The organism is Nocardia veterana NBRC 100344 (assembly GCF_000308855.1).
Classification (GTDB): Bacteria; Actinomycetota; Actinomycetes; order Mycobacteriales; family Mycobacteriaceae; genus Nocardia; species Nocardia veterana.
This window is the reverse complement of sequence record NZ_BAGM01000004.1, coordinates 1-57,671: the sequence shown is the minus strand read 5'-3', so window position 1 is coordinate 57,671 and position 57,671 is coordinate 1. Positions and strand designations below refer to the sequence as shown.

Annotated in this window: 56 protein-coding genes and 1 tRNA gene; 38 read left to right on the top strand and 19 right to left on the bottom strand. The window is 68.6% G+C overall.

Going from position 1 to position 57,671, the window contains the following annotated elements; genetic code table 11:
- Positions 1-52 precede the first annotated feature (52 nt).
- From ON37_RS00350 to ON37_RS00340, 3 genes are read left to right on the top strand one after another with little or no spacing between them, the layout of a single operon-like run.
- Complete coding sequence (locus tag ON37_RS00350; RefSeq protein WP_040715203.1) at positions 53-364, top strand: PE family protein; 312 nt, start codon at positions 53-55, stop codon at positions 362-364.
- A gap of 43 nt (positions 365-407) precedes the next feature.
- Entirely contained in the window at positions 408-1,574 is a 1,167-nt protein-coding gene (locus ON37_RS00345) for a PPE domain-containing protein (RefSeq protein ID WP_040715201.1), read from the top strand.
- Positions 1,575-2,408 carry an ESX secretion-associated protein EspG gene (locus tag ON37_RS00340; protein WP_051030992.1) on the top strand — a complete coding sequence of 278 codons (834 nt, stop codon included), beginning with the start codon at positions 1,575-1,577 and terminating at the stop codon, positions 2,406-2,408.
- A gap of 21 nt (positions 2,409-2,429) precedes the next feature.
- Here the strand turns inward: ON37_RS00340 and ON37_RS00335 are convergent, their stop codons facing one another.
- The 3 genes from ON37_RS00335 to ON37_RS00325 form a co-directional block, all read right to left on the bottom strand.
- On the bottom strand, positions 2,430-3,131 hold the full coding sequence (locus ON37_RS00335; RefSeq protein WP_051030991.1) for a histidine phosphatase family protein: 702 nt from the start codon (positions 3,129-3,131) through the stop codon (positions 2,430-2,432).
- Positions 3,128-4,048, bottom strand: a complete 921-nt coding sequence (gene pheA, locus ON37_RS00330) for a prephenate dehydratase (RefSeq protein ID WP_040715200.1) — start codon at positions 4,046-4,048, stop codon at positions 3,128-3,130. The genes ON37_RS00335 and pheA overlap by 4 nt, the downstream gene beginning before the upstream one ends.
- A 69-nt stretch (positions 4,049-4,117) precedes the next feature.
- Positions 4,118-4,543: a hypothetical protein gene (locus tag ON37_RS00325; protein ID WP_040715199.1), complete on the bottom strand. Its 426-nt coding sequence runs from the start codon at positions 4,541-4,543 to the stop codon at positions 4,118-4,120.
- A gap of 99 nt (positions 4,544-4,642) precedes the next feature.
- Between ON37_RS00325 and ON37_RS00320 the strand changes: the two genes are divergently transcribed.
- From ON37_RS00320 to ON37_RS00300, 5 genes are all read left to right on the top strand, one after another.
- Positions 4,643-5,416 carry a DUF2470 domain-containing protein gene (locus tag ON37_RS00320; RefSeq protein WP_040715198.1) on the top strand — a complete coding sequence of 258 codons (774 nt, stop codon included), beginning with the start codon at positions 4,643-4,645 and terminating at the stop codon, positions 5,414-5,416.
- An 86-nt stretch (positions 5,417-5,502) separates the two neighbouring features.
- Complete coding sequence (locus ON37_RS00315) at positions 5,503-6,297, top strand: CPBP family intramembrane glutamic endopeptidase (protein WP_040715197.1); 795 nt, start codon at positions 5,503-5,505, stop codon at positions 6,295-6,297.
- Positions 6,298-6,581: 284 nt separating this feature from the next.
- Entirely contained in the window at positions 6,582-7,877 is a 1,296-nt protein-coding gene (locus ON37_RS00310; RefSeq protein ID WP_051030990.1) for an LCP family protein, read from the top strand.
- A gap of 10 nt (positions 7,878-7,887) precedes the next feature.
- Complete coding sequence (locus tag ON37_RS00305) at positions 7,888-8,427, top strand: ferritin (protein WP_040715196.1); 540 nt, start codon at positions 7,888-7,890, stop codon at positions 8,425-8,427.
- Positions 8,428-8,577: 150 nt separating this feature from the next.
- The gene (locus tag ON37_RS00300) at positions 8,578-9,126 is read left to right on the top strand and encodes a ferritin (RefSeq protein ID WP_040715195.1); all 549 of its coding nucleotides are present in this window, start codon (positions 8,578-8,580) and stop codon (positions 9,124-9,126) included.
- An 84-nt stretch (positions 9,127-9,210) separates the two neighbouring features.
- Here ON37_RS00300 and ON37_RS00295 read toward each other — a convergent pair whose 3' ends face one another.
- From ON37_RS00295 to ON37_RS00280, 4 genes are all read right to left on the bottom strand, one after another.
- Complete coding sequence (locus ON37_RS00295; protein WP_040715194.1) at positions 9,211-10,137, bottom strand: DUF5926 family protein; 927 nt, start codon at positions 10,135-10,137, stop codon at positions 9,211-9,213.
- Positions 10,138-10,274: 137 nt separating this feature from the next.
- On the bottom strand, positions 10,275-11,042 hold the full coding sequence (locus ON37_RS00290) for a glycerophosphodiester phosphodiesterase (protein WP_040715193.1): 768 nt from the start codon (positions 11,040-11,042) through the stop codon (positions 10,275-10,277).
- Positions 11,039-12,094, bottom strand: coding sequence for a DUF4328 domain-containing protein (locus ON37_RS00285; RefSeq protein ID WP_040715191.1), 1,056 nt, complete (start codon positions 12,092-12,094; stop codon positions 11,039-11,041). The genes ON37_RS00290 and ON37_RS00285 overlap by 4 nt, the downstream gene beginning before the upstream one ends.
- An 85-nt stretch (positions 12,095-12,179) precedes the next feature.
- Positions 12,180-12,563: a rhodanese-like domain-containing protein gene (locus tag ON37_RS00280; RefSeq protein WP_040715190.1), complete on the bottom strand. Its 384-nt coding sequence runs from the start codon at positions 12,561-12,563 to the stop codon at positions 12,180-12,182.
- Between the two features lie 449 nt (positions 12,564-13,012).
- Between ON37_RS00280 and ON37_RS00275 the strand changes: the two genes are divergently transcribed.
- The 4 genes from ON37_RS00275 to ON37_RS00260 all read left to right on the top strand — a co-directional run bounded on the left by ON37_RS00275 (position 13,013) and on the right by ON37_RS00260 (position 16,377).
- Positions 13,013-13,621, top strand: coding sequence for a hypothetical protein (locus ON37_RS00275; RefSeq protein ID WP_040715188.1), 609 nt, complete (start codon positions 13,013-13,015; stop codon positions 13,619-13,621).
- Between the two features lie 250 nt (positions 13,622-13,871).
- Positions 13,872-14,495: a superoxide dismutase gene (locus tag ON37_RS00270; RefSeq protein WP_040715186.1), complete on the top strand. Its 624-nt coding sequence runs from the start codon at positions 13,872-13,874 to the stop codon at positions 14,493-14,495.
- A gap of 299 nt (positions 14,496-14,794) precedes the next feature.
- Positions 14,795-15,325 (top strand): hypothetical protein, encoded by a 531-nt coding sequence (locus ON37_RS00265; RefSeq protein WP_040715184.1) that lies wholly within the window; start codon positions 14,795-14,797, stop codon positions 15,323-15,325.
- A 335-nt stretch (positions 15,326-15,660) separates the two neighbouring features.
- Positions 15,661-16,377, top strand: a complete 717-nt coding sequence (locus ON37_RS00260; RefSeq protein ID WP_040715294.1) for a TMEM165/GDT1 family protein — start codon at positions 15,661-15,663, stop codon at positions 16,375-16,377.
- A 9-nt stretch (positions 16,378-16,386) separates the two neighbouring features.
- On the opposite strand, the gene ON37_RS00255 is transcribed toward ON37_RS00260, so the two are convergent.
- Positions 16,387-17,343, bottom strand: coding sequence for a helix-turn-helix transcriptional regulator (locus ON37_RS00255; protein WP_040715183.1), 957 nt, complete (start codon positions 17,341-17,343; stop codon positions 16,387-16,389).
- A gap of 61 nt (positions 17,344-17,404) precedes the next feature.
- Between ON37_RS00255 and ON37_RS00250 the strand changes: the two genes are divergently transcribed.
- Both ON37_RS00250 and ON37_RS00245 read left to right on the top strand, forming a co-directional pair.
- Entirely contained in the window at positions 17,405-17,980 is a 576-nt protein-coding gene (locus tag ON37_RS00250; protein ID WP_040715181.1) for a DinB family protein, read from the top strand.
- A 72-nt stretch (positions 17,981-18,052) separates the two neighbouring features.
- Positions 18,053-18,490, top strand: a complete 438-nt coding sequence (locus ON37_RS00245; protein ID WP_040715179.1) for a VOC family protein — start codon at positions 18,053-18,055, stop codon at positions 18,488-18,490.
- A 12-nt stretch (positions 18,491-18,502) separates the two neighbouring features.
- Here ON37_RS00245 and ON37_RS00240 read toward each other — a convergent pair whose 3' ends face one another.
- Complete coding sequence (locus ON37_RS00240) at positions 18,503-19,213, bottom strand: TetR/AcrR family transcriptional regulator (RefSeq protein WP_051030988.1); 711 nt, start codon at positions 19,211-19,213, stop codon at positions 18,503-18,505.
- Positions 19,214-19,399: 186 nt separating this feature from the next.
- Between ON37_RS00240 and ON37_RS00235 the strand changes: the two genes are divergently transcribed.
- Positions 19,400-20,167 carry an SDR family NAD(P)-dependent oxidoreductase gene (locus ON37_RS00235; protein ID WP_040715177.1) on the top strand — a complete coding sequence of 256 codons (768 nt, stop codon included), beginning with the start codon at positions 19,400-19,402 and terminating at the stop codon, positions 20,165-20,167.
- 63 nt (positions 20,168-20,230) lie between these two features.
- On the opposite strand, the gene ON37_RS00230 is transcribed toward ON37_RS00235, so the two are convergent.
- The 3 genes from ON37_RS00230 to ON37_RS00220 all read right to left on the bottom strand — a co-directional run bounded on the left by ON37_RS00230 (position 20,231) and on the right by ON37_RS00220 (position 24,906).
- Positions 20,231-21,148 (bottom strand): zinc-binding dehydrogenase, encoded by a 918-nt coding sequence (locus ON37_RS00230; RefSeq protein WP_040715175.1) that lies wholly within the window; start codon positions 21,146-21,148, stop codon positions 20,231-20,233.
- Positions 21,149-21,220: 72 nt separating this feature from the next.
- Complete coding sequence (gene htpG, locus ON37_RS00225; RefSeq protein ID WP_040715172.1) at positions 21,221-23,209, bottom strand: molecular chaperone HtpG; 1,989 nt, start codon at positions 23,207-23,209, stop codon at positions 21,221-21,223.
- Positions 23,206-24,906: a TM0106 family RecB-like putative nuclease gene (locus ON37_RS00220; protein ID WP_245552905.1), complete on the bottom strand. Its 1,701-nt coding sequence runs from the start codon at positions 24,904-24,906 to the stop codon at positions 23,206-23,208. Before ON37_RS00220 ends, htpG begins: the two co-directional genes overlap by 4 nt.
- A gap of 393 nt (positions 24,907-25,299) precedes the next feature.
- Between ON37_RS00220 and ON37_RS00215 the strand changes: the two genes are divergently transcribed.
- From ON37_RS00215 to rraA, 7 genes are all read left to right on the top strand, one after another.
- Positions 25,300-25,941, top strand: a complete 642-nt coding sequence (locus ON37_RS00215; RefSeq protein ID WP_040715289.1) for a DUF6474 family protein — start codon at positions 25,300-25,302, stop codon at positions 25,939-25,941.
- 87 nt (positions 25,942-26,028) lie between these two features.
- The gene (locus tag ON37_RS00210) at positions 26,029-26,559 is read left to right on the top strand and encodes a hypothetical protein (RefSeq protein ID WP_051030986.1); all 531 of its coding nucleotides are present in this window, start codon (positions 26,029-26,031) and stop codon (positions 26,557-26,559) included.
- A gap of 64 nt (positions 26,560-26,623) precedes the next feature.
- A complete protein-coding gene (locus ON37_RS00205; RefSeq protein WP_040715170.1) occupies positions 26,624-27,289 on the top strand; it encodes a YcnI family copper-binding membrane protein in 666 nt (221 codons plus the stop codon).
- Positions 27,286-27,840 (top strand): copper resistance CopC family protein, encoded by a 555-nt coding sequence (locus ON37_RS00200; protein ID WP_040715168.1) that lies wholly within the window; start codon positions 27,286-27,288, stop codon positions 27,838-27,840. Before ON37_RS00205 ends, ON37_RS00200 begins: the two co-directional genes overlap by 4 nt.
- The gene (locus ON37_RS00195) at positions 27,837-28,778 is read left to right on the top strand and encodes a CopD family protein (RefSeq protein WP_040715167.1); all 942 of its coding nucleotides are present in this window, start codon (positions 27,837-27,839) and stop codon (positions 28,776-28,778) included. Before ON37_RS00200 ends, ON37_RS00195 begins: the two co-directional genes overlap by 4 nt.
- 92 nt (positions 28,779-28,870) lie before the next feature.
- The gene (locus ON37_RS00190) at positions 28,871-29,329 is read left to right on the top strand and encodes an SRPBCC family protein (RefSeq protein WP_040715165.1); all 459 of its coding nucleotides are present in this window, start codon (positions 28,871-28,873) and stop codon (positions 29,327-29,329) included.
- Between the two features lie 62 nt (positions 29,330-29,391).
- Complete coding sequence (gene rraA / locus ON37_RS00185; RefSeq protein ID WP_040715162.1) at positions 29,392-29,877, top strand: ribonuclease E activity regulator RraA; 486 nt, start codon at positions 29,392-29,394, stop codon at positions 29,875-29,877.
- A gap of 19 nt (positions 29,878-29,896) precedes the next feature.
- Here the strand turns inward: rraA and ON37_RS00180 are convergent, their stop codons facing one another.
- Complete coding sequence (locus ON37_RS00180; protein WP_040715160.1) at positions 29,897-30,118, bottom strand: RNA-binding S4 domain-containing protein; 222 nt, start codon at positions 30,116-30,118, stop codon at positions 29,897-29,899.
- 180 nt (positions 30,119-30,298) lie between these two features.
- On the opposite strand from ON37_RS00180, the gene lysX reads away from it, so the two are divergent.
- The 5 genes from lysX (at position 30,299) to ON37_RS00155 (ending at position 36,005) form a co-directional block, all read left to right on the top strand.
- A complete protein-coding gene (gene lysX, locus ON37_RS00175) occupies positions 30,299-33,634 on the top strand; it encodes a bifunctional lysylphosphatidylglycerol synthetase/lysine--tRNA ligase LysX (protein WP_040715286.1) in 3,336 nt (1,111 codons plus the stop codon).
- A gap of 61 nt (positions 33,635-33,695) precedes the next feature.
- Positions 33,696-34,328 carry a histidine phosphatase family protein gene (locus ON37_RS00170; protein ID WP_040715159.1) on the top strand — a complete coding sequence of 211 codons (633 nt, stop codon included), beginning with the start codon at positions 33,696-33,698 and terminating at the stop codon, positions 34,326-34,328.
- A gap of 117 nt (positions 34,329-34,445) precedes the next feature.
- Positions 34,446-34,709, top strand: a complete 264-nt coding sequence (locus tag ON37_RS00165) for a hypothetical protein (protein ID WP_245552879.1) — start codon at positions 34,446-34,448, stop codon at positions 34,707-34,709.
- A gap of 146 nt (positions 34,710-34,855) precedes the next feature.
- Positions 34,856-35,380, top strand: coding sequence for an RNA polymerase sigma factor (locus ON37_RS00160; protein WP_040715284.1), 525 nt, complete (start codon positions 34,856-34,858; stop codon positions 35,378-35,380).
- Between the two features lies 1 nt (position 35,381).
- Positions 35,382-36,005 (top strand): VOC family protein, encoded by a 624-nt coding sequence (locus ON37_RS00155; protein ID WP_051030985.1) that lies wholly within the window; start codon positions 35,382-35,384, stop codon positions 36,003-36,005.
- A gap of 88 nt (positions 36,006-36,093) precedes the next feature.
- Here ON37_RS00155 and ON37_RS00150 read toward each other — a convergent pair whose 3' ends face one another.
- The 4 genes from ON37_RS00150 to aroQ all read right to left on the bottom strand — a co-directional run bounded on the left by ON37_RS00150 (position 36,094) and on the right by aroQ (position 44,971).
- On the bottom strand, positions 36,094-37,017 hold the full coding sequence (locus ON37_RS00150) for a cutinase family protein (protein ID WP_083892609.1): 924 nt from the start codon (positions 37,015-37,017) through the stop codon (positions 36,094-36,096).
- 302 nt (positions 37,018-37,319) lie between these two features.
- Positions 37,320-38,789 carry a glutamate synthase subunit beta gene (locus ON37_RS00145; protein ID WP_040715154.1) on the bottom strand — a complete coding sequence of 490 codons (1,470 nt, stop codon included), beginning with the start codon at positions 38,787-38,789 and terminating at the stop codon, positions 37,320-37,322.
- Positions 38,790-38,848: 59 nt separating this feature from the next.
- Positions 38,849-43,537 carry a glutamate synthase large subunit gene (gene gltB, locus ON37_RS00140; protein ID WP_051030984.1) on the bottom strand — a complete coding sequence of 1,563 codons (4,689 nt, stop codon included), beginning with the start codon at positions 43,535-43,537 and terminating at the stop codon, positions 38,849-38,851.
- A gap of 717 nt (positions 43,538-44,254) precedes the next feature.
- Complete coding sequence (gene aroQ / locus ON37_RS00135; RefSeq protein WP_157171307.1) at positions 44,255-44,971, bottom strand: gamma subclass chorismate mutase AroQ; 717 nt, start codon at positions 44,969-44,971, stop codon at positions 44,255-44,257.
- A gap of 380 nt (positions 44,972-45,351) precedes the next feature.
- On the opposite strand from aroQ, the gene ON37_RS00130 reads away from it, so the two are divergent.
- The 5 genes from ON37_RS00130 (at position 45,352) to ON37_RS00110 (ending at position 51,545) form a co-directional block, all read left to right on the top strand.
- Positions 45,352-47,244, top strand: a complete 1,893-nt coding sequence (locus tag ON37_RS00130) for a DUF4407 domain-containing protein (RefSeq protein WP_083892607.1) — start codon at positions 45,352-45,354, stop codon at positions 47,242-47,244.
- Positions 47,245-47,317: 73 nt separating this feature from the next.
- On the top strand, positions 47,318-48,220 hold the full coding sequence (locus ON37_RS00125) for a hypothetical protein (protein WP_051030983.1): 903 nt from the start codon (positions 47,318-47,320) through the stop codon (positions 48,218-48,220).
- Positions 48,217-49,254 carry a DUF4129 domain-containing protein gene (locus ON37_RS00120; RefSeq protein ID WP_040715153.1) on the top strand — a complete coding sequence of 346 codons (1,038 nt, stop codon included), beginning with the start codon at positions 48,217-48,219 and terminating at the stop codon, positions 49,252-49,254. The genes ON37_RS00125 and ON37_RS00120 overlap by 4 nt, the downstream gene beginning before the upstream one ends.
- 10 nt (positions 49,255-49,264) lie before the next feature.
- Complete coding sequence (locus ON37_RS00115; RefSeq protein ID WP_040715151.1) at positions 49,265-50,248, top strand: AAA family ATPase; 984 nt, start codon at positions 49,265-49,267, stop codon at positions 50,246-50,248.
- A gap of 4 nt (positions 50,249-50,252) precedes the next feature.
- Complete coding sequence (locus ON37_RS00110; RefSeq protein WP_040715150.1) at positions 50,253-51,545, top strand: DUF58 domain-containing protein; 1,293 nt, start codon at positions 50,253-50,255, stop codon at positions 51,543-51,545.
- On the opposite strand, the gene ON37_RS00105 is transcribed toward ON37_RS00110, so the two are convergent.
- Positions 51,523-52,329, bottom strand: a complete 807-nt coding sequence (locus tag ON37_RS00105) for an RDD family protein (protein WP_051030982.1) — start codon at positions 52,327-52,329, stop codon at positions 51,523-51,525. The genes ON37_RS00110 and ON37_RS00105 overlap by 23 nt on opposite strands.
- 154 nt (positions 52,330-52,483) lie before the next feature.
- Here ON37_RS00105 and ON37_RS00100 point away from each other — a divergent pair, with 154 nt between their 5' ends.
- The 3 genes from ON37_RS00100 to ON37_RS00090 all read left to right on the top strand — a co-directional run bounded on the left by ON37_RS00100 (position 52,484) and on the right by ON37_RS00090 (position 54,858).
- The gene (locus tag ON37_RS00100; protein ID WP_040715149.1) at positions 52,484-53,473 is read left to right on the top strand and encodes a stage II sporulation protein M; all 990 of its coding nucleotides are present in this window, start codon (positions 52,484-52,486) and stop codon (positions 53,471-53,473) included.
- 708 nt (positions 53,474-54,181) lie between these two features.
- On the top strand, positions 54,182-54,520 hold the full coding sequence (locus tag ON37_RS00095) for a GNAT family N-acetyltransferase (RefSeq protein ID WP_040715148.1): 339 nt from the start codon (positions 54,182-54,184) through the stop codon (positions 54,518-54,520).
- 134 nt (positions 54,521-54,654) lie between these two features.
- Positions 54,655-54,858 (top strand): cold-shock protein, encoded by a 204-nt coding sequence (locus ON37_RS00090; protein WP_040715146.1) that lies wholly within the window; start codon positions 54,655-54,657, stop codon positions 54,856-54,858.
- 217 nt (positions 54,859-55,075) lie between these two features.
- Here the strand turns inward: ON37_RS00090 and ON37_RS00085 are convergent.
- Positions 55,076-55,158, bottom strand: a tRNA-Leu gene (locus ON37_RS00085).
- Between the two features lie 279 nt (positions 55,159-55,437).
- Between ON37_RS00085 and ON37_RS00080 the strand changes: the two genes are divergently transcribed.
- The 3 genes from ON37_RS00080 to ON37_RS34600 form a co-directional block, all read left to right on the top strand.
- Complete coding sequence (locus ON37_RS00080; RefSeq protein WP_040715144.1) at positions 55,438-56,883, top strand: FHA domain-containing protein; 1,446 nt, start codon at positions 55,438-55,440, stop codon at positions 56,881-56,883.
- Positions 56,884-57,069: 186 nt separating this feature from the next.
- The gene (locus ON37_RS00075; protein ID WP_030516711.1) at positions 57,070-57,537 is read left to right on the top strand and encodes an FHA domain-containing protein FhaB/FipA; all 468 of its coding nucleotides are present in this window, start codon (positions 57,070-57,072) and stop codon (positions 57,535-57,537) included.
- On the top strand, positions 57,534-57,671 hold a 138-nt coding region (locus ON37_RS34600), incomplete at its 3' end, for a PP2C family protein-serine/threonine phosphatase (RefSeq protein WP_373281961.1). The genes ON37_RS00075 and ON37_RS34600, both read left to right, overlap by 4 nt.

The following is a 57,671-nucleotide window of genomic DNA, read 5'->3' as shown; positions in this document are numbered from 1 at the left end:
GGGCCGGGTCGGCTCGACACTTGCATAGCCGCCACTAGAAGGAGTTCGAGTCATGGTTGGTCTGCTCGGAGTACAGCCCGAGATCGTTCTCGCGGCCTCGGCGGAACTCGATCTGCTCGCCGAACGTCTCACTGCCGCCACCGCTTTGAGCGGTCCGGCCACCCATGTCGTGCCCGCCGGGTCCGAGGAGGTTTCCTTCGCGGCGGCAGCACATCTGAACGAAGGCGCGATCAGCCACGACCGCGCGGCCGCCCAAGCCATTCTCGAACTGCACCACGCCGCCGCGATTCTGCGTCAGCAGCTGGCCTCGTATCTGGCGCACGACGCCGTCAACGCGGCCAGCACGGCCGCCATCCAGTTCTGACCGGCCCGATCCTTCACCACACCATTCGTTCAGGGGAGAGACAATGACCGCAGGGATCACCGGAATCTATTGGTTGCCGCGGCTCGCCGAAGGCAATTCCACGCTGCTGACCGCCGGCCCGCATGCCGTGCCGGCCACCGCGGCGGCGACGGCTTGGGGCACGCTGACGGCCGCCTGGGTGGACGCGACCGCCACCGTCGCGCGGGTGATGGCCGAACTCGGCGTCGGCATGGTCGGCCTCAACGGTGCCGTCGCGCTGACCAAACTCGCCGGCTTCACCAGCTGGGCCGAGCAGCAGAGCATCCAGGCGGCGGCCATGGGGGCCAAGGCTTCCGCCCACGCCACCGCGAATACCGTTGCCAGCCTGGCGATGCCGAGCCTGCCCGAGATCGCGGCGGTCGATGCCGCGCGTGTCGCGGCGCACGCGCACGGTGGCGATCTGGACGGCAGCGCGGAGGCGGCGGAGGCCGCCAAGGCCGCGCTGGATGTGCAGGCCGCGCTCGTGATGGATACCTACGAGTCCACCGTCGAGGCGATGACCGCCACCCCGGCCGAGTTCCTGACGCCACCGCCGATCGCCGCGGGCGCCGGTTTGGCCGAGGGCAGCGCCCAGTCGGCGGCCGAGAACGCCAACGGTGATCCGTTGCAGACCGCGATCGGGGTAGCCCAGGCCCTCGCGACCGATCCGGGTGTGGTCAGCGCGGCGACGCAGGCAGCGCAGGTCGCCGGATCCGTCGCATCGACCGGCGTGTCCACCGTCGGCAATGTGGCCGGTACCGCGATCGCCGCGGCATCTCATGCCGCTCCGGCCACGAGCATGACCCCGATGATGATGGGTGGCGTCGGTGGGGTTGCCGCGGGTGGCGCTGCCGTCGCCACGCGCGCGGTGTCCTTCGGCGGCGCCGTGAGCATCGGCAACGGTGCGGGCACGCTCAAACTGCCCGAAGGCTGGGGCGCGGGCAATGTGATCGGTGGCCCGGCCGCGACGGCGCCGACCGTGGAGTCGGCGCCCCTCGGGCAGATGGGCGCACCCACGCCGGCACGATCCACCAACGGCGCCGGTAACCCGCTGCTCGGCCGCCAGGCGAACAGCGACGACGACGAGGCCGAGCACCACGGCAACGACTACCTGCGGGGCGAGCACTTCGCCGACGGCCGGATCATCGCACCCGGCGTCATCGGGGCCGACCCGGCCGTGGGAGAACGCTAAGTGACCGTACTCGGCGCAGGCCGCGGGCCGTCGATGCTCGAGGCCGTCCCGTTGTCGCTCGACGAGATGCAGTTCCTGCTCGAGAAGCTGGAAATCGACGAGGTGCCGGTCGTTTTGAACGCGATCGGCCGCTACGACAATGTGGTCGACCATGACCGGGCGATGGCCGCGGCCGCCGAATCGCTCACCGCGCGTGAGTTACTCGTCGACGGCGAGGTGCATCGCGACCTCGAAGACCGCCTGCGGGGCCTGTACCGCCCGCACTGGGTGATCGCGATGCGCTGGTACGTCGGTGAGCGGGTGAACCGGTTCTGTCTCGCCAAGGGCGACAACCTCGAGGTTGTCGCCCTGCGCGGGCCCGAGTCCTACATCATCGACGAGGCGAGCCACGATCTGCCGGGCACCATCATGGCGGCACTGGGTCCCGCGGAGCCCCTCGAGCTCAGCGGAATGAACGTCCTCACCGAGGAACTCAAACCGATTCTCGGCGACGCCGGAGATGCGGCCACGACTGCGCAGCGGCTGAGCCGGGTGGGCCGGCCGCCGCGCGACGCGCAGGCGCTGGCCTCGGCGCTGGTCGAAATCCATTCGCACGCCTCGATCGTCGGCGTGGTCTACAACGATGCCAGCCGCGACATCTCGGACGGCATGATCGCGGTGTACAACACCCGCAACGGCCGGTTCATCGGCGTCACCACTCGGTCGGACGACGATGTCATGTGGACCTCGTTGGCCAGCGGCACGCCGGGCCGGTTGCGCACAGCGATCAAGGATCTGATCGACAAGTTACCGCTGCGTGCGGATTTCAGGCCGACGCTGCCCGGAGCCGGCTGAATTCCGCACGACGGATGCCGGCTAACCCATCGGGTCGTCGGCGGTCGGTTCGACCTTGTACCCGAACGGCGGGGTATAGCGACCCCAGCGCACACAGGTCCACCCGCCGCCCTCGGTCGGGACCAGTTCGATGGTCTCGGTGTTGTCCAGATGGTTGTTGGTGGTGAACGGCGGGGCGACACCGGTCAATTCGCGGGCCGCCAATCGCATGGCGGCACCGTGGCTGACCAGTAGCACGTCCCGGGAATCCGCGCCGGAGGTCAGATAACGGTCACGCAGGTCGTCGAGCACCGGCAGATAGCGCGCCAGCACCTCCTCGCCGGATTCCCCGCCCGGTAGTCGAGTGTGCAACTCACCCAGATGCCACGACCGGTACACCCGCTGGAATTCCCGATGGGCCGCTTCGGTATTCAGCCCCTCGAGCTCACCGACCTGGACTTCGTACACGCCGTCGAGCACCTCGGCCGGAACTCCGGTCACCGATTCGATATGCCCGGCCGTCTGCTGGGCGCGCAGCGCCACCGAGGAGTACAGCCGCACCGGCGGCACGGTCAGCCGCGCGGCGAACGACTTCGCCTGGGCCACACCACGTTCGGTGAGCGGAAGGCCCGGTACCCGGGTATCGAGGAGTTTCGCGACATTGCCCTCGGTTTCACCGTGACGCACCAGCACCAATTTGCGGGCGCCCCGGGCGGCGTCGTCTCGTGCGCTGGGTTCGCTCATGAAGCGTCCACCCCCTTCTTCAGATTTTCCAACCAGGCCGCCGCCGGCTCGTCGGCGGGTGGCGGCGAACCACTCGGGGATCCGGCCGGCCACGAGCCCAGATAGCGGATCCGCCCGGCGGTGCGGTGCAACGCCTTGAGCGCCTCGGCGACGGCGGTGTCATCGATATGGCCGACACAGTCGAGATAGAAGCGATAGGTACCCATCCCGGTCCGGGTCGGGCGAGATTCGATGCGGGTCAAATCCACACCGCGCGTGGCGAATTCGGCGAACACCCGCATCAGCGAACCGGGTTCGTTGGCCAGTTCCAGCACGACCAGCGAGGTCCGATCGGCCCCGGTGCGCGGCGGCGCCACCCGAGGTGGAGTGACCAGCACGAACCGGGTGGTCGCCTGATCGTGGTCGGCCACACCGGTGGCGAGTTCCGCGAGTCCGAGCCGCTGCCCGGCCAGGGAGGTCGACACCGCGGCTTCGGCGTGACCGGCGATCACATCCTCGGCGGCCGCGGCGTTGGAAGCCGAGGTGTACAGCTGCGCCTGGGGAAGCCGATCGGCCAGCCACTGCCGGACCTGGGCCGCGGCCACCGGATAGGCCGCGATCGTCCGCACCTGCGACAGCTGCGTCCCCGGCCGGCCCACGATCGTGAAGGCCACATCCAGCTCGGTTTCGGCCACGATCTGCAACCGCGGGCCGACCGCGAGCGCGTCCAGCGTCGCCGAGATCGAACCCTCGACCGAGCTCTCGATCGGCACGACCGCACCATCGGCCTCGCCGGCCCGCACCAGCTCCAGCGCGGCGCCCTGACTGGGCGCGGCGATCCGCTCGACGGGTTCGTCGAAGGTCTGCGTGGCTTCGAACCGGGCGAGGGCCATCTCGGTGAAAGTTCCCGACGGCCCGAAATAGGCGATACGCGGCACGGATACGACATTACTGGCAGTTGGCTGCGGACTCGCCGTTTGAGCATACCCAGCGGTAACAGTCCCGGCCTACGGTCCGGGGACGAGCACCCGCAATGCCGCGTTCACCTCGTCCGGCCGGGTGGTTTCGATCGCGAGCAGCACCTCCCGCAGGGCCTGCACGGCCGGGGCGCTCAGCCCGCGGAGGAATTCGATATCCGGGCTGGTCAACGCCGTTCGAATATCCTCACCGCAGAGCGCGGCCACGGTTGCCGCGACAACGGCCACGGCCCGCGCCCCGGACTCGGTCGAGGCGACGAACCCGGTATCGGAATGGGCCGCGCCGACCAGGAATTCGGCGACCTCGACATCGGGCAGATCCAGATCGAGCACCGGCGCCTGCGGATTCGCCGACGGCGGCCGGACCAGCTCGTGCACCAGGTCCGCGCGCTCGGGAGTGGGGACACTCAGCGACAGCAGGACGGGTTCGGAGGCGGGCGTCGAATCGTGCGGCACATTTCCACCGTAGCGATCGCAATGCTTGCGCATCGATGCCCCGTGACTTAGCTTAGGTTTACCTAATTATCCGCTCGTCGGTTGTCACTGGAGGTTCGTATGCGCCGCACGATCACGTCCGCCGCTCCATCCGCCGCGGAGCGAATTCGCAGTGCGTGCGCCCATGCCGAGACCGCGGTGCTGGCTCTGCCCGGCACCGATCCGATTCCCACCACCGTGCACCACCTGCGCGCCTGCGGCGACGTCGTCGTCGCCGTCGCGCGTAACTCGGCGGCGGTCACGGCCGCGGCCGGCGAGGTCGGCTCTCCCGGCGTGCTCGAGCTCACCGATCATGCGCCGCTGCCGCTGCGCGAACCCGTGCGCGCGCTCGTCTGGCTGCGCGGCCGGGTACGGGCGGTGCCCGGACATGCCCAGCGGGCCTTGGCCGCTCAGGTCGCCGGCGAATATCCGCATCCCGGTCTGCTCGATGTCGGCCACACCACGACGCTGGTCCGCGTGGTGCTCGAATCGGCGGTCGTGGCGGACTCGACCGGGGCCGAATCGGTTTGCCCGCATGATTTGCGCCGGGCCGATGCCGATCCGTTCTGGGAGCTGGAATCGGCCTGGTTGCAGCATATGGATTCCGACCATGCCGATGTGATCGCTCGATTGGCCCGGCATCTGCCGGTTCGACTGCGCGGCGGTTCGGTTCGCCCCTTGGCGATCGACCGCTACGGCGTCACGCTGCGCGTCGAAGGTCCCGAAACCGATCACGACGTCCGGCTGCCGTTCCACGCACCGGTCGACGATGTGGAACAGCTGAGCCGCGCGGTACGAATCCTCGCCGGCTGCCCCTTCTTCGATCGCTTGCACGGGTCGGACCGGACCTCGTGATTCGACGGGCGCACGCGGGCGGTTCCCGCGGCCCGAGCGCCGCGGTGGATGCACCGTATCCGGCGCCACACCCCTAGATTGTTCCTATGGTTCGCGGTGATCGTCCGGCGACTTCCCGACCCGAATCGACCGCGGACGGCGAGCGGTTCGCGATCCGGGTGGAGATCGGGATCGTCCTGATCATCACCTTCGGTCTGAGCGGGCTCAGCGCCGCGCTGTCGCTGGTCGAAAGTGCGCTGGCACCGGGCGGCCTCGCGGGTCAGCGGGTGGCGCTGAATCCCTCCCGCGCGGTGCAGTCCACCATCGACCTGCTGTTTCAGCTGCTGAGCGTGACCCGGCTGCTCGGATGGGGCGCCCTGGGCCTATACCTGTTGTGGCGCAGCGGAATCGGCCTGCGGCCGGTGGGCCTGGCCCGGATCCGGTGGCGCGGGGATGTGGTGCCCGGCCTGGTCTTGGCCGCGGTGATCGGGCTACCCGGACTCGGCCTGTATCTGGCGGCCCATGCGCTGGGCCTGAGCGTGACGATCGTGCCCAGTTCCCTGCACGACCACTGGTGGCGACTCCCGGTGCTGGTGCTCTCGGCGATCGCGAATGCGGTGGCCGAAGAGATCATCGTGGTGGGCTATCTGATCACCCGGCTGCGCGCCCTCGGCTGGTCGGAAAACCGCTCCCTGGCCGCCTCGGCGCTGCTGCGTGGCAGCTATCACCTCTACCAGGGCCTGGGCGGCGGTCTCGGGAACCTGGTGATGGGCGCGATCTTCGGCCGGTATTGGCAGCGAACCGGACGGTTGTGGCCGCTGATCCTCGCGCACGCGACCATCGACTCCGTCGCCTACATCGGCTATACCGTGCTCCACGGACACGTCTCCTGGCTGCCGTAAGCGCGCGCACCTGCGGAAATCGGTCACGTCCAGCCCACCCGACGCATTGTGCCGACCCGCACAACGCCCCGATCAGTACCATCTCGGTGGTGAACGGCGACGACCCCCAGCAGTATCAGCGGACCCGCCGGGTGCCGCCGCCGGCGGGCCCGGACGGCCGTCGTCTGCCGCCGCCCGATCGACAGGGTCCCGAGCGGAGGCTCCCGCCGGGCGCGGGTCGCCCGCAGCCGCCGGGTGCCGGACATCCCGTCGGACCTCGTCGCCAGCCGGATCCGGGACCTCCGATGTCGCCCGGAAGACCACTGCCACCGGGGCGTCCGCCGATCGAACCGACGCAGGTCATCCGCCGCGACGGCAACAATCCCCCGCCGCTGGCCTGGTCGCAGGCACCGAACAGTCCCACCAGACCGCGGGCGACCCCCTTCGAGCACGGCGGCGAGCCGCCCCGACGGCACGGCGGCGAGCCGCCCGGTGGATACGGCGGCGAGCCGCCGGAACGACACCGCGGCGAGCCGACGCACGCACCGACCCAGCGCCCGGTGCCCTACCGGGAACCACCGCCACCGCCGCCCGCGCAACCTCGCCGATCGGCCCGGCCACCACGGGAACCGCGAGCGCCGCGGGCCCGGCGGAAGCGGCATCGGGGCCGGTGGCTGCTGATCCTGCTGCTGGTCGTGATCCTGCTGCCGGTGGCCGGCGTGATCTATCTGGACCGCTCGCTGCATCGCATCGATGCCCTGAGCAGCTACAGCGACCGGGTCGGGCAGACAGCCGGCACGAACTGGCTGCTCACCGGTTCCGACACCAGGGTGGGCCTCACGCCCGAACAGGAGCGGGAACTGTCGACCGGCGGCAGCTCCGATGCCGGCGGCGACCGCAGCGACACCATCATGCTCGTGCACATTCCGAAGTCGGGCGCGCCGACCGTGGTGAGCCTGCCGCGCGATTCGTATGTGAGCATTCCGGGCGTCGGCAAGGACAAACTCAATGCCGCCTTCTCCGCCGGCGGGCCGAAACTACTCGTCCAGACGGTGGAAATCGCGACCGGACTGCGGATCGATCATTTCGCCGAGATCGGATTCGGTGGCTTCGCCGGCATGGTCGACGCACTCGGCGGCATCGATATGTGCCTGCCCGATCCGATCGATGATCCGAAGGCCGGGATCAACCTCCCCGCCGGATGCCAGCATCTGTCCGGCTCCCAGGCCCTCGGCTTCGTGCGCACCCGCGCCACCCCGCGCGCCGATCTGGACCGGATGAACAATCAGCGGCTGTTCCTGTCGGCCCTGTTGGAGAAGGCCACCAGCGCGGGCACCCTCGTCAACCCGCTGAAGGTCTGGCCGCTCGCTCGCGATGTGGCCTCCTCACTGCAGGTGGACAAGGGCGATCACATCTGGGACCTGGCCCGGCTGGGCTGGGCACTGCGCGGGAAGACCGTGGCGACGACGGTTCCGATCGGCGGCTTCACCGACGAAACGGGTTCCGGCAATGTGCTGCTCTGGGATCGGGACCGGGCGAGTCGCTTCTTCGACGCGCTGGCGCACGACCGGGCGGTCCCGGACGATCTGCTGACCCGGTAGCGTCGGGAGCATGTCCGGTACCGGCCCCTTCCTCGAACTGCTGCGCACCCAGATCCGCCACGAATTCACCACTTCCCAGCAGTATCTCGCCGTGGCCGTCTATTTCGATGCGCAGCGGCTGCCGCAGCTCGCGCGGATCTGCTATCTCGGCGCCGACGACAAACGCGCGCACGCGCTGCGGATGGTCCAGTACCTGCTCGATCGCGACGCCGCGGTGGCCGTCACCGGCACCGACGAGGTGCGGTCGGAATTCGAATCGCCCTCGGCCGCAGTGGAATTCCTGCTGAGCCGGGAACGCGAGTCGACCGATCGGATCACCGCCCTGACCCGGACCGCCCGCGACGCCGGAGACTACCTCGGCGAACAGTTCGTCCGGTGGTTCCTCGACGACCAGCTGACGGAGGTTGCCCGGCTCACCACGCTGGCGACGGTATGTGCGCGGTCGGCCGGCAACCTGTTCGATATCGAGGAGTTCGTGGCCCGCGAGATCCCTGCCACACGAAAGCCGGATGCGTCGGCGCCGAAGCCGGCCGGTATCGCTCGGCGCTGAAATCCGATGCGGTGGGAAATCGCAGGAAAACACCGAATTCCGATTATCCGCGGAACGGCGTAGTAAGGCTTCGATAACTAAGGCAATACTTGCCTCAATAAGGGTGTACTTGGATGACAGCCCCGCTTGACCAGCACTAATGTCGGGATCATGTCCAACCACTCCGATTCCGCGCACAGCAAATTTCACGCCCTGCTCCACGATCAGATTCGGCACGAATTCAATGCCGAGCATCAGTACATCGCGATCGCCGTGTGGTTCGACAATGCCGATCTTCCGGTTCTGGCCAAGCATTTCTATGCGCAGGCCATCGAAGAACGCAATCACGCGATGATGATCGTTCAGTACTTCCTGGACCGGGATATGAGCGTCGAACTCTCCGGTGTCGACGCGGCGCGCTCGCAATTCGACAATGCGCGCGAGCCGATCCAATTGGCGTTGCAGCAGGAGAAGACGGTCACCGAGCAGATCATCCAGCTGGCCAGCACCGCCCGGGAAGAGGGCGATTATCTGGGCGAGCAGTTCATGCAGTGGTTCCTGAAGGAACAGGTCGAGGAGGTGGCGCGCATGTCCACACTGCTCACCGTCGCCGATCGCGCGGGGTCGAACCTGTTCGATCTCGAATATTTCGTTTCTCGCGAGATGAGCGGGCCGAGCGATGCCTCCGGCGCGCCGCGGGCCGCCGGCGGCAACATCTGATCCGCACCCGACCCGGCCCGGCCCACCAGTGGTGGACCGGGCTTTCGCTGTTGATCCGAAGTCGCTGTCCGAGTGGACTTCTCGTCAGCGCAGGGTGACCTGACGCGACCGCAGACCGTCCCGGGAGCGCCGTTCGTCGGAGCTCAGCGGCGCGTCGGAGGCCAGTGCCTCGGCGAGGCGCGCGCCGAATTCGGTTGCGGGCGCGACCCATTCGCTGGGGTGGCGCTCGCGGTCCAGATCGAAGACCGGGACCAGCAGGCCGTGGGTGCGGAACGAACCCGCGAACCGGGATCCGTCGCCGAGGTGCAGCCCACCCGCGGCGTGGACGCGCGCCAGCGCCAGCATCAGGGCGTCCTCGTCCTCGGGCCGGACCCAGCGCAGATGCGCCTTCTCACCGGCATCCACCCACCATGCCGCGCCGACGGATTCGGGGCCCAGCGCGAGCCGATCCGACGGCATGATCGCCTGATCGGCCTGTTCGATCGTGGCGGCGACCTGCGGATCGGGCGTCACACCCTCCGGGACCCACCATTTGAAGTCCTGGTGGACGGTCAGATCCAGCTCGGCCTTCGGATCGATCACTTCCGTCAGCGCCGGAACCGCCTCCGGCGCGGCCTCGCTCGCCGCGGTCAGTGAGGCGCCGGGTTCGGCGGTCTGGGTCCACAGGATGGCGGCGGCCAGATCCGCGGCCGGATTCGCGGACTGGAACTGCACCTGCGCACCGACGAAGCCGGTCGGCACATCACCGACGCGCACCAGCGCCGCCACCGCTCCGGGCAGCACGGTGGCCAGGGTGACCGGCCGTTCGGCGGAGACACCGGCGGCCAAGTTCAGGGACGCGGTCGCCGACGGCACGAATTCGCGCAGCGCGACGAGATCGCATTCGGCGGCCAGGCCGGCGAACGGACGCGTCACGGCCGTGGCCGCCTGTTGTTGCGCCGCACGACGTTCGGCGAGGCGCTGGGCCCGATTGCTGTCGGGCTTGGGACTGTTCCGCTTCGACTTACCCACGAACGCAGAACCTACAGGTTCGTGGGACCCGCATCACGCAGGGGCGCGCGGATCCGGCCGGGACCGCGACGGCGAGCCGGGCAGGCGGGTCCCCACCGTGGCATTTTCCGACGTCACACCGGTTCGGCCGATGAATGTCAGATACCGTCCAGCACGGTTTTGGTACGGCCGGGATGGTTGGTCGCGATCCAGCTGACGCCGAGTTCGGCGCACAGTTTCACGTCCTGCGGATCGTCCACCGTCCAGCAGTACGTCGCTCGCCCGGCCGCGGCCGCCTTGTCGACGAGTTCGGGATGATCGCGCAGCGTTTTGACGGACGGGCCGACCGCGGTGGCGCCGACCGTGGTCGCGGCGCTCCCGCCGAGGTAGCGCGAGGACTCACCGAGCAGCACCGTCGGCAGCAGCGGGGCCGCGCGACGGATCCGCCACACCGCGGTGGCGGCGAAGGACATGACCACCGCCCGGGAATGGTCGGCCGAGGCAGGAGTGGCGATGCCGAAACGCTGCAACTCGGCCAGCACCTTGTTCTCGACCAGCGCGCCGTAGCGGACCGGATGTTTGGTCTCGATGAACAACTTCGTCGGCCGGCTGCGCCAGTCCAGCACCAGCGTGATCAGCTCGCTGAGGGTCAGCACGGGCGCCGGGTTGCCGTCGTCGCCGAAGTCGAGTTCACGCAGTTCGTCCAGCGTCATCTCGCTGACCAGGCCGGTGCCGGAGGAGGTGCGATCCACGGTGCGGTCGTGAACGCATACCAGATGACCGTCACGAGTCAGCCGGACATCGCATTCGACGCCGTCGGCGCCTTCCTGCAACGCCAGCTCATAGGCGGCGAGGGTGTGCTCGGGACGCGTCCCGGACGCACCCCGATGCGCGACCACGAACGGTGCGCGATTGCCCTGGCTCACTTGGCCATGACCTCCTCCTGTTCGACGCGCTGCGCGTCGGCGCTCTCGGTATCGGCCGATTCGTCCGCACCGGTGCCGGCGGTCACCGGGTGCACGGGTTCGATGACCTGGTCGGCCGGCCCGGTCGCGGGCAGCCAGCGCTTGGGCACCCGGACCCGGCCGCGTAGATCCCGGCCCTCACACAGGCGCAGCACCCACAGCGACGCCACGGCCACCGCCACCGCCACGAGATCGGTGTAGACGGTGAAGATCACCCCGTCGGCCTGTGCTTGCAGCGTATCCGCCGTGCGGAACAACAATGCCGCGATCACCATCACACCGTTGAGCACCCAGAGGCCCCACCAGATCCGCACCGCGCGCAGGGTCCGTGGGTCGTTGCCGAGTTGGCGCACCAACTCGGTGAGGAATACACCAGGCCAGACCATATTGATCACCGGAATCAGGCCGCCGCACAGCAGCGCGGGCATCGAGCGCGGATCGTGGTGGCCGTTGTCGGCGTAGGCCTCGCGCCGGGCGCGGATCAGCCATCCGATCGATCCCACCGCGGTCATCAAGGCACAGACCAGGGCGGCGACCGAGGTGGCGTACACGGTGAGGTCGGACAGGAACAGCACGACCGGGTCGATCAGCCGGGTCCGATTGCGCAGCAGGACGAGATAGCGGCCGAATTCCGCGGCGGCGGCGAGCCCGAACAGGATGGTGGTGGCCAACAGCAGGCCGGATACCCGCTCGGTCAGCCACTGCAGTGCCGCGCGGACCCGGTTGCGCGGTGCGACGGACGGGACCGGCGGACGATCCCGCAGGCCCCACCGTGGTATCTCGGCATAGCGTGGAGTGGCCGGGTCGGCACCGACGCTCGGCCGCGGCCGTTCCACTCGCGGGCCGCGGCCGGGCGGGCGCGCCACCCAGCGATAGTTGCGTCGTTCCGGCGGCGCGTCGACGGGCGCCGGGGACAGCAGCACACCGCGGCAGCGAGGGCACCAGTGCATCGGCGTACCGTGCACCGCCCAGCGGGCGCCGCACCGGGCGCAGGGTTGCACGACCGTACTCACCGGGCTGCTCCCCCTTCCATCGGAGTCGACCTCGTTCATCGGGTGTGCTGCGGTTCTCGATTTCCTGCGGGTTTCGTGGGCCGGTTCAGTAGATCTTGGCTTCGTGATCGCCCTCGCCGCACAACGGCCGGCCCGCCTGCTGCCAGGCGACCATGCCGCCGGTCACCTGGTAAACCTCGAATCCGACGTGCGCCAGGTACTTCGCGACCTCGATCGAGCGGCCACCCTGCCGGCAGACGACGTAGATATCGGCGTCGTAGTCCAGCTCGTCGAGGCGAGCCGGAACATCGACCATCGGGATGTGCAGGGCGGCCGGGGCGTGCCCGAGCTGCCATTCGTCGTCCTCACGCACATCGAGCAGGATCGCGGACGGGGCGCCGGCACCGGATCCAGCACCCGCCGGCGGTGCGGCATCGAATTCGGCGGGCAGGTCCTGGACCGGCACCGATGGAATTTCGAAGCTCGTCACAATGGACGATCCTGCCATGTACCCAGGATCGGCGGGGAGTCCCGGCACTCGTTCGTTTCCGTGAACTCCCGGTCTGTTCCAGCGCGCGATACCCTGCCGCACACCCCGAGCAAACCCACCTGTGAATATCTCACCCCCAGTTATCCACATAATCCACAACCTCATCCACAGGTTGCGACTTGGCAGACCGGTCGGTCCGCAACAACCGGGCCGGGAAAACGGAACGGGGGCCGCTCCGGGACTCCCCTCCTCGTCCCGGAGCGGCCCCCGCTGCCGCCTGCGGGCCTCTGGGCTGGTCACACGGTGTTTCACCGCTCGCCGCGAGGTCCCGACAACTACTTGGACGGGGGATCCGTTCATTCGGTTCCCTCGCTTCGGCAAAAAAACGACAACACTAGCGAGAAACCGAAATGCCGAGCTCGACGGCGGCGAATCGGTAGCCTGGCGCTATGGACGCGAGCAGGGGGTTACTCGACGGATTGGACACGGCCGGGCTCAACACCGCACTCGCCGAGGCGACCTGTCTCGGCCTCGCGGTCGATGCCGCGGACGCACGACTTCGAATCGAACTGGAGGTGCTGACCCTCCCCGGCGACGGGCAGCCCGCCGACGGCCGGGTGTCGCTGACCCTGTGCGGCGTCAGCCGGGTCGCCGCCTCCCTACGTCAGCAACGCTGGGACGACCTGGAGCCGCACATCTTCCCACTCACCCTCGACACTCTCGGTGAGGCCATCGCCGGATTCGGCGGCGGCGCCCTGCACGGCTGGGATTTCATCGACGTCGACGACAGCGGCTGGGCGCTGTGGCGCGAGCTGCTGAGCTTCGACACCACGATCAGCGACCGGGCCCCGGTCCATGTGTTCGAGTTCTCCCAGCAGGAGGGAACCGATCCGCGGGAACTGGACGTGCGGATCTGGTTCGAGGACATCACCATCGAAACTGCCGACGGACGCCTGGTCGGGCTGGACGAGTTCGTCGCCGGCGCGCGACGCTGGTGGAAGGCGCACGATTCGTGCGATCCGCGCACCATGCTGCCCGACGTCGCCCCGCCGATGTAGGCACCCGCCTCGCTGTTGTCCGCGGGTCGGTGCCGGCGGCGAAACCGCCGGATATGCGTTCAGCGTGAATAAATCTCCGCGCTCGGGCATACCTCGGGCGTGCGCCCTCGGATCCTGGCCGCGCAGTCGATTTCGGGCCGTGGGAATCTAGGGTGGACCGGACCCGGTTGCATCGAGCGGGTGTACGAATGAAGGTTGGTGTGCTCGACAACCCCGGGTACACGCGCCGACATCATGAGGAAGGGACATCGTGGCTGAGTACACGCTGCCAGATCTGGATTACGACTACGGCGCCTTGGAGCCTCACATCTCCGGGCAGATCAACGAGATTCACCACTCGAAGCATCACGCCGCTTACGTCGCCGGCGTCAACACCGCGCTCGAGAAGCTGGAAGCCGCGCGCGAGGCCGACGACCACGCTGCGATCTTCCTGCACGAGAAGAACCTGGCGTTCCACCTCGGTGGTCACGTGAACCACTCGATCTGGTGGAAGAACCTGTCCCCCAACGGCGGCGACAAGCCGGTCGGGGAACTGGCCGCCGCAATCGACGACCAGTTCGGTTCCTTCGACAAGTTCCGCGCGCAGTTCACCGCGGCCGCCAACGGTCTGCAGGGTTCGGGCTGGGCCGTGCTGGGCTACGACACCCTCGGTCAGAAGCTGCTGACCTTCCAGCTGTACGACCAGCAGGCCAACGTGCCGCTCGGCATCATTCCGCTGCTGCAGGTCGACATGTGGGAGCACGCGTTCTACCTGCAGTACAAGAACGTCAAGGCCGACTACGTGAAGGCGTTCTGGAACGTCGTCAACTGGGCCGACGTGCAGGAGCGTTTCGCCAAGGCCGTCGCCCAGGGCAAGGGCCTCATCTTCGGCTGAGCTGATCCGCCTCTCCGCGTACTCAGGCCATACCCGGTTGGGTATGGCCTGAGTTGCGTCGAGGGCCGGCGGTCGCAGCGAGATCGTGTTCGAGGTGGTTGGGGAGTTACCCATGTCCGAACGAAATCTGCTGCTTCCGTTGGCATGTTCCAGCACTGTTACCAGCTGTTTAGCACTCTCTGGTACTTGTGTGCCAGACATTGTTCGAGTAATCCTCGGGTACTCCTATCTCAACGATAGGTCGAGGACGGGCTCGCTCATCGCGGAGCCGCCCCCGTTGACACTTCGGGAGGCATCCGATGCGTACGAACACTCCGGTCGGGGTCACGCCGTTTCAGGCACAGGGTTCGCTGCGGGGATTCGTGATCTCCGGGCGCTGGCCCGACACCACGAAGGAATGGGCGCAGTTGCTCGCGCTCGCGGTCCGGGTCGCCAGCCTGCCCGGCCTGCTCGCCACCACCACGGTCTTCGGGGCGCGGGAGGAGCTGCCCGACGATCCGCATCCGGGCACGGTCGGACTCGTCATGGCCGAGGGACCGGTCCTGGGCGAGGAAGCGGTCGAGCCGGGCCGCTTCGCCGAACACGTCCCGCCCGCGCTGATGATGTTGCACCCACCCTCGGAGACCAATCCCTCCCTGCCCGAATGCGCCGGCGCGGCCTCGGGCTGCGTCCTGCTGCCAGGCATTCCGGATCTGGGACTGGCCCACCGCGCGGCCTGGGTGGAGGCCGAACTCGACGGCACCGTCACCTCGATGGTGAGCCGGGTGGGGGTCGATCCGATCGCCGATCCCGACACCGCCGTCCTGGCGATGCTGCTCGCCGCGGCCTGATCCGCGGCGGGCTCCCGAACGCCGTCGGCCGCCCCGTCGAATCCACTTCGACGGGTACCCGAAATTTTCCGGCAGCGCGCCCAAACTTATTGTGCCCATTGCGATTTGGGCAACAGCGACTTGGCCTCGGCCGCCGGGTGCGGGTAGGGTGAGGGCACAGCGAAGGGGAGTAGCCCGCAATCGCATGGTCGACATACTGATCCGCCAGTCGGATCCGGCCATCCGAACCGGTGTTCCGGTGGGCGAGACCTTCGGCCGATGACAGACCGTCCGTGCGGGTTGTCGGCTGAGGGCGCCCGTCTTCGGCCGACAAGCCGGAGACCTGGGAGCCGATGATGATCGCCGCGATACTGCTGAGCTTCGGCGTGCTCTTCGTCGCCGAACTCGGTGACAAATCGCAGCTGATGGCCCTGACCTTCGCGCTGCGTTACCGCTGGTGGATCGTGCTCGGCGGCATCACCGTCGCGAGCGTGCTGGTCAATTTGATCGCCGTCGGTGTCGGACACTTCCTCGGTGCGGCGTTGCCGACCGATCTCATCGCCCTCTGCACGGGCATCATCCTGCTGATCGTCGGTGTATGGACGCTGTGGGCCGCCCGGCACGAGGAGGGCGAACCCGATGAGCCCGCGGTCACCGGGCCGGCCTCGCCCGGTCGCGTCTTCGTTCTCGTGATCTCGTCGTTCCTGCTGGCCGAACTCGGCGACCGCACCATGTTCGCCACCATCGCCCTGGCCTCCAACCACAGTTGGCCGGCGGTCTGGGCCGGCTCGGTCGCGGGCATGGTGGCCGCCGGGGGCCTGGCCATCGCCGTCGGCATCACAGTCGGCAAGCACATTCCGGAGCGGGCGATCGCCGTCGCCTCCGGCTTGCTGTTCCTCTACATCGGCGCTGCGACGCTGCTCGGCGCCCTCGCCCCGGACCTGGGCAAACTCGGCGAATATTCGATCGCGGCCGTGGTGCCGCTGGTCGCCGGTGCGGTGTGGGGTCTGCTCGGCCGGTCGCGCAGGGGCAGCCAGGAACCCGAGGAAACGCCGTCGCTGCACGGCCACTGAGCCCACCTGTCAGCAGGGTTCGGCGAGGGCCGACAGGCGCCGAGCGAGTCGGCCCGCGGCAGCGCGTAGCTCCGGCGGTTCCAGGACTTCCACCGCGAAACCCAGGCCGACCACCCGGACCGCCAGCCAGTCGAGATCGTCGCCGGCGACGGTCAGGATCGACCAGCCGTCCCGGTCGTCGTCGACCCGGCCCACCTGCGGCGGAATCAGATCGCGCACCCGATCGGCGGTGGCGTGGACCCGGATTCGGGCGAGAAAGCGATACGGCGCCTCGGCCACCGAGCGCTGCACGTAATCGACCGGGTCCGGATGCGCACGCGGACGGAACCGCCACGTGGTGGCCACCACCTCGCGCATCCGGTCGAGTCGGAATGTCCGCCAGTCGTCCCGGTCGAGGTCGCGAGCCATCAGATACCAGCGGCGGCCGGTGGTGACCACGCGGACGGGTTCGACCGTGCGTTCCGCCGCGCCGTTGCGGCCGGTGTAGTGGAAGCGAACCCGGACCGCGTCGCGGCAGGCCCGCGCGAGGGTCATCAGCACGTCGGCATCGATCTCGATGCCGGGGCCCACCATGGTCTCGGTGGCGTCGTGTACCGCCCGCACCTCGGCCCGCAATCGGGGCGGCATCACCTGATCGAGTTTCGCCAGCGCCCGCAGCGCCGCCTCACCCGCACCGGTGATCGTTCCGCCGGCGGCCAGGCGCAGCGATACCGCCGTCGCGATGGCCTCCTCGTCGTCGAACAACAGCGGCGGCAGGCGGGTGCCCGCGCCGAGCTGATATCCGCCGCCCACCCCGGCGGTCGCGTGCACGGGATAGCCGATCGCACGCAACCGTTCCACATCCCGACGTACCGAACGATCGGTGACTCCCAGTTCGGCCGCGAGTTCGGCGGCCGTCCAGGACGGCCGGCGTTGCAGCAGGGCCAGCAGCCGCAGCACCCGCTCGGTTGTCGCCTCGACGGTCACGCGGCCATCCTGACACAGATACCGGAACGGAACTGTCCGCTATTGCGGGCAGGCTGGGCTCATGACCGATCCGACCTGGAACAGCCTGCTTCGCGAGCAGATCGACCGGCACTGGACCACCCAGTTGCGGCCGCGACTCGACGGGCTCACCGACGACGAATACTTCTGGGAGCCGGTGCCCGGCTGCTGGAATCTGCGGCCACGCGGCACCGGGACCGCGCCGATACAGGGTGGCTCCGGCGCGATGACGATCGACTTCGCCTATCCCCCGCCGGAACCCGCACCGGTCACCACCATCGCCTGGCGACTCGGGCATGTGATCGTCGGTGTGCTCGCCGTGCGCAACGCGTCGCATTTCGGCCGTGCGGCCACCGACTACTACGCCTACGAGTATCCCGAGACCGCGAAAGAGGCGCTGGCCCAGTTGGATTCGGAGTATTCCCGATGGTTGTCCGGGGTCGAGTCGCTCGGTGAGGACGGTCTCGCCCGGCCGTGCAGTGCGGCGGAGGGACCCTTCGCCGAATACCCGTTGTCGGCGTTGGTCCTGCACATCAACCGCGAACTGATCCACCACCTGGCCGAGGTCTGCCTGCTGCGCGACCTCTACCTGCACCGGAACCGACAGGAGGTAGCGTGAGCGCCGATCACACAGCGGTTCGTGCTGCCGACCGGGTCCGGCTGATCCCTACACCACAGGAGGCGAGCTGATATGGCCCGCGATGTCCAAATCACCTTCGACTGCGCCGACCCCGCCGCGCTGGCCGAATTCTGGGCCGATGCGCTCGGCTACCGGGTCCAGGGCCCGCCGCCCGGATTCGAGACCTGGGAGCAGGCGCTCGAGGCGATGAACGTACCGCCGGAGCACCGCAACGACGCCTCGGCCGTGGTGGACCCCGACGGGTCCGGCCCGCGACTGTTCTTCCAGAAGGTGCCCGAGGGCAAACAGGTCAAGAATCGCGTGCACCTCGATGTGCGGGCGGCACCGGGGCTGACCGGCGCCGACCGGATGGCCGCCCTGGAAACCGAGGCCGAGCGCCTGGTCGCCAGGGGCGCCACCCGCGTGCGGCGATACGAACCCGTGCCGCCGCTGGGCCAAGGCCATATCGTGCTGACCGATCCCGAGGGCAACGAGTTCTGCCTGGACTGATCGACCGCGCGATTACCAGGGGTCGAAGTATCGGCCGGGATCGCTGCGATGGTTGTCGGGAGCGGCCAGGGCGGAACCGAACAGGTCACCGCTGCGGTACACCAGTTCCAGCATGGGCTCGCGCAGCTCGCGCAGACCGTCCGGATCATCGGTGGCGACGTGATTGGTGACCATGGCGCTGAGGGCGGCGACCATGGTCCGGCAGGCGAAGCGCTGCTGCTCGGTCCGCGCGTCGAGTATTTCGGCGACCACGGCGACGAACGATTCCTGCAACTGTGCGCGCCGGGCGATCGCCTTCGGCCCGGCGGCATACACCTCGACCAGAAACAGGCGAGCGTAGGCGGGTTCGGCGGCCAGACCGTCCAGGTAGGCGTCCAGCAGAGCGCCGATCGGCGGCTCGGCGGCTCTCGTCGCCGGCCCGTTGTCCGGCTCCGGGGCGGGGCGCAAGGCGCGGCGGATGCGGCCGAGCAGCAGTTCCACGGCCCGCTCGTAGGCCGCCTCGAAACAGTCCTCCTTCGAACGGAACTGCTCGTAGAACGTTTCCCGCGAGACGCCCGCGCGCTTGATCACGGCCGCGACGGAGGTGCCGACATACCCCTTGTCCGCCATGGCGTCCGCCATCGCCACGAGGATGCGGTCCCGCTGTTCGCGGACGATCGTTTCCCGCGGAATTCCGTGCCGGCCGCGGGGCAGCCGGCGGTCCGCGGGGGCCGAGGCGGTCATAGCGCTACTCCATCGATCGATCGCGAACGGTTCGCCAAGGAAATTAGCTGGTTGCCTTCCATTCTGCGCGGGATCGCGTTCCGCAGCGGCCACACCCCCGCCCGACTCGATGATCTCTCCGGATATGGTGCTGTTGACGGAAGGCCAGTACCCATCGGGCCGTCACTAACGAGAGGACCAATCACCGTGGAGATTTCGGGCTCCGCCGCGATCATCACCGGAGCTGCGTCCGGTCTGGGCGCCGCAACCGCAAAACGCTTCGCCGACCAGGGCGCGACCGTATTCGGTCTCGACCTGGCGCAGTCGATCGAACGCGCCGGCGACAGCGTCCCCGCCGGTGTCACCCTGATCCCGACCGATGTGACCAGCAACGACGAGGTCGCCGCCGCGGTCGCGAAGGTGGTCGAATCCGGCGTTCCGCCGCGCATCGTGGTCAACTGCGCCGGCGTGGGCTGGGCGGGACGCATCCTGTCCAAGAACGGTCCGCACGATCTGGAGCTGTTCCGGACCGTGATCACCGTGAACCTGCTGGGCACCTTCAATGTGATGCGCCTGGCCGCCGACGCCATCGCCAAGACCGAGCCCGTCGACGAATACGGCCAGCGCGGCGTCGTGATCAACACCGCCTCGGTGGCGGCGTTCGAGGGCCAGATCGGCCAGATCGCCTACTCCGCCTCCAAGGGCGGCGTCGCCGGTATGACCGTCCCGGCCGCGCGCGACCTCGCGCAGTTCGGCATTCGCGTCAACACCATCGCCCCCGGCATCATCGACACCCCGATGCTGGCCGGCGTCACCGAGGAGTACCGCAAGGGCCTCGAGGCCGGCGTGCCGTTCCCGTCGCGCCTGGGCCGCCCGGACGAGTACGCCCAGCTGGCGCAGTACATCACCGAGCACGACTACCTCAACGGCGAAACCTTCCGCATGGACGGTGCGCTGCGCATGGCGCCGCGCTGACGCAGAGGTGTGGGGGCCTCGCCCCCACACTCCGCGGGCCCGCGCGTCCCGGTTCGGGATTCCTCAGTCGACGTCCAGGACGGCCTTGCCGAAAACCGTTCGGCTGAGCAGGCTTTCCGCTGCATCGGCGGCCCGATCCCAGCCGCCGCGCCAGCCCACCTGCGGATCGAGCTCCCCGCGGGCCACCAGCGACACCAGATAGGCCAGATCCGGTCCGAAACCGGGACCGACGGAGAAGGCCTCGATCCGCGCGCCCGGATTGGCCAGCCGGGCCTGTTCGAAGTCGATGCTTGTCGGCTCCATCGATGCCTTGCCGACGCTGAGGGCCAGCCCGCCCGGGGCCAGCAACGCGTACGCGTCGGACAGCAGCTGCCCGCCCACATTGTCGATCACGCCGACGACCGGTTCGCCGATGCCGGTCAATCCTCCCGAAACAACCTCCGCCGCACCGAGTTCGGTGAGGCCCGCGCCGCGTTCCGGCCGGCCGACCGCCGCGACCACATGGGCGCCCGCCCGGGCCGCGAGCTGGACCGCGAAGCGGCCGACGCCGCCCGAGGCGCCGGTGATCAGGATGCGGCGCCCGATCACCGGGCCGAGGCGGCGCAGGGCCCGCACGGCGGTGACACCGGCCACGGGCAATGCTGCGGCGGCGCCGTGCTCGACATCGTCCGGCAGTACCGCCAACTCGCCGGTATCGACCGCGCGCAGTTCCGCCCAGCCACCATTCCAGCCGAAGGTGACCACGCGCGTGCCCACCGGCGGACCGCTGCCGTCCGCCGCCGCCTCGACGACGACACCGGAAGCGTCCCAGCCGGCCACGCCACCGGGTGAGTAGTTCTTGCTCAGATACCTGACCTCGCCGAAATTCAGTGAGGTCGCGGCGATCCGCACCACCACCTGTCCGGTGCCGGGCACCGGATCGGGAGCCGTTGCGAGTCGCAGTCCATGCCGGGCAGCCGGGTCGTACACCAAAGCTCTCACACGATCACGAACCGCAGGGCCGCGGCCGACATTCCGCCCGCCCGGAATGTTCCCGGGCGGGCGGCCGATCGATCACAGCGTCTTGGTGAGCCGATCCGCCAGCAGCTGAGCGAAGTGAGCCGGATCCTTCAACTCCCCGCCCTCGGCGAGAACCGCTGTGCCGTACAGCAATTCCGCGGTCGCGGGCAGGTCCTCGGACTTGTCGTCCTTGGCGTAGGCGTCACGCAGTCCGGTGACCAGCGGGTGGTCCGGGTTGAGTTCCAGGATCCGCTTCGATTCCGGCAACGCCTGACCGGACGCCCGGTACATGCGCTCGAGTTGGGGCGTGAAGTCGAAGACGTCACCGACGATGCAGGCCGGGGAGGTGGTGAGGCGGGAGGTCAACCGCACCTCCTTGACGCTGTCGCTCAGCGTCTCCTGCAACCACTTCAGCACATCGCCGAAATCCTTCTCCTGCTGTTCACGCAGCTGCTCGGAGGCCTTCTTCTCCTCCTCGGTCTCCAGATCGACCTCACCCTTGGCGATCGACTGGAACGGCTTGCCGTCGAATTCCGGCACCGAACCGACCCACATCTCGTCGACCGGGTCGGTGAGGATCAGCACCTCGAGGCCCTTGGCCTTGAAGGCCTCCATATGCGGCGAATTCTCGATCTGCTGGCGAGATTCGCCGGTCATGTAATAGATCTTGTCCTGACCCTCGGCCATGCGCTCGACGTACTGCGCGAGAGTGGTCGGCTCCGAATCGGAATGGGTCGAGGCGAACGACGAGACCTGCAGGATGGTTTCGCGGTTGTCGAAATCGGAGAGCAAGCCCTCCTTGAGGACTCGGCCGAATTCGTTCCAGAAAGTGCGGTACTTCGAGTCTTTCGCCGACCCCGCCTCCGCGCCCTCGGTCGCTTCGGCCGTTTCGGCGGTCTGCATCTCCTTGATCGTCGAGAGCACCTTGCGGACCAGGCGCTTGCGAATCATCTGGATCTGACGATCCTGCTGGAGAATTTCGCGGGAAACGTTCAGCGACAGATCCTGCGCGTCGACCACGCCCTTGACGAAGCGCAGATACTCCGGCATGAGCTCTTCGCAGTTGTCCATGATGAACACGCGGCGCACATACAACTGCACCCCGCGCTTGTGCTCGCGCATGAACAGATCGAACGGCGCATGCGACGGAATGAACAGCAGCGCTTGATATTCGAAGGTGCCCTCGGCCTTGAGCGGAATGATCTCCAGCGGATCGTCCCAGGCGTGCGAGACGTGCTTGTAGAACTCCTTGTACTCCTCGTCGGACACATCGCTGCGCGGGCGCGTCCACAGCGCCTTCTGCGAATTGAGCGTCTGCTCCTCGAGGATGGTCTTTTCTTCCTTCTCCTCACCCTCGCCCTCGGTGACGGTGCGCTCCACCGTCATGCGAATCGGCCAGGAGATGAAGTCGGAGTACTTCTTGACGATTTCGCGGAGCTTCCACTCCTGCGTGTAGTCGAAGAGGTGATCGTCCTCGTCGGCGGACTTCAGGTGCAGCGAGACCGCGGTGCCCTGCGGGGCTTCGTCGAGGGTTTCGATGGTGTAGGTCGAACTGCCGGCGGCCGACTCCCAGCGGGTGCCGGAGGTCTCCCCCGCACGCCGGGTGGTGAGGGTGACCTTGTCGGCGACCATGAACGTCGAGTAGAAGCCGATGCCGAACTGGCCGATCAGATCCTCCGAGCTCACGGCGCTCTCGCCACCCTTGGACTCGAGCAGCTGCCGGCGGAGTTCGGCGGTTCCGGACTTGGCCAGCGTTCCGATCAGGTCGACGACCTCGGCCCGGGACATGCCGATACCGTTGTCGCGAACGGTCAGCACCCGAGCGTCCTTGTCGACCTCGAGCTCGATGTGCAGATCCGAGGTGTCGACCTCGAGATCCTTGTCCCGGAACGACTCGAGCCGCAGTTTGTCGAGCGCGTCCGAGGCATTCGAAATCAGTTCTCGAAGGAAGGTGTCCTTGTTCGAGTAGACCGAGTGGATCATCAGTTCCAGAAGCTGATGGGTCTCGGCCTGAAACTCCAGTTGTTCGACTTGATCGGTCACGTGCAGATATTACGACGAATCGGAGCGGGCTCGCGAAAGTCGGTCATCGCGGGAACCTCGGCATCGGCACTGTGCGGACCGGGCTGGGCGGGCGACATCCACTCCCGTAACACGTGCGTCGCGCGCACATCGTCCTCGTTGTATTCCAGCAGGCGAGTGCGCTGGGACAGATCCGGTTCGCCGTCGTAACCGACCGCGAGCCGGTACCAACTCATCGACGCCTCACCGCCGGCCTCGGGGTCGCGCCAGCCGAATCCGGCGACCGGCGCGATCTTCTTCAGGCCCTTCCCGTTCGGGCAGATGAACTGCTCGGAGACGGCCTGGAACATATCCACCCATTGCGGACTGTCGACGAAGGCCCGGATCTCGGCCTCGGTGGGAATTCCCGGCAGGCCGGCGAAGCGCCGGGCCGATTCGTACAGCCATTTGTCCTCCGCGGTGCGGGAGTAGCAGTACGCGGCGAAGGTCTTGCCCGCCGCGGCCGCCTCCGCACGCACGCCCATCAACCAGGTCCAGAATTCCGCGAACGATCGGGCCTCGTCCACGGTCGGCAGCGGTTCCCAGGTGAAAAAGGGCCGGTAAACGCCGTCGAGCAGGGTGCCCCACAGATAGGCCCCGTGCTCCTGATAGCTCTCCAGATCGACGTCGACCTCGACATCCGCCCGGTGTACCCGCACCCGGTCCACCCGGCGGACCAGCGGCGCGCCCGAAATCCAGGCGCGGGCGGTGACCACCGTCTCCGCGAACGGCTCGTACTGCCAGTCCTCGGGTTCGGGGCCCGACCACTCCGCCAGATCGTCGATGGTCTGCACGCCGTGCCGGCGCAGCAGTTCGGCGCGCGAGCCCGGGGCGACGAGGCTGACGTCGCGATGGGCGGCCAGCCAACCCTCACAACTGACGGCGGGCGGATCGGTGATCTCGGCGGCGCCGGCCTCGGCGGGAATCGGGGCGCGGGTCCACCACGGACACTGCCGGCACTCCGGGACCTTCGACGGAACCGTCGGCAATTCGCCGCGGACCACGGCGATCCGATCGGCATAGCGACGGTCGTACTCGTCGAGCACCGGAGCCAGATCGTGCACCAGGATGCGGTCGAAGTGATAGCCGATGGCCCCGCCGACCAGGGCGGGACTGGCGAATCCGTGCCGTTGCAGCATCCGGTACAGATGGGCCAACCGCTGCTGATCCCGGGGCTGGGTCCGCATCCGCACATGCCGGTCGGGCTGCGGATTCCAGTGATAGAGGTCCGAGGTGGTGGGGTGGAAATCGGCCGGATCGGGTTGCCGGGGGTCGGTCACCTTGTGGTTGACCACGATGACCGGGATGTATCCGCCCCGATCGACATCGCGCAGCAGAATCTCGCAGCCGCCGCGCCGGCCGGTGTCCGGTTCCTGCGGCAGCAACGCGCCCCAGATCCGCGGCGTCCCTTCCGCGCAGGCGCGCAGCGTGGCCGCGGCCCGGGCAGTCGCGGGCTGATCCGGGTCGATGATCACCCAGGATTGCGGGTCGGCGGCGACGAGGGTGTCGCGAACCCGGGACCGATGCGCGGTGGCCGCGTCGCGGCGCTGTTTGACCCCGGCGTCCTCGGCGACCCCGAGCAGACGTTCCGGATGGGTGGCGTCCAGGTGCAGCCGGTGGCGGCAGCCGACCAGGGCGCGGGCGTCGACGTAGGCGACGGCGGGACCGCGCTCGGCCACGGCCGACCCGTTCGGCTCGTCGGACGAATCATGCTGTGCCCGTTGTGCTTCCACAGGCACCACGACAGCTCGGCGAGCAGCAGCCCGCCGCTCGTCGCCTCCGCCGTCCTCCTCGCGACCGTCCCGGTCGCCGCTGCCCGAATACACGCTAAGCAGTATGGTCCCTACCTCCGACACTCCCGCGAACCGCCCGCGTGCACGGGGTGCGGATCGCCGTGACCTCGGCGGTTGTGACCGGTCGTCGGGCCGCTCGGCGCGCAATGCCCGGCGCCGCGAACCGCGGACCGGCCGCCGCGGCGGCGCCCGAACGCGCGCATCCCGCTACAGTTGGCGCAAACCGTGTGGCATGTGGGTTATCAGCATGACGGAATCTTCGTGACGGAGGGCCTTTCGATGGGGTTGTTCACCAAGCGCAAGCGGCGTGCGGACCGCAAAGCCGAGGCGAAAGCCCTCAAGCACAAAGCCGCGATGGAGGCCAAACTCAGCGCCCGCAACGAACGCAAACGCCAGCGCGCGGAAATCCGCACCCAGCGCGAGGTGGCGAAGGCCCAGATCGCGACGCTGAAGGCAGAGGAGAAGGCCGCCCTCAAGGCCGCCGAGCGCGCCGATCGGGAACTGCTCACCGCGAGCCAGGTCAAGAAGTACCTGGGTGTGGCGCGCGTACTGGTCCCGGTGCTGGCGCCGCTCGCCTACCGGGCCGCGACCTATCTGCGCGGGCAGATCGACACCCGCCGGGCCCACCGCCTCGGCATCGGCATCGGCGAACTCGGCAACTTCAGCGGTCACGGCGCCCGGCTGCAGGCACGGATCGCGGGGGTGGAGTCGACCCTGGCCGGGATCGAGAACTCCGCCGACAAGAGTGGTGAGACCGCGAAATTCGTGGCCGCCACGCGCGATCGGCTGAGCAGTCTGGCCGCGGCCGTGCGCACCGCCGAGCAGATGCCGGCGCCGCGGCGGCGGGCCGTGCACAACTCCATCTCGCACGAACTGTCCGGCGTCGAAGCCGATATTCTCGCGCGCCTCGGCGTGCGCTGAGCGACCGTCCCGCACATGTCGCCCCGTGTCCGGCCCGCCGCAGGATCATCGCCCGCGCGATATCCGGCCCGGCCCGGCACGGAGGCGATGCGCGGTGGGCTCGTCGGCGCGGCGGTGGTGGTGCTCGCCAGCGCCGCACACGGCTGGGCCGGCGGTGGTTATCCGGCCTCGGCGGCGCTCGCCCTGCTACTGCTGAGCGCGGCGACGGCCGGGACGCTCGCGGCCTTGCTGCCATCGGCCGGCGGGAGCCGAGGCCGGCTGGCGGTGCTCGCCACCCTCGGCGGCGGACAGGCGGTGGCACACCTCGCACTGAGCCTGCTCGCCGCCCACCATTCCGATGAGACTCCCTGCCGCAGCGGCCTTTTCGCTGTCGGCTCGATGTCGGCGGGTGGCTCGATGACGATCGCTCATATCGTCGCCACCGTCGTCTGCGCGGTGCTCATCGTCGCCACCGAACGGTTCTATGCCGCGCTGTCGCGCACACTTCGTTCGATCATCACCCGGCCGGGAGCACTGCCCGGCGCCGCCGCCGCGCGGCCGCGAACCGGCACCCGGCGCGCATGGGAACAACTGTGCGTCGGCGCGGTCGGACCGCGCGCACCACCGGTACCCGCCTGAACCGATCCGCTCACCTCAGGCATATCGCCACGTACCGAGAAAGTCATCCACCGTGAGATCATCTGTGTCTCTTGCGCTTTCGCGCGCCCTCGTCGCCACCGGCGCCGCCGCCGGTCTCGCCCTGTTCGCCGCCGGAACGGCTGCCGCGCACGTCACCGCCGACGCGCCCGGGGCCACCCAGGGCGGCTACGCCGTCGTCACCTTCCGGGTACCGACCGAATCCGCGACCGCGTCCACCACCAAGCTGACCGTGGCCCTGCCGCAGGTCGCCTCCGCCCGCACCGAACCGCTGCCGGGCTGGACCGCCAAGGTCGAGAAGAACGACAAGAACCAGTTCACCTCCGTGACCTGGACCGCCGCACCGGGTAATCCGGGCATCACCCCCGAGCAGTTCCAGCGCTTCGCCGTCTCGGTCGGCCCGCTGCCGAAACAGGACAAGATCAGCTTCCCGGCGACCCAGACCTACAGCGACGGCAAAGTGGTCAACTGGAACGAACCGATGCCCGCCGGCGGCGACGAACCCGAACATCCGGCGCCCACGGTCGCCCTCGCCGCGGGGCACGACGCCGACGACGATCACGGCGCCGCCGGCGCGACCTCGGGCGAAAGCCACTCCGACCAGGCCGATTCCGACAACACCGCGCGCTGGCTGGGTGGTATCGGCCTGGTGCTGGGCGCACTCGGCGCGGCGCTCGGTCTGGGCAGCCTGATCCGGGGGCGGCGCGCATGATCCGCCGCATCCTGCTGGCCGTCGTCGGTGTGCTGGCCGCGGGCGGACTCGCGATCGCGGTGGCGGGTCCCGCTGCCGCCCACTCGACCGTGGTCGCCACCGATCCGGCCGACGGTGCCAGGATCGCCACCGGTCCGGCTCGGGTCAGCATCACCTTCAACGAGAATCTGCAGCCGAGCTTTCCGTCACTGACCGTGGTGGGACCCGACGGCAATCTGTGGTCGAAGGGTAAGCCCGTGGTGGACGGGCCGACCGTCAGCATCGAGGTCGGCGATCTGGGACCGGCCGGGACCTACACCATGGCCTACCGCGTCACCTCGGCCGATGGCCATCCGGTCAGCGGCACCCGCGCCTTCGAGTTGACCGCGCCCGGCCACGGCACGCCGGGGCCCAAGGCCGATGCGAAGAGCAACTCCGGTGAGGGTGGCGATTCCGGCGGCGTTCCGCTGTGGGTGTTCATCGTCGCCGCCGTCGTGCTGTTCGGTGGCGGTCTCGCGTTCGCGCTGTTCGGCGGTCGCTCCCGGCGGTCGGGTAGCGGCGGCAAACCATGAGACCGGGGACGACCGGCGGCAGATCGACGGCGCTGCGATACGCGTTGCTGCTGGTCGTCCCGGCCGCCCTCGTCGGCGTCGGGCTGGGATGGGCGTTGGCCGCTCCCGATCCGGTCCAGGCCGAGGCCCCGGTGCGCGCCCTGGCCGACGGTCTCGGTGCCACCGTGCTCGGCCTGGCCGTCCTGCCCCGCCTGCACGATCGACTGCGGCCGGCATGGCGGCTGCTCGCGGTGCTCGGCGGACTCTGGTCGCTGGCGGAATTCGTCCTGCTCGCCACCGAGGCCGCCGAAGTGGTCGGCGTCTCGGTACTCGGTTTGCGGGCAGCCGATTTCGGTGACTACCTGGCCCATGTGAGCGGTGGTCAGATCGGGATCGCGGTACTGATCGGCACGGTCGCGGTGGCCGGATACAGCACCCTGGCCTATCGCCGGCGGGAGCGCGGGACCACCGACCTGGTGCTGGTGTTCGCCGCGGTCACCCTGGTGTTGCGGCCGATCACCGGGCATATGTCGCAGCAGACGCTGGGCTCGGTGCTGGCCGCCGTGCACGCTCTGGCCGCGGCCGCTTGGTTCGGGATGCTGGTGGCATTGGCACTGGTGGTGCGCACGCGCGGCGAATGGGCCGTCATCCTGCCGCGCTATTCCGGATGGGCGCTGCCCGCCATCGCCGCCGTAACGGTGACCGGGATCTGCAACGGACTCGTTCGGATCGGCGATCTCGCGGCCCTCGTGGACACCGGCTACGGCCGGATCCTGCTCGCCAAAACGATCATGGTCGTCGCGCTGCTGGGGCTGGGCTGGTGGTGGCGGCGCAGTTGGGTGCCGGTGGCGAGCGACCATCGGATGAGTGCGGAATCGTCGCTGCGTCGGGCCCTGCTCGAGGTGGCGGTGATGGCCGTGGTCTTCGGTCTGGCCGCCACCCTGTCGGTTACCGCCTGATCCTCGCGGCGGGTCACGATATAGCGCCCGAACTGGAGTGATAGCAATTACATCCGGCACGGGCCGGACTGCAACACGTTACGGTGACACGCATGACCGCAGTGAAGATCGTGGCCGACTGCGCCGCGCCGGCCGAGACCGCGTTCGCCTATGTCGACGACTATCGGCATCTGCCGGAATTCGTCACCGAGGTCCATTCCTTCCGCCCGGTCACCGAACAGGTGGGCGGGTTGGGCGCGACCTTCGACACCGAGATCAAACTCGGCCCGGCGTCGCTGACCTCGCGGCTGCAGATCGTGCGTTGGGAGGAGAACGTCGCGATCGCGGTCAAGGCGGTCACCGGATTCGAGATCGAATCGACCTTCCTGTTCCATCCCCGCGGCGAATCCGCCTGCACCGTGGACGCGATCGTCGAATACCGGGTACCCGGCGGTATCGCCGGCAAGGTGCTGGGCAAGACCATCGAGCCGTTCGTGAAACTGTCGGTCAAACACACCACCCACAATCTGACCACCAAGATCGCCGAATATCACCGGTCGCTGGACGGCTGACCGCGGCTGCGCGGTCGCAAGGTCTCAGGATGAGCGGATCGGCCACATGGCAAGCTTGGTTGGTGACCGATTCAGCAAACCCAGTGGCAACCGCCGACCTCGCCGATGAGATCGGCCCCGAGATCCGCAGCTGTGACACCCAGTTCACGCAGTTCGGCGGCAATCCGGTGTTCAGCGGACGCATCGTCACCATCCGCTGCTTCCAGGACAACCTGTTGGTCAAGCAGACTCTCAGCGAACCCGGCGAGGGGCGGGTCCTCGTTGTCGACGGCGGCGGCAGCGTCCACACCGCACTCGTCGGCGACATCATCGCCGGGCGCGGTGTCGACAACGGCTGGGCCGGCGTGATCGTGAACGGCGCCGTGCGCGATTCGGCGATTCTGCGCACCCTGAATATCGGTATCAAGGCGCTGGGCACCAATCCGCGCAAGAGTACGCAGACCGGTTCCGGTGAGCGTGACGTGCCGGTCGAATTCGGCGGCGTCACCTTCGTGCCCGGCGAGATGCTCTACAGCGATCACGACGGGATCGTCGTGCGCGCCGAATGACTCGTCGATCGCCGCCGGATCAGCCGGCCGCCACGCGTACCCGGTGGCCGGCCAGGGCGACGACGTCTCCGGCGTGGAGTTGGCGCCCCCGCCGTAGCTCCACCTCGTCGTTGACCCGGACCAGTCCGGCGGCGATCACGGTCTTCGCCTCCGAGCCGCTGTCGATGAGATTGGCCAGCTTCAGAAATTGCCCGAGTCGAATGACATCGTCTTCGATCGGCACATCGACTGGATCCGACATGGGGTACATCTTTACCGCCGCGATCGACGGGCCGCACGCCGCCCCCATCGAGGGCCGGGCGTCGAGGCCCGCCGGCGCTGCCGCCGGTATCCGGCGAAAGGATCGAATATGACCGTGCACGAGCAGGACTCGCCCGGTGACCTTCTCCCGGTGAGCGGCCCCAGCCCGCACACTGGACCGGTGACTTCCACGCAAGACCGGCTCCACGACCGCGATCGCAGATCACCGTCCTCCCCGGTTCCGCATCGCGCCCACGGTCGGCTCAGCGAAGTCCCGCACCTGGTCGGTCTGGTCCTGGGCGTCTTCTCGATTCTCTGTGCGCTGTGGAGCATTTCGCCCGGACTGCGCTTTCTGACCTCGGTGCCGCGACACTATCTGGACGCCTACTACTTCGACGCGCCCGACACCAACCTGATGTGGGCGGTGATCGTAGGTCTGCTCGCCGGCGCCACCGCCTCCCGAAAACGGATCGCCTGGTGGCTGCTGGTCGGCTACATGGCGCTGTTCGCCCTGGCCAACGCGCTGGATATCGCCGAGGAACAGGATCCACACGCCGTCGCGGCGCTGATCGTGCACATCGCGGTGATCGGGCTGATGATCGCGGCCTGGCCCGAGTTCTACACCCGGGTGCGCCGCGGCGCGGTCTGGAAGGCCCTGGGTGTTCTCATCGGCGGGCTGGTGGTCGGCAGTCTGCTCGGCTGGGGTCTGGTGGAATTGTTCCCCGGCAGTCTGCCGCGCGGGGCGGAACGTCCGTTGTGGGCGGTTTCCCGGGTGACCGCGACAATCCTGGTCGCCGACAACAACTTCGACGGTCATCCACCCCACCCGGTGAATCTGCTGCTCGGCCTCTTCGGCGCGATCGCGCTGCTGGCCGCGGCGCTGGTGCTGTTCCGCTCGCAGCGGGCCGCCAATGCGATGACCGGCCTGGACGAGTCGGCCGTGCGCGGACTGCTCGATCGCTCCGATGTCGAGGATTCCCTGGGCTACTTCGCGACTCGCCGCGACAAGGCGGTGGTGTTCGCGCCCAGCGGCAAGGCCGCGATCACCTATCGGGTGGAACTCGGGGTCTGCCTGGCCTCGGGCGATCCGATCGGTGTCCGGGAGGCGTGGTCGCAGGCCATCGATGCCTGGTTGCGGCTGGCCGACGAATACGGTTGGGCGCCCGCGGTGATGGGCGCGAGCGAACTCGGCGCCACCGCCTACCGGCGTGCCGGCCTGTCGGCGCTGCGGCTCGGTGACGAAGCGATCCTCGACACCCGGTCGTTCTCGCTGGCCGGGCCGGAGATGAAGCAGGTTCGCCAGGCCGCCAACCGGTTACGCAAACAGGGCTTCACGACCCGGATCCGCCGGCACAGCGAATTGACGCCGGACGAGATGGCGCAGATGATCGCCCGCGCCGACGCCTGGCGCGATACCGAAACCGAGCGCGGCTTCTCGATGGCGCTCGGTCGGCTCGGCGACCGGCTCGACGGCGACAGCCTGCTGGTCGAGGCCGTCGACCCCGCGGGCCGGGTGTGGGGCATGCTGTCGTTGGTGCCGTGGGGACGCAGCGGCGTCTCGCTCGATGTGATGCGCCGGGATCCCAAGGGCCCCAACGGAATCATGGAATTCATGATCTCCCAGCTGGCGCTCGGCTCGGAGCAGTACGGCATCACCCGGGTCTCGTTGAACTTCGCCGTATTCCGCTCGGTGTTCGAGGAAGGCGGGCGGATCGGCGCCGGCCCGGTGCTGCGGCTCTGGCGCAGCGTGCTGATGTTCTTCAGCCGCTGGTGGCAGCTCGAGGCGCTGTACCGATCCAATGTGAAATACCAGCCGCAGTGGGTGCCGCGGTTCTTCATCTTCGAGGAACGCCGGCAGCTGCCGCGGGTGGCGCTCGCCAGTGCGCTGGCCGAGGGCTTCCTCCCCCGATTCGGCAAACAGCCGGATGCCTCGGCCCACACCGGTCTGCATTCCACGGTTCCGGAGACCCTGACCGGCCTGCATGCCGACGGCAGCCCGCCCGAACCGCCGCCCTCGGCGCTCGAACAGGCCGCGGCCCGGCGGCCCGAGCAGGTGCGGGTGCGGATGGACAAGGTGCAGCGGCTGGAACAGGCCGGGATCGACGCCTACCCGGTGGCCTATGCGCCGACCCATTCGATCGCCGATGCCCGCCGCTCCCCCAAGGGCACGACGGTGCGGGTGTGCGGGCGGCTGTTACGGATTCGCGATTACGGCGGCGTCATCTTCGCGGTGCTGCGGGACTGGTCCGACGATATCCAGATCCTCATCGACCGGGACCGGGTCGGCGCGCGCCGCTCACGCTCGTTCGACGAATACTTCGACCTCGGGGACCTGATCGAGGTCAGCGGACAGATCGGCGCCAGCCGGCGGGGCGAGCTGTCCCTGCTGGCCCAGGATTGGCGGATGATCGGCAAATGCCTGCATCCGCTGCCGGACAAGTGGCGTGGCCTCGCCGATCCCGAGGCGCGGGTGCGCCGGCGCTTCGTCGACATGTCGATCAACGTCGAAACCCGCGAGGTGCTGGCCAAACGCAGTGCGGTGGTGCGCTCGCTGCGGGATACGTTGAACGGCTGGGGTTTTCTCGAAGTCGAGACGCCGGTGCTGCAACAGGTGCACGGCGGCGCCAACGCCGCGCCGTTCCGCACCCACATCAACGCCTACGACCTCGACCTGTATCTACGGATCGCGCCCGAGCTGTATCTCAAGCGACTGTGCGTCGGCGGTATGGAGAAGGTCTTCGAACTCGGCCGGGTCTTCCGCAACGAGGGTGTGGACTTCAGCCACAATCCGGAATTCACGATTCTGGAAGCCTATGAGGCGCACAGCGATTACGAACGGATGATGCACGCCTGCCGGCAGCTGATCCAGAACGCGGCGATCGCGGCGAACGGGGCGTGCGTGGCGCTGCGTCCCGGCCCGGACGGGACCCTCACCGAGGTCGACATCTCCGGCGATTGGCCGGTACGCACGGTGCACGGCGCGATTTCCGAGGCGATCGGCGAATCCATCACCCCCGAGACCGACGTCGACCGGCTGCGCCTGCTGTGCGACAAGGCCGAGGTGCCGTATCAGCCCGGCTGGGACGCCGGCCAGATCGTGCTGGAAATGTACGAACATCTGGTGGAGGACCGGACCCAGGAACCGACCTTCTACATCGACTTCCCCACCTCGGTTTCGCCACTCACCCGGGCCCACCGCAGTATCGAGGGTGTCGCCGAACGCTGGGACCTGGTGGCGTGGGGGGTGGAACTCGGCACCGCCTACAGCGAACTGACCAATCCGATCGAACAGCGCCGGCGCCTCACCGAACAGTCGCTGCTGGCCGCGGGCGGCGATCCGGAGGCCATGGAACTGGACGAGGACTTCCTGGAGGCACTGGAATTCGCGATGCCGCCGACCGGCGGCCTCGGCGTGGGCGTGGACCGGGTCGTCATGTTGATCACCGGCCGCAGCATCCGCGAAACCCTGCCGTTCCCGCTGGTCAAACCACGCACCGGCCAGGGCGAGGGCCGCTGAGCGCCATGAGCCGCCGGTACCCGTCGCCACGGCGGGAACCGGCGTCCGGCACAGTAGATCCGTGCAGCTCGTTCTCGTGCGCCACGCCCAGCCCGGGCGGGTGCTGACCACCGACGGTCCCGCCGACCCCGAACTCACCCCGCTGGGGGCCGAACAGGCCCGGCGGGTGCCGGCCGTGATCACTCGCTTCGCCGGTGGGGGGCACCGGATCGCCCGGGTGCTGTCCAGTCCACAGCGCCGCGCGCTGGATACCGCGGCGCCGACGGCGGAGAAGCTGGGACTGCCGGTCGAGGTGCTCGACGGACTGGCCGAATACGACCGGGACCTGCCCGCCTACATCCCGATCGAGGATGCCAAACGCGATTTCCGCGCCACCTACGACCGGATCAAGGCCGGGCATCTGCCCGAACAGATCGACGGGCCCGCGTTCGTATCCCGAGTGCTCGATACGGTCGCGCAGATCGTCGACCGAGCCGAACCGGCCGACACCGTGGTGGCCTTCGCTCACGGCGGAGTGGTCAACGTGCTGCTACAGGACGTTCTGGGCCTGGAGCGCCCGCTGACCTTCCCGATCGACTACTGCTCGATCACCCGAATCCTGTTCTCCCGCAGCGGTCGCCGGACCGCCGCGACGATCAACGAGAACAGTCACGTGTGGGATCTGCTGCCGCGCAATCTCCCGGACACGAACTGACACTGCCGAATTCACAGCGGATTACCAGCGCGATCGGCTGCTCGTCCCAGCGGCCGCTCGTTCGATGGGAGTCGTGGGCCCGCACGACGGCCCATGTTCCGCGAGAAAGGTAGTCCGTTGCTCTCCTCCACGAATACCACCCGCCGCCGGCTTATCGCCCGCATCGCGATCGCCGGCGCGGTAGCCGTCGCCCCCGTGGCGGCGGTCGGCGTTCCCGCCTTCGCCGACACTCCGTCCGCCGCCCCGATCGACCGGCACGACCACGATCACGACGGATGGCGCCATCACCACGACCACGATCGCGACAACGGTCCCTGGCAGCCGGGCGGATTCCCCGGCGGCTTCCTGCCCGCTCCCCCACCCACCGGCTCGTTCGGCTGAGTCGCCGTAGCCGAACTCGCCGTAGCCGGACGTGCCCGAAGGCCACTCCGATGGGAGTGGCCTTCGCCGTCATGGCGGCATTCTGTCGGACCGGAGAATTTCGCGTCACCCGTCGGAAACCGGTCCGCCCGGACGACTATGAAGGTGTGAGCACGAGACCGCCCGTGCGGCCCGATCCGGCGTTCGGGTTGCTGGAGCTGTACGACGAGGCGTTGCCGCACGTCTACGGCTATCTGCTGGCTCGGTGCGGGGAGCGGGCGCTGGCCGAGGACCTGACGGCGGAGACCTTTCTCGCCGCGGTGGCGGCGGTGCGCAAGCCCGGCGCCACGCGGCCCTCGGTGCCGTGGTTGATCGGAGTGGCCAGGCACAAGCTGGCCGATCATTGGCGACGGGTCGAGCGGGAGCAGCGCGGGCTGCGAGCGTGGGACAGCGATCCCGTCGAGCACCAGGCGGAGGATCCCTGGGACGGCGCGCTCGACGCGATCCGCGCCCGCGATGTGCTCGCCCAGCTCGGTCCGCATCATCGGGCCGCGCTGACGCTGCGCTATGTGGACGGCCTGCCGGTCGGTGAGGTCGCCGCCCACCTCGATCGAACCGTGCACGCCACCGAGGCGCTACTGGTCCGCGCCCGCAATGCCTTTCGCCGGGCCTACGTGGGAGAGGAGGGCTGACATGACCGATCCGCTGGATGCCCTTCGCGCGCCCGCCGAGCCGGTTCACCCGGACCCGGCCTTCGCCGAGCGGCTGCGGGAACGGCTGGTCGATGCCGTCGTGCACGCTGCCGCCGGCCGTTCCGCGACGGACCGAACTGCTCGCGAATCCGATGTCCCGACCCCGAGAGGAGCGATCATGACCGAAGCCGACACCCGTGGCTCGGCCGCGGAGCCGGCTACCTCGTACCCGGCCCTCACGCCCTATATCGTCGTCGACGACGCCCGCCGAGCCCTGGACTGGTACGTCACCGTCTTCGGGGCGACGCGGCGCGGTGAGCCGATCGTCAACGCGGACGGCACCATCGGGCACGCCGAACTCGGTCTCGGCAACGCGGTGCTGATGGTCTCCGAACGGTCCGAACTGTGGCCCGACGTTCCGGTCGCGCCACCCGCCGGCCCCACCCACAGCCACTCGCTGCACCTGCAGGTCGGTGAGGTGGACGAGTTGACCCGCCGCGCCGCGGCCGCCGGGGCCGCCGTCGAGCGCCAGCCCCGCGACCAGCCCTACGGTCGTGGCTCGGTCATCGTCGACCCGTTCGGACACCGCTGGATCCTGCTCGTGGCGCCCCACGAGACCCGGTGAGACCGTCCGTTGTCGCGCCCGGTGAACGCATCGAGGGCCGGCCCCGATTGTCCGGGGCCGGCCCTCGTCGGTGGTGAACCGTTGGCGCTCAGGCCATTCCGGCGATCCAGTTGTGCATCCAGGAGATCGCGGTCTGTCCGCCGCCGACCTGGTAGCTGCCGTAGGAGGTGTGCGTACCGGACTGGTAGAAGTGCTCGAGCTGCTTCACCCGCTGCTGGTTCGCATCGTCGCTGAGCTGCGACTGCAGTGTCGAGATACCGCCGTGGGCCATCAGGTCGCCGATGATCGAGCCGGCCTCGAGCTGGTAGCGCCACAGGTTCGCGGCACTGGCCCCGGAGGCCTGGGCCAGGAAGCCGGCGAACCGGGTCACGTAGTCGGTGTCCTCGGTCGAGCAGTACAGATCGCCGGCGGCGCAGATGGTGCGGACCCGATCGCTGAGGAAGCCGAAGCCACCGACGCGCGGACCGCCCGCACCGGCGCCGCCGACGATCGGACCGACCTGGATGTCGGTGGGCGAACGACGCGGATCGGAGATCAGACCCACGCCGGACACTCGGTCCGGCGTCACCACGCCGAGCCCGGTACCGATCTCGGCCGCCAGATCACCCGCGGCGTCGGCACCCTGGCTGTATCCGACGATCGCGTAATGGGTGCCCGCGCACCGGGCCGCCATCGCCTGGATCAGGCCGCGCGCGATGTCGGTCGCCTCCTTCTTGGAAGCGCCGTAAACGTCGCCCTCCCACGGGAAGGCGGTGGCGGCGTAGCTCACGTAGTCGACATCCGCCGAACTCGGCAGGCCGCGGGTCACACCCGACAGCATGCCGGGACCGACCATGTGGTCGGGCTTGTGGTCACCGGTCTCCCAGGTACCCGGGATCGCGACGACGTACAGGCTCGGGCATCCCGGATCCGCAGTCGCGGAGCCGCTTCCGAGCGCGGTACCCGAAACCGCCATTCCAGCCAGTACCGCCACCGCCGCCCCGGCGGCCGCGACAACCTTCTTCAACCGCATGCTGCTCCAGTTCAAGCCAGCCCTCGCCGGGGCTACCCCTACGTCTTCGCCGATGATGATGCCGCCGCCGAATTGCCGTGCGGTGAATTCCAGGCAACGCACAGCTGCCTGCGACTCCGGGCGGCATACCGGTCATTAGGATAACTGCGGCATCGGCGGGCTGCCATCCGAGCCCGAAAACCCGTCCGATTTCCGATGTTTGGGACGCGAGTACCCGTTTCCGCAGTACAGACCACAAAAAGCAGGCGCCCACGGACTCGAAAGTCCGTGGGCGCCTGTGTTTTTTCGGCTCGTCCGAGCGGTCAGCGCTGGGCGACCGCCGTCGGGGCGATCGGCGCCGGCAGCGCGGTCTCACCCTCGAGGTGCTTGTCCACCGCGGAAGCGGCGGCGCGACCCTCGGCGATGGCCCACACGATCAGCGACTGACCGCGGCCCATGTCGCCGGCGACGAAGACACCGGGCACGGTGGTCTGGAAGTCCTTACCGCGCTTGACATTGCCACGCTGGTCGTAACCGACGCCGAGATCCTCGAGCAGACCCGGCTTCTGCGGGCCGACGAAGCCCATCGCCAACAGCACCAGATCCGCCTCCAGGGTGAAGTCGGTGCCCTCGACCTTCTCGAAACGGCCGTTGACGTTCTGCACCTCGTGCGCCTGCAGGCCGGTCACCTTGCCGTCCTTCCCGATGAACCGTTCGGTGTTCACCGAGAAGACGCGCTCGCCGCCCTCTTCGTGCGCCGAGGAGACCCGGAACATCAGCGGGTAGGTCGGCCACGGGGTCGACTCGGCCCGCTGCTCCGGCGGCTTCGGCATGATCTCGAACTGGTGCACGCTGGCCGCGCCCTGGCGATGCGAGGTGCCCAGGCAGTCGGCGCCGGTGTCACCGCCACCGATGATGACGACCTTCTTACCCTTGGCGTGGATCGGCGGCAGGCCCTCCTCGTCGGCGATCGGATCGCCGAGCTGCACCCGGTTGGCCAGCGGCAGGAACTCCATCGCCTGATGGATGCCGTCCAGATCACGACCCGGGATCGGCAGATCGCGCGCGATGGTGGCGCCACCGGCGAGGACCACCGCGTCGAACCGCTCGCGCAGCTGCTCGGCGGTGATGTCGACACCGACGTTCACGCCGGTCTTGAAGATGGTGCCCTCGGCCTCCATCTGCGCCAGCCGGCGGTCGATGAAGCGCTTCTCCATCTTGAATTCCGGAATGCCGTAGCGCAGCAGGCCGCCGATGCGGTCGTCGCGCTCGAACACCGTGACCGTGTGGCCCGCGCGGGTCAGCTGCTGAGCCGCGGCCAGACCGGCCGGACCCGAACCCACGACGGCGATCTTCTTACCGGTCAGGCGGGTCGGGTACACCGGCTGCACCCAGCCCTCGTCGAAGGCGTTCTCGATGAGTTCGACCTCGACCTGCTTGATGGTCACCGGATCCTGGTTGATGCCCAGCACGCACGACGCCTCACACGGCGCCGGACACAGCCGCCCGGTGAATTCCGGGAAGTTGTTGGTCGCGTGCAGCCGGTCGATGCCCTCGCGCCAGCGGTCCCGGAAGACCAGGTCGTTCCACTCCGGAATCAGGTTCCCGAGCGGGCAGCCGTTGTGGCAGAACGGGATGCCGCAGTCCATGCAGCGGCTGGCCTGGGTCTGCAGGGTCTCGTGGGAGAAGTTCTCCTCGTAGACCTCTTTCCAGTCCATCAGTCGCAGCGGGACGGGACGGCGAGTGGGCAGTTCCCGGTTGGTGTGCTTCAGAAATCCCTGTGGATCACCCACGTGCGGCCTCCGTATTTTCGCCTCTCAAAGCCGTCCGCGCGTCATCCACGCGTCTCACGTCATCCACGTGCGGCCTCCATGATCGCCTCGTCGACATCCCGCCCGGCCTTCTCAGCCTCGGAGATAGCGAGCAATACCTTCTTGTAGTCGCGAGGCATAACCTTCACGAAGTGGTTCACCTGCTGCGACCAATCGCTGAGGACGCGTTCGGCAACGGCCGAACCGGTCTCGTCGCGATGGCGGGCGACGACGTCGCGCAGCCAGGTGAAGTCCTCACCCTCGAGCTGCTCGATATCGACCAGCTCGGTGTTGAGGTTGGCTTCGAACGTGCCGTTCGGGTTGTAGATGTAGGCGATACCGCCCGACATACCGGCACCGAAGTTGCGTCCGGTCTCGCCGAGGATGACGACCCGGCCGCCGGTCATGTACTCACAGCCGTGGTCGCCCACGCCCTCGACCACCGCGGTGGCGCCCGAGTTGCGCACGCAGAACCGCTCGCCGACCACACCGCGGATGAACGCCTCACCGCTGGTGGCGCCGAACAGGATCACGTTGCCCGCGATGATGTTCTCTTCGGCGACGAACGACTCCGGCGCGTTCAGCGACGGCCGCACCACCAGGTGTCCGCCCGAAAGGCCCTTGCCCACATAGTCGTTGGCGTCACCGAACACCCGCAGCGTGATACCGGCCGGGACGAACGCGCCGAAGCTGTTGCCCGCCGAACCGGTGAAGGTGATGTCGATGGTGTCGTCGGGCAGGCCGGCGCCACCGTAGAGCTTGGTCACCTCGTGGCCGAGCATGGTGCCGACCGTGCGGTTCACGTTCGTGATCTTGGTCTCGAACTTGACCGGCTTGCCGCGCTCGAGCGCGTCCGCCGCCTGGGCGATCAGCTGGTTGTCCAGCGCCTTGTCCAGGCCGTGATCCTGGGCCTTGGTGCAGCGGCGGTCCTGGTACATGAACGCCGTCTCGACATCGTCGAGGATCGGCGACAGATCCAGCTTGCTCGCCTTCCAGTGCTCCTTGGCCTTGCTGGTGTCGAGCAGGTCGACCCGGCCGATGGCCTCGTCCAGCGACCGCAGCCCCAGCGAGGCCAGCAGCTCCCGCACCTCTTCGGCGATGAACATGAAGAAGTTCTCGACGAATTCGGGCTTACCGGTGAAGCGCTGACGCAGCACCGGATTCTGGGTCGCGACGCCGACCGGGCAGGTGTCGAGGTGGCAGACGCGCATCATGACGCAGCCGGACACCACCAGCGGCGCGGTCGCGAAACCGTACTCCTCGGCGCCGAGCAGCGCGCCGATCAGCACGTCGCGGCCGGTCTTCATCTGGCCGTCGACCTGCACCACGATGCGGTCGCGCAGACCGTTGAGCAGCAGCGTCTGCTGGGTTTCGGCCAGGCCGAGCTCCCAGGGGCCGCCCGCGTGCTTCAGCGAGGTCAGCGGCGAGGCGCCGGTGCCACCGTCGTGGCCGGAGATCAGCACCACGTCGGCGTGCGCCTTGGAAACTCCAGCCGCAACCGTCCCTACCCCCGGCTCCGCGACAAGTTTCACGTGAATCCGAGCCTGCGGATTCGCGTTCTTCAGGTCGTGGATCAGCTGGGCCAGATCCTCGATCGAGTAGATGTCGTGGTGCGGCGGCGGCGAGATCAGGCCGACACCCGGCGTCGAGTGCCGCACCTCGGCGACCCACGGGTACACCTTGTGCGCGGGCAGCTGGCCGCCCTCGCCGGGCTTGGCACCCTGGGCCATCTTGATCTGGATATCGGTGCAGTTGGTGAGGTAGTGCGCGGTCACGCCGAAGCGACCCGAGGCCACCTGCTTGATCGCGCTGCGCCGCCAGTCGCCGTTGTCCTCCGGCTCGAAGCGGGCCGGCGACTCGCCGCCCTCACCCGAGTTGGAGCGGCCGCCGAGGCGGTTCATCGCGATGGCGAGCGTCTCGTGCGCCTCCGCCGAGATCGAGCCGTAGCTCATCGCGCCGGTGGAGAAGCGCTTGACGATCTCGCTGGCCGGCTCGACCTCCTCGATCGGAATCGGGTGCCGGCCCTCGGTCTTGAACTTGAACAGGCCGCGCAGCGAGGCCAGCCGCTCGGACTGGTCGTCGACCAGCTTGGTGTACTCCTTGAAGATCGAGTACTGACCCGAGCGGGTCGCGTGCTGCAGCTTGAACACCGTGTCCGGGTTGAACAGGTGGTACTCACCCTCGCGCCGCCACTGGTACTCACCGCCGATCTCGAGTTCGCGATGCGCGCGCTCGGTGCGGTTCTCCAGGAAGGCGATCCGGTGCCGGGCCGCGACCTCCTCGGCGATCTCGTCGAGGCCGATACCGTCCAGCGGCGAGGTCAGGCCGGTGAAGTACTGATCGCACAGTTCCTGCGACAGGCCCACGACCTGGAACAACTGGGCGCCCCGGTAGGAGGCGATGGTGGAGATGCCCATCTTGGACATCACCTTCAGCACGCCCTTACCGGCGGCCTTGTTGTAGTTCTTGACCGCCTGCGCGTAGTCGGCGGCCTTGTCGCCGGTGCTGCCCGGCATCTCCAGGGCGCCCCGGTCGAGCATGTCCTCGATCGACTCGAAGGCCATGTAGGGGTTGATCGCGGCCGCGCCGAAGCCGACCAGCATCGCCATGTGGTGCACCTCGCGCGCGTCACCGGCCTCGACCACGAGGCCGACCTTGGTGCGGGTGCGCTCGCGGACCAGGTGGTGGTGCACCGAGGCGGTGAGCAGCAGCGACGGAATCGGCGCCAACTTCTCGTTGGATTCGCGATCGGAGAGCACGATGATCCGCGCGCCGCCGTCGATCGCCGCCGAGACCTGGGCGTTGATCGCCTCGAGCGCCTTGCGCAGGCCCTTGCCACCCTTCTTGACGGGGTAGAGGCCGCGCACGACCACCGAGCGCAGCTCCGGCCGCGATCCGTCGTCGTTGATGTGGATGAGCTTGGCCAGCTCGTCGTTGTCCAGAATCGGCTGGGTCAGCGTGATGTGACGACAGGACTCCGGGCCCGGGTGCAGCAGATCGGCCTCCGGACCGATGGTGCTGCGCAGGCTGGTCACGACCTCCTCGCGGATGGCGTCCAGCGGCGGGTTGGTGACCTGCGCGAACAGCTGCGCGAAGTAGTCGAACAGCAGGCGCGGCCGCGAGGACAGCACCGCGATCGGGGTGTCGGTACCCATCGAGCCGAGGGCCTCGCCACCGGTCTTCGCCATCGGCGAGATGAGCAGGCTCAGTTCCTCGGTGGTGTATCCGAAGATCTGCTGGCGGATGAGCACGCGGTCGTGCGACATGTGCACGTGCGGGCGGTCGGGCAGTTCGGCCAGCTTGATGATGCCCTCGTCGAGCCACTGCTGGTAGGGGTGCTCCGCGGCCAGCTGCGACTTGATCTCGTCGTCGCTGATGATGCGGCCCTGCGAGGTGTCGACCAGGAACATGCGGCCCGGCTGCAGGCGGACCTTGCGGACCACCTTGGACGGCTCGATGTCGAGGACGCCGACCTCGGAGGCCATGACGACCAGACCGTCCTCGGTGACCCAGATCCGCGAGGGACGCAGGCCGTTGCGGTCCAGCACGGCGCCGATGACGGTGCCGTCGGTGAAGCACACCGAGGCCGGGCCGTCCCACGGCTCCATCAGCATCGAGTGGTAGCGGTAGAAGGCGCGGCGGGCCGGGTCCATCGACTCGTGCCGCTCCCACGCCTCGGGGATCATCATCAGCACGGCGTGCGGCAGGCTGCGGCCGCCCAGGTGCAGCAGTTCCAGCACCTCGTCGAAGCGCGCGGTGTCCGAGGCGCCGGGCGTGCAGACCGGGAAGATCTTCTCCAGCCGGTTGTTGCCCTCGCTGTCGGTGCCGAAGATCTCGGAGTTGAGCAGCGCCTCACGCGCCCGCATCCAGTTCTCGTTACCGGTGACGGTGTTGATCTCACCGTTGTGCGCGACGCGGCGGAACGGGTGGGCCAGCGGCCAGGACGGGAAGGTGTTGGTCGAGAAGCGCGAGTGCACGATGCCCAGCGCCGACTCGACCCGGTCGTCCTGCAGGTCCAGGTAGAACGCCCGCAGCTGCGGGGTGGTGAACATGCCCTTGTAGACGAAGGTCTGGCCGGACAGGCTCGGGAAGTAGACGGTCTCGCGGCCGACCGCACCCTCGCCGGCGCCCTGCTTGCCGAGCTCGTGCTCGACCCGCTTGCGCACGACATAGGCGCGGCGCTCCAGGTCCATGCCGCTGAGCTGCTCGGCGGAATCCGCCGGCGAGGCGATGAACAGCTGCCGGAAGGTCGGCATGGCATCGCGCGAGAGCGCACCCAGGGAGGACTCGTCGATCGGAACCTCGCGCCAGCCCAGAACGGCCAGGCCCTCTTCCTTGACGATCTTCTCGACCCGGTAGCACGCGCGCGCCGCTTCCCGGCGGGCCTGCGGCAGGAAGGCGATACCGGTGGCGTAGGAGCCTTCCGGCGGCAACTCGAAGGTGGCGCCACTTTCGGCCAGCACGGCCCGGAAGAACCGGTCCGGAATCTGGATCATGATGCCCGCACCGTCACCGGAATTGGGTTCCGCACCCGCAGCACCACGGTGCTCCAGGTTCAGCAGTGCCGTAATAGCCTTGTCGACGATGTCGCGGCTACGACGGCCATGCATATCGACGACGAACGCGACACCGCAGGCGTCGTGCTCGTTCGCCGGGTTGTAAAGACCAATTCGACCCGGTGAGCGGTGTCCAATTCGCGGCTCGCCGCGGTGGCCAGGAAGTTGCGTCATGCCTCTGCCTTCAAGAAATAGGCGCCTTCAACGAAGAGGCCTTCGATTCGGTGCCTTCGTCTGATGGCCCTCGTCGAAACGCCTCCGCCTAGACTGCGTCCGGACGTTGCGGCGACCAGCGGCGCTGATGGTCATCCCGTGCAGTCAAACTCTCCAGTTGTCCACCCGCTTCGGTTTCGTAGTCGGGTGCTCGGTGGTAGCGGAACTCTGCGGAGTTCCTTACCCACCGCGCCGTGCTCGCCCGCTAGGCTGATGCTTGCGGCTCGTGGCCGAGTTCGGGCGACGAGTCGGACATTTCGCGTCCGACACCTAGAGCAAACGATAAGTCAGGACCGGAGCCCAACCAACTTAGGTTGTGCTAAATACTCCGTCTACCTGGGCATCTTCATCGGTCCTCCACTACCTGCGCGTTCTCCAGTGTAAAGCAGGTAGCGCCGATCGCTGAGTCGCGTTCGCCACTGCCGCCGATAGCGCCTGCACATCGGCCGCGAACTGGGAAGCCAGCCCAGCGCAACGCTCTCACCTGCGTCGGAAGAGATTTCCCCGCCGGGCGCCATGACAAACCGGGGTGTAAGACGGCTAACTTTCCGGACACCCGGAGGAGACATTCCGGATACGGGAGCGACAAGCCACGGCAATGTGCGGACCGTACGGCCTCGTTTTCGATTGTGTGGTTCAGCACATCTTCGGCAAACAGCGTTCTGCGCTGACTGTGGTTTATTTCACATGCGTTGCGGGACAAAGCGATACGGCCGCTCGGACCAGTGCCGCGCCGTGCAGCGCGTCCACCCGGCCGGCGGTCACGACCGGGAAGACCGCGGCGGCGAGATGCCGGGTGCAGTCCGGCGCCTCCAGTACCGCCCGCTGCTCGGCCAGCTGTTTCAGGATCTCGGCGTTGACCTCGTCGATCACCGGCCGGACCGCGGCCAGGTCCGACGTGCCGGGCGCGGGCGCCGCGGCCGGATCGAAACGCCAGCGGGTGAGCAGTCCGTACTGCACGGTCTTGTTCGCTTCGATCTGCCCGGTGAACACCTGCCGGACCCAATCCTGCGGGAGGCCCGAGCGGGCGCCGGCGGTCGCCATCGCGTCGTAGACCTGCGCCTCGCGCGCCGGGTCGTCGACAACCGGCGGCTGCCCGGTCGCCTGCGCGGCAGCCCATTTGGCCGCGGCCACGGCGTCGGCGGTGTTCAGACGCCGCAGTACCGCCTCCACCAGCGGGCTCAGCGCCGAATCGGCACGCGGCGCACCGTCTCCCGTCGGCGCGGGGGCGCTCGGCGGCGGCCCGGCCTGCGCGTGCGGTAGCGCTCGTTCCGTGGTCATCGGCGCCGCGATCGCGAACGCAGAGGTGAGCAGCACGGCCACACCCGCGACCACACCGCGGCCGAGCCGCCGGTCGCCACGGATACTCGGCCCCGCGGGGCAGTCCACCGCCATCGCCGCAGCTCCGGGAACCTCACCTGTTCCGCCGGCATACCCACCCCCGATCCGGCGAACGCCGCTCACCGAACGGCCTCGTCTCGCGCGCACGTCCGACCCTCCTGTCGCCGATCCGCCATCGCCTCCGAAGATAGGAAACGGATCCCTACCGGAGGGTAGGTTTCGCCGCCCACGACGTCTGTGAGGCTCACCACATCGATGCCGCCGCGCTCGGTGGATACCCGGTCGGCCTGTCACGCTGAACCCTGATTGCGCGCGGCCGGGCGCACGGCGAGTGACCCGCTCCGCCCGCGACCGGGCACAGACCGCCCGGACCACGACGTAGCGACCGTTTCGCCTGATGCGAGAACGATTGGGACCCAGAGGATGTGAATCCGTTGACCGATCCCCATGTCCCGGAGCAGTCCGATTCGCGGCCGCACCGCCCGAACTCGCCCGAAACGAGCGCGTCGAGGTCCGCGACCGGACTGCTGACCTGGGCCGGCGGCGCAACCGCCGGCGGCGACCGGCACGAGAGTTCGGCCTATGCGGTCACCGGTGCTGTAGTGGTGCTGTTCGCGGTGATATCCGGGATCGTCGTCGCGGCGGCGGGAGCGGCCGCACACTGGTCCCCTGCCATCGTGGCGACCGTCGCGATCGTTGCGACCCTGCTGGTCGGCGCGATATCGCGGGCCCTGGCCACCGCGCCGCTGTCCGGCGGCACCGGTCGCGGCCGGGCCGAGCGGTTCGGGCGGATCGCGGTCGCCGTGATCACCGGCGTGCTGGTGGCCGAATTGGCGAGCACGGTGATTCTCGCCGGATCCGTCGATCGCACCCTCGATGATCGGTCCCGTCGGGATGCCGAGTCGGCCACGACCGTGGTCACCGCGCGAAACGAACTCGACCGGGTCACCGCCGACCGCACCGCTCTCGCGCAGACGATCGCGCAGGCGCAGGCCGATATGGAGCAGGCGCTGGTCGTCGCCCGCTGCGAATACAACCCGACACCGCAGTGCCCGCAGACCAAGATCACCGGTGTGCCCGGCCGCGGCCCCGAAGCACAGACCGCCAACGCCATGCTCGACGACGCTCGGGGTCGCCTCAACACCGCCCAGGCTCGGGTGCAGCCGCTGGACGCGGAACTGGCCGCGCGCCGGAGCGCGCTGGACCAGGCCCGCACGGCGGCGTTCCGTACCGGCGATCGGGGTTTGGGTGCACGCTGGCTGGCGATGAACGACTACACCACCGGACATCCCGGTGCGTTCCTGTTGCGGCTGCTCACGATGGTGGTGGCGGTGGTGCTGGCGGTGCTGCCGCTGGCGTTGCGAACGTGGCGGGGCGAATCCTCGTTCGATCGCGCCGTCGCGGCGCGGGCCGAATCCGACCGCGCCGCGCGAGCGGCCGATACCGCGGTGGCGGTCAAACGCGCGGAGATCCACGCCGAAACCGAAAAGCTGCGCGCCGAACAGGAATTGGCCGCCGCCCAACTCGCCCTGCACGCCGATACCGCCATCGACCGGGAACACCAGCGCCGACGGGTGATAGCCGCCATCGGCAACCTGGAGATCGGCATCACCGAACCGCAGCGCCGCGCCGTCGCCGAGTTCGAGGCGCTGGCCGCCATTCCGTCCGGAGCTTCGGCCCGGCCCGCCCTGCCCGCCGCCGAATCCGCGGATCGAATCGATATCTCTCAGGAGGGGACCGTGACCGCACGGAATCTGCCCGCACAGCTGCCCTCGGCGGGTCTCGCCACCGATGCGCCCACCACGCTGCCCGCCCATCGCGAGGAGCCGAAAAAGGGTGGTGGACTGGAACTTCCGGTGATCGGTACGGTGCCGTTCACCGACACCGCCGCGCGCTGGATCCGCCCGCTGGTACCCGGCTTCGTCGCCACCGCCCTCGACCGGACCATCGACACCGCGACCGCGCCACTGCGCACGGTGCGGCAGGCCTTCGAGGAGGCCGAGGAGATCACCTTCACCCTCAAACGGACGCGCAAGGTCACGGTGCACGCCGAGGACTCGCACGATCCGGCCGCGAGTTATCCGCATCAGGCACCGCCGCACCAGGCCCTGCCGTATGCGCCCTATCCGCCGAGCGCGGCCCCGTACCCGTACGACCCGCGCTACAACGCGTATCGCTACGACCCCCGCTACTCGGCCCTCCCGCACGGTGCGCAGACCGCCGACCCACAACTCCCCGGGTCCGACCACTACGACGCGCTGCCCGCCCCGGGTACCGCGGAGCTCGGCTATCGCGCGCCCCGCGAGCTCCCGCCCGGCCGCGACTGAGGCCTGTCGCAGCCGGCCGGGACCCGTTCCCGATACCCGTCGTACCGCCGTCTCGCTGGATAGACTCGCCCCCGTGTCGCCAGCCGTAGCGGATCGGACCGCCCCGGGGGCGTCGCCGTCCGGCGGCGCGCCCGGGGACCCGGCGAACCCGAACGACGGCACCGATTCCGAAGCCGTTCCGGTGCGGCCGCTCGCGTGGCGGGAATTGGCGGATCTGCCGTTCGCGGTACTGCAGCGGCGAATCCGGACGATTGCCGGCCCGGCCGGCGCCGGTTTCGCTCTCGCCTGGGGTGTCGTCCTGGGCACATCCGGATCGGTGTCCCTGCTCACCGGCGGGTCGAGCACCGGGAATGCCTGGGCCGCAGTGCTTTCCACTGCTGTCTGTGCGTGGGTGCTGCGGTTGTGGGTCACCGTCGTGACCGTGCCGATCGGACTGGCGGTGGTGACCGAGCAGCCGATCACGGCGGGCGCGGCCGTTCGACGCGGAGTGACGGTAGCCGGCCGGCTGGCCCGCCACCATCTGATCTCGACGCTGACCGGCCTCGGCATCCTGCTGCTCGGCGCGCCCCTGGTGGCCACGCTGCTGCCGACGCTGATCTGGCTGGGACGGGTGCGGGGCCGGCGCTGGTCGGTGCCGCCGATCCTGGTCGCCGAATCGGCGCCCTATGCGGCCGCGGTGGACCGCGCGAAAATGCTCGCCACCGGCCGCGTCATGCCACTGGCGGGACTGTGGATCCACCTGCGTGCGCTGCTGCTGGTCCTCGCCGTTCCGGTGGCGGGACTGCTCGGGTTTCTCACCGATATTCTCGGCACCCACCGGTGGGCGGTGGTCACCCTGCTGTCCGGGGGCGTGCTGTTGATCACCGCCTTCGCCGCGGCCCTGGATGCCGCCGCCGGGGTCGTGGCGTACGTCGATCGTCGCTGCCGCCGTGAGGGTTCGGATATCCGGATTCCGACCGGGCAGGTGATTCGGTGACCGACGAGAACCACCGTACGCACGAATTCGGGGCTCCCCCGCCGCCGACCCTCGGTGCTGCCGCGCACCACCGCGCCGCGGCCGAATCCGCCGCCGGGCATCGGGACTTCGATACGGCCCTGCGCGAGCGCTTCCGGGCCGTGATCCGCGGGCTGGAGCAGGGCGGAGTGCTGGAGGTCCGACGCGGACGCACCGCCCGGGAAACGGCACTGGCCGCGGCGGACGCCCTCCCCGGCACTGCCGACGAATTCGACGGGGCGGCACGGAGTTTCGACGAGATCGTGTACGGCGGGCGCGCCGCGACTCCGGACGAATACCATCGGCTCAGCGCCGCCGATCGCTATTCGCTGGCCCCGCCCCCGCCGCCGGAGCCGGTCGAGCAGCCCGCGGCCGAACCGAGCGCGGCGCGCCGCCGCCACCTGCCGCCCCTGCCGGATGTGCTGCGGGACAAGCGCTTCTGGGCGGCACTGCTCATCGGCCTCGCCATCGCGCTGATCGCGTATCTGCTGGTCCGGCTCGCCGCCGCGCCGTCGGCTCCGCCGCAGCCGACCCATCCGCAACCGCCGCCACCGCCGGATCGTGACGATATCCGTCCGCCGAACATCGGCACCGGCAGTGATTCGATCTTCCAGCGCTTCCCGCCCTGGCTCGCCTACGGCGGCGTGCAGACGCTGATCTTCGCGGTGGTCGTGGTCTGGTGGCGGGCCCCCCGTCGCGGCGCGGTGGTCGGCGAACCCCGTCCCGTCCGGGTCGCGGCCGGCGAGCTGCTGGCCGGGCAGGCGGCGCTCTACCGCCGGTCGAAGGACCGCGATCACGTCGCCGGAAAGCTGCGGGCGGCGACGCTGCGGCGGATTCGCGGCCGGTTGGCGTTGCGGCCCGATACCCCGCCGGAGGTGGTCGCCACCCTGCTGAGCGACCGCCTCGGCGTCGCACCCGAGCGGATCGCGGGCGCCCTCCACGACCCGGTGCCCGACGATCGCGCACTGGAATACGTTGCCGCCCAACTGGACTGGATAGAATCGACAATCGGATGACGGAGACCGGATGACAACCGCGCGGACCGACCACACCCCCACCGCCGAACAGGCGCATCGGGCACTCGGGGAATTGCGGGCCGAGATCGGCAAGGCGGTCGTCGGTAACGACCAGGCCGTGCTGTACCTGGTACTCGCCCTGCTGTGCCGTGGTCATGTGCTGTTGGAGGGCGTTCCGGGGGTGGCGAAGACGCTGCTGGTGCGCACTCTTGCCGCCGCGCTGGAACTCGAGCACACCCGGGTCCAGTTCACTCCCGACCTGATGCCCGGAGATGTGACCGGTTCCCAGATCTACGACCCGCATTCGGCCGAATTCACGTTCCGGCGCGGCCCGGTCTTCACGAATCTGCTGCTGGCCGACGAGATCAACCGCACCCCACCGAAAACCCAATCGGCCCTGCTGGAATCGATGGAGGAACGCCAGGTGTCGGTGGCCGGCGTACCGCAACCGCTGCCGGACCCGTTCGTCGTGATCGCGACCCAGAATCCGATCGAACAGGAGGGCACGTATCCGCTCCCCGAGGCCCAGCTGGACCGGTTCCTGTTCAAGGTCGACATCCTGCTGCCCGGACGCGAGGACGAGTTCCGGATCCTGCAGCGCCATGCGGCCGGATTCGATCCGCGCGATCTGAGCGCCGCCGGGGTGCGCGCGGTCGCCGGGCCGGCGCATCTCGCCGCCGCCCGGGCCGCCGCCACCCGGGTGGCGGTCAATCCCGAGGTTCTGGCCTACATCGTGGATCTGTGCCGCGCGACCCGCACCTCGCCCGCGGTCCAACACGGCGCCTCACCCCGCGGCGCCACCGCGGTACTCGCTTCGGCACGCGCGCTGGCCTGGCTGAACGGCCGCGCCTTCGTTACCCCCGACGATGTGAAATTCGTTGCGGTGGCGGTACTTCGGCACCGCTTGCAGCTGCGCCCGGAGGCGGAACTCGACGGTGTCACCGGCGAGGGGGTGCTGTCGTCGTTGCTGGCCTCGGTCCCGGTTCCGGTGTAGCGCGATGATCGTCACCGGTCGGCTCGCGCTGTGCGCGGCGGTGGCGGCGGCCGTCGTCTGCTTCGCCCTGCCGTCCTGGATCGGCGTCGTCGCGATGACGACGGTACTGGTGCTGCTCGCCGGCATCGACGTGCTGGCCTGCCGCCCCGATTCGCTCGAATTGAGCCGAGTTCCGCTCACGACGGTTCGCGTGGGCCGGACCGCGGTGGTCGAGCTGACCGTGTTCAACCGCGGCCCGAATCCGGTCCGCGCACTGCTGTGGGACGATTGGCCGCCCAGTGCGCAGGCCCCCGCGCACACTCACCGGCTGCGGCTGCCCGCCAATACGCGGACCACACTGCGCACCCCGGTACGGCCGAGCCGGCGCGGCGACCGGACCGCCGGCCCGGTGACGATTCGGCTCGTGGGCCCGCTCGGCCTCGCCGGACGGCAGTTCCGTCGCACGGTGGCGGCGAAAGTCCGTGCGCTGCCGCCGTTTCGGACCGAACGCGTGCTGGCGGCGAAGGTGTCGCGGCTGCAACATCTGGACGGCCGGTCCGTGGCGAATCTTCGCGGTGCGGGCTCGGAATTCGATTCCTTTCGCGAATACGTGGCCGGCGACGATGTCCGCTCCATCGATTGGCGCGCGACCGCCCGTGCGACCGACGTCCTGGTGCGGACCTGGCGGCCGGAACGCAACCGCCACGTCCTGATGCTGATGGATACCGGCCGGATCAGCGCCGCGCGCCTGGGCGAGCAGACCCGGCTGGACACCGGGATCGAGGCCGCGCTGTTGCTGGGCGCACTGGCCGCGGCGGCGGGCGACAGTGTCGACCTGCTGGCCTTCGATCGGGAGGTCCGGGCCGAGGTCCGAGGGGTTCGCGGAAAGGCCGTGCAGCCCAAACTGATGCACGCGCTGTCGGGCGTGGTGCCGGCCCTGGTCGATTCCGATACCGCGGCGATGGTGCGCACCGCCGTCCGCAACACCCGGCGCCGAAGCCTGGTGGTCTGGTTCACCAGCCTCGACGGCGCGATGGTCGAGGAGAATCTGCTGCCGGTACTGCCGGTGCTGAGCCGCCGTCACCGGGTGCTGCTGGTGTCGGTGACCGATCCGGAGATCGCGGCGGCGGCGAACCGGCGCGCACATCCGCAGGAGGTCTACACCGCCGCGGCGGCCGAACATCTGCTGACCGAACGCGCCGTGGTCCGGGAGACGCTGCTGCGGCAGGGCATCGATGTCGTCGCGGCGGCGCCGGACCGGCTACCCGAGGCACTGGCGGACGAATATCTGGAACTCAAGCGATCGGGTGCCCTGTAGCACCGGCCGCGGCCACCGGCCGGAAGGGCAGTCGTGGTGCGGGCAGCATGCGGCGTTGCCGCTCGGCGATCACCGCACCGAGAATCTGCAGCGGCGGGTAGCCGGCCGGCGGCGGCACCCGCAACCGGGCGCAGACGGCGAGGACCAGCGCGTTGCCGAGTTCCGCCTGCGCCTGCGGGGTGAGGCCGTGGAACCGGGTCAGATACTGCCGCACCGGGAGCGCCAGCTCCTCGGTGAGTCCGGACAGATCCAGTCGCGCCACCCAGCCGGCCAGCCACGGCGGCGCAACGGCCAAGGCGGGCATGGGGATTCGCGCGCGATCCGAGACGACGACGGTCCCCGCCAGAATGTCGCCCACCCGGCGCGCCCGCGGTGAACACAGCGAGGTGACCACCGCGACCACACCGAACCCGCCCAGATTCCAGAAATCGACGAGCGCACCGGACAGGCCCCGGGTCAGCGCATGCCGGAAGTCGATCGGCCCGCCGTCGCCGCGCACCACCCGCAGGCCCAGCGCCAATTTGCCGACAGTGCGCCCGCGCATCGCCGTTTCGCAGACGACCGGGTAGCCGACCAGCACCGTGACCATGGTGAGCAGAGCGGCCGTATCGAGCCAGGCGGTGTCGGGTTCGAATTGGAACAGCACGCCGAACACCGCGAGCAGCAACAGCAGCCCGAGGACGAGTTGCAGCACCAGGTCGATCGCGAAGGCCGCGGCCCGCATCGGGATCCGCGCGATCGGCAGCTGCAGGGAGACGGCCTCCCCGGTGGTGAAATCGGCCATGGCCAGTCGAGTATCCCGGATCGGCCGCGCACGAACTAGCCTCGATTCTCGCGGGTGTCCCGCATCGACACCGGAGGACCGCCGAGATACCCTGCGAAGCCCGCTCGGCGGTCCGACCGGGTGCGGGTGTCCCGCATCGACACAGGAGGAGCGGATGGACGTCGATGCCTATTCTTTTGCGCAGCGGCGTTATTGGGATCGGCTCGATCGGCTGACCGCGCAGCGTCGGCTGACCGGGGCCGAGGTCGACGAGTTCGTGGCGTTGTATCGCCGCACTTCGCAACAGCTGGCGCGGTTGCAATCGCACTCTCCGGATCCGGAATTGATCAACGGGTTGAGTGCGTTGCTGGCGCGAGCGCGTGGCCGGCTGCTGAGCGCTCGGACCGACACCTGGTCTCGGATCGGGTACTTCTTCACCCACGGATTCCCCGCCGCGGTGTATCGAGCACGCCGGTGGTGGCTGGGCGTCGCGGCCGCGTTCCTGGCGGTATCGGCCGCGATCGGTATCTGGGTCTCCGGCTCGGGCGCGGCCCGGCGCGCGCTGGGACTGCCGGCGAATGCGGAGAAGTTGACGGCGCCCGGCGGCCGCTTCGAGTCCTATTACTCCGAACATCCGCACGATGCCTTCGCGGCGCAGGTGTGGACCAACAACGCCTGGGTGGCGGCGATCGCCTTGTTCACCGGCATCCTCGTCCTGCCGGCGGCATATCTGCTGTTCATGAATGCGCTCAATGTCGGGGTCTCGGCCGGCCTGATGGCCGATGCCGGGCGTTTGGAGTCCTTCTTCGGATTCCTGCTGCCGCACGGAATGCTGGAGCTCACAGCGATTTTCGTTGCCGGTGGGGCGGGACTGCGGCTCGGCTGGACGCTGATCGATCCGGGACGGTCGCCGCGTGCCGAGGCCTTGGCCCGGCAGGGCCGGGCGGCGGCGACGGTAGCGCTCGGGCTGGTGCTGGTGCTGCTGGTATCGGGCCTGATCGAGGGCTTCGTCACGCCGAGCGGCTGGCCCGCGCCCGCGCGTATCGGGATCGGACTGCTTGCCGAACTGGTCTTCCTGGCCTATGTCTTCGGTCCGGGGCGCAGTGCTGCGGAGGAACAGGCCGCGCTGCGAGCATCGGCCGAGTACGAGCGCATCTCCGGCTAATGCCGAGCGCATTCCGCTGAGGCTGAGAAAATCCCTTGCGATGGATGAGGGATGCGGACGATGATCGAGTCCGGGATTTGAGATCCACTGGCCGCAGCGAGTCCAGCTCAGCTGCGGCCAGCGTTGCCGTTGACTCTACACAATCGTTATCCCGACGCAACCTCCTGCACACCCCGTCTGCCTGGCCGTAACCGGGCCGAAACCCGCAGTCGGGAAGGACATCCGGAGACCGCGCGCAAATTCCTGGCGGGCGGTCGGAAATTTCCGCGCACACCTACCGCAATCCTTGTGCTGCCGCGATATTTCGTGCTTTTTCGGCTGTTATCAGACGGCAGCGGCGGGCCCACCGAATATTTCCCGGCGTGTCGCCGTCCCGCCACGTACCCGGCATCACCGCAGGTAGAGGCCTCACCGGACGCCGGTTCCCAGTCCGAGAAGCACCACCCGACCGATAAAACAAACTCAAAGTTTGTTATATCCGGAGGTTCCCAGACTTCCATTAGGCGTTTCTCAGAAACCCGCACATCCGCATCCGTCGAATGTGGGAGTTATTGCAGCAGCGAACCCGAATTCGCCCGCCCCGGTCGGTTATACGGCGATGGAATAACCACACACCAGGGCAGCAGAATGCGGCGAAGATCACACCAGTGCGCACGACCTGCGCCCAACCTGCCCGAGCACGGCGGCCCGGACCGCAATACTGTGTCCATGACCGCCGAACAGCAATCCGAACCGGTCGTGACGCAGGCCGCCGAACGGTTCGAAGTCAGCGTGGACGATCGGCTCGCCGGCTTCACCGAATACCTCGACCACGACGGGCAGCGGATCTTCTACCACACCGAAATCGACTCCGACTTCGCCGGACGCGGCCTGGCCGGCGTCGTGGTCTCGCAGGCGCTGGCGCACACCCGCGAGGCCGGGTTGCGCGTCGTGCCGATCTGCCCGTTCGTCGCGGGCTACCTGCAGAAACACAACGAGTTCGCCGATATCACCGATCCGGTCACGCCGGCCGACCTCGAGTACGTGCGCACCCATCGCGGCGGCTGATCCCGGACGGCTATCGCCGCCGATGGGCAGCCGCTGTTCGCACAATGCCGCCGAGTGTGGCACCGTGGGTAGTGGAGATCGGGCTGATTGCAAGTGATCGGTTCGGCTCACCTACAGAAAAGATGCAGTAGAAAATGGCACAAGGCACTGTGAAGTGGTTCAACGGCGAGAAGGGCTTCGGCTTCATCGCCCAAGACGGAGGCGGCCCTGACGTCTTCGTTCATTACTCCGCCATCGGCGGCTCGGGTTTCAAGACCCTCGACGAGGGCCAGCGCGTGGAGTTCGAGGTAGGCCAGGGCCAGAAGGGCCCGCAGGCTCAGGACGTCCGCGCTATCTGATCAGCGTGACTCGAAAGACCCCGTATTCCTCCGAGAAATCGGATGGGATGCGGGGTCTTTCGCATGTTCCTCATCACATTCTGGCGAGCTGAGCGCGAAGCCGGGCGTTGAATCGGTGATGACCGGATCGAGGGTCCGACGTAAGGGCTGGGTCGGACATATGGGTTCTGTACGAAAAAAGCCGCAGACCGGGATCCGGTCTGCGGCTCTTCTTCTGTGGGCGAAGGGGGACTTGAACCCCCACGTCCCGAAGGACACTGGCACCTGAAGCCAGCGCGTCTGCCATTCCGCCACTCGCCCGAGCGACTCGAAGACAGTATCACGCGGCCCGCACCCGCACGAAATCGCCTGGTCAAAGGGGTTTCGAACCGTTGTTTTCGGGGAAAGGGAACCACCGGGGCCGATCGTGAGTTACAGGGGTGGAGGATCGTGGATATCATGCAATGACCGTGTCCGTTCGACGACACGCCCTATCGGCATGTCGTGTCGCGGGATCGTGACGCCCGGACGACACAGACCGATCAGCTGACGTAGACATACAGCGAAGGCATACGAGGGCGGGCATCGAAGGGAGGCCGAATGGGCATCGTCTCGCGTTTCGAACGGCGCCTGCAGGGTGCCGTCGGTGATGCCTTCGCCCGGGTCTTCGGCGGCAACGTCGTTCCCCAGGAGGTGGAAGCGGCGCTGCAGCGCGAGGCCTCGGATCGGCTGACCGAACTCGACGGCGGGCATCTGCTCGCCCCTAATGTCTACGTCATCACGGTCAACCCCACGGACCTGCAGGAACTCGATGCGGACCAGGAGTTGACCACCCGCGCGTTCGCCAGGCATTTACAGGACTACATCCGCGATCAGGGGTGGCAGACCTACGGTGAAGTGCACGTCGAATTCGAGACATCCCCTACGCTGCACACCGGGCAGTTCAGGACGCACGGCCGGGTGGACCCGGATGCGGGCCGCCGGAACCCACCGGTGCCGCACCGCCCGCCCGATCGATCCGGACGACCCCCACAACGACCCGCACACCCGCAACCAGGAGCTGGCCCCATGACGCAGAACTCAGGCTACGACCCCAGCCGAGAGCCCGCGGAGTCCGATCCACGCAACCGCGGGTACGCACCCCCGCCGGGGGGCCGCCCCGCGCCGGCATATCAAGACGACTACGGCCGCGGCGGTCAGTACCCCGCCGGTGACTACGCCGCTCCGGAATCGCAGCCCGCCTACGGCGACTATCAAGGCGGGGACTACCAGAACGGCTACGACTACCAGCAGGGTGGCGCGGGCTACCAGCCGGGCGGTGCGGCCTACGGTCAGCCGGGTTACGACCAGGGCGGCTACGACCAGAGCAGCTACGACCAGGGCTACGGCCAGCAGGCGTACGCCGACCAGGGCTACGGCCAGCAGCAGGCCTATGAACAGGGCGGCTACGAGCAGGGCGGCTACGACCAGGGGTACGGCCAGCAGGGCTACGCCGACCAGGGGTACGGGCAACAGCAGGGCTACCCGGAACAGAGCTACGGCCAGCAGCCCGGCTACGGGCAGGCGCCCGCGTACGACCAGGGCTACCCGGCCCAGGGCGGTTACGGCCAGCAAGGCTACGCGGACCCGGGCTATGCCGATCCGGGCTACGGCGAACAGGGCGGATACGGCGCCGACGAGCACGGCTACGGCCAACAGCCGGCCTACGGCCAGCCGGCCGGGTACGGCGCCGCCCCGCAGCCGGCCCGCGGCGGGTCCGGCTACTCGGCCACGCTGCACCTCGACGACGGCAGCGGCCGCACGTATCAGCTACGCGAGGGCAGCAACATCATCGGGCGCGGCCAGGACGCCCACTTCCGACTTCCCGACACCGGGGTGTCCCGCCGCCACATCGAGGTGCGGTGGGACGGCCAGGTCGCGATGCTCTCCGATCTGGGGTCCACCAACGGGACGCTGGTCAACGGCTCGCCCGTTCAGGACTGGCAGCTCGCGGACGGAGATGTCATCCGCGCCGGGCATTCCGAGATCCTGATCCGAATCGTCTGATCCCGTAAGCTCGCCGGTGCAGGTCACGATGGGGCGCGAAAATCCCTCGCCCGTATCGTGATCGCAACCGGTCATCGGCCCTATTATGCTGCCAACATTCGCTCGGCAGCCGGGCCGTGCTGACCAGCACACCGGTTGGGGGACGAAACGCCACTACGGGACCGGTCGAACAGGAGGTGGAGCGCCGTGCAGGGACTGATCCTGCAGTTGACCCGTGCGGGGTTCCTCTTGTTGTTGTGGCTGTTCGTGTGGGCGGTGCTTCGGACCTTGCGCAGCGACATCTACGCGGCATCAGGCATTCGGATCCAGCCCCGACCCACCCGAGGTTCGGTGGTGCTGCCATCCTTCAGCCGTGGCCAGAAGGGCGCCAAGTATCTAGTGGTGACTCAGGGTTCTCTCGCCGGCACTCGGATCACGCTCGGCACCCAACCGGTGCTGATCGGGCGTGCAGACGATTCCACGCTGGTACTGACCGACGACTACGCCTCGACCCGGCACGCACGGTTGTCGCCGCGCGGCGAGGATTGGTACGTCGAAGACTTAGGATCGACCAACGGGACCTACCTCGACCGAGCGAAGGTCACCACTCCCGTCCGAGTTCCGCTCGGCACCCCTGTCCGTGTCGGTAAGACAGTGATCGAGCTGCGATCGTGACTCAAGTTCTCCGCTACGCAGCGCGTAGCGACCGTGGTCTCGTCCGGGCAAACAACGAGGACTCCGTCTATGCGGGCGCACGCCTGCTGGCGCTCGCCGACGGTATGGGCGGTCACGCTGCCGGTGAAGTGGCC

Bases quoted from the DNA above. Each gene is read 5' to 3' on its own strand.
- ON37_RS00095 (WP_040715148.1), top strand. From the start codon at position 54,182: ATGACCGCCGAACAGCAATCCGAACCGGTCGTGACGCAGGCCGCCGAA.
- aroQ (WP_157171307.1), bottom strand. From the start codon at position 44,971: ATGGCGGTGGACTGCCCCGCGGGGCCGAGTATCCGTGGCGACCGGCGG.
- ON37_RS00310 (WP_051030990.1), top strand. From the start codon at position 6,582: ATGTCGCCCGGAAGACCACTGCCACCGGGGCGTCCGCCGATCGAACCG.
- ON37_RS00250 (WP_040715181.1), top strand. From the start codon at position 17,405: ATGACCGATCCGACCTGGAACAGCCTGCTTCGCGAGCAGATCGACCGG.
- ON37_RS00240 (WP_051030988.1), bottom strand. From the start codon at position 19,213: ATGACCGCCTCGGCCCCCGCGGACCGCCGGCTGCCCCGCGGCCGGCAC.
- ON37_RS00100 (WP_040715149.1), top strand. From the start codon at position 52,484: ATGGACGTCGATGCCTATTCTTTTGCGCAGCGGCGTTATTGGGATCGG.
- ON37_RS00090 (WP_040715146.1), top strand. From the start codon at position 54,655: ATGGCACAAGGCACTGTGAAGTGGTTCAACGGCGAGAAGGGCTTCGGC.
- ON37_RS00215 (WP_040715289.1), top strand. From the start codon at position 25,300: ATGGGGTTGTTCACCAAGCGCAAGCGGCGTGCGGACCGCAAAGCCGAG.
- ON37_RS00275 (WP_040715188.1), top strand. From the start codon at position 13,013: ATGGACGCGAGCAGGGGGTTACTCGACGGATTGGACACGGCCGGGCTC.
- ON37_RS00335 (WP_051030991.1), bottom strand. From the start codon at position 3,131: ATGAGCGAACCCAGCGCACGAGACGACGCCGCCCGGGGCGCCCGCAAA.
- ON37_RS00115 (WP_040715151.1), top strand. From the start codon at position 49,265: ATGACAACCGCGCGGACCGACCACACCCCCACCGCCGAACAGGCGCAT.
- ON37_RS00180 (WP_040715160.1), bottom strand. From the start codon at position 30,118: ATGTCGGATCCAGTCGATGTGCCGATCGAAGACGATGTCATTCGACTC.
- ON37_RS00150 (WP_083892609.1), bottom strand. From the start codon at position 37,017: ATGCGGTTGAAGAAGGTTGTCGCGGCCGCCGGGGCGGCGGTGGCGGTA.
- ON37_RS00190 (WP_040715165.1), top strand. From the start codon at position 28,871: ATGACCGCAGTGAAGATCGTGGCCGACTGCGCCGCGCCGGCCGAGACC.
- ON37_RS00315 (WP_040715197.1), top strand. From the start codon at position 5,503: ATGGTTCGCGGTGATCGTCCGGCGACTTCCCGACCCGAATCGACCGCG.
- ON37_RS00210 (WP_051030986.1), top strand. From the start codon at position 26,029: ATGCGCGGTGGGCTCGTCGGCGCGGCGGTGGTGGTGCTCGCCAGCGCC.
- gltB (WP_051030984.1), bottom strand. From the start codon at position 43,537: ATGACGCAACTTCCTGGCCACCGCGGCGAGCCGCGAATTGGACACCGC.
- ON37_RS00320 (WP_040715198.1), top strand. From the start codon at position 4,643: ATGCGCCGCACGATCACGTCCGCCGCTCCATCCGCCGCGGAGCGAATT.
- ON37_RS00305 (WP_040715196.1), top strand. From the start codon at position 7,888: ATGTCCGGTACCGGCCCCTTCCTCGAACTGCTGCGCACCCAGATCCGC.
- ON37_RS00110 (WP_040715150.1), top strand. From the start codon at position 50,253: ATGATCGTCACCGGTCGGCTCGCGCTGTGCGCGGCGGTGGCGGCGGCC.
- ON37_RS00195 (WP_040715167.1), top strand. From the start codon at position 27,837: ATGAGACCGGGGACGACCGGCGGCAGATCGACGGCGCTGCGATACGCG.
- ON37_RS00260 (WP_040715294.1), top strand. From the start codon at position 15,661: ATGATCGCCGCGATACTGCTGAGCTTCGGCGTGCTCTTCGTCGCCGAA.
- ON37_RS00155 (WP_051030985.1), top strand. From the start codon at position 35,382: ATGACCGATCCGCTGGATGCCCTTCGCGCGCCCGCCGAGCCGGTTCAC.
- ON37_RS00200 (WP_040715168.1), top strand. From the start codon at position 27,286: ATGATCCGCCGCATCCTGCTGGCCGTCGTCGGTGTGCTGGCCGCGGGC.
- ON37_RS00300 (WP_040715195.1), top strand. From the start codon at position 8,578: ATGTCCAACCACTCCGATTCCGCGCACAGCAAATTTCACGCCCTGCTC.
- ON37_RS00345 (WP_040715201.1), top strand. From the start codon at position 408: ATGACCGCAGGGATCACCGGAATCTATTGGTTGCCGCGGCTCGCCGAA.
- ON37_RS00105 (WP_051030982.1), bottom strand. From the start codon at position 52,329: ATGGCCGATTTCACCACCGGGGAGGCCGTCTCCCTGCAGCTGCCGATC.
- ON37_RS00265 (WP_040715184.1), top strand. From the start codon at position 14,795: ATGCGTACGAACACTCCGGTCGGGGTCACGCCGTTTCAGGCACAGGGT.
- ON37_RS00350 (WP_040715203.1), top strand. From the start codon at position 53: ATGGTTGGTCTGCTCGGAGTACAGCCCGAGATCGTTCTCGCGGCCTCG.
- ON37_RS00245 (WP_040715179.1), top strand. From the start codon at position 18,053: ATGGCCCGCGATGTCCAAATCACCTTCGACTGCGCCGACCCCGCCGCG.
- ON37_RS00080 (WP_040715144.1), top strand. From the start codon at position 55,438: ATGGGCATCGTCTCGCGTTTCGAACGGCGCCTGCAGGGTGCCGTCGGT.